Annotated in this window: 45 protein-coding genes, 1 tRNA gene and 1 pseudogene (2 of these 47 only partly in view); 11 read left to right on the forward strand and 36 right to left on the reverse strand. The window is 61.3% G+C overall.

Annotated elements, in window-relative coordinates; genetic code table 11:
- From glgB to ACSV9I_RS11125, 7 genes are all read right to left on the reverse strand, one after another.
- On the reverse strand, positions 1-1,664 hold the 5' portion of the coding sequence (gene glgB, locus ACSV9I_RS11095; RefSeq protein ID WP_438328927.1) for a 1,4-alpha-glucan branching protein GlgB. It extends 553 nt beyond the left edge of the window; 1,664 of the gene's 2,217 nt are visible here — the first part of the coding sequence; it begins with the start codon at positions 1,662-1,664; its stop codon lies beyond the left edge, outside the window.
- On the reverse strand, positions 1,664-4,126 hold the full coding sequence (locus ACSV9I_RS11100) for a glycogen/starch/alpha-glucan phosphorylase (protein ID WP_438328928.1): 2,463 nt from the start codon (positions 4,124-4,126) through the stop codon (positions 1,664-1,666). Before ACSV9I_RS11100 ends, glgB begins: the two co-directional genes overlap by 1 nt.
- A 249-nt stretch (positions 4,127-4,375) precedes the next feature.
- Positions 4,376-5,644, reverse strand: coding sequence for a vWA domain-containing protein (locus ACSV9I_RS11105; protein WP_438328929.1), 1,269 nt, complete (start codon positions 5,642-5,644; stop codon positions 4,376-4,378).
- A 136-nt stretch (positions 5,645-5,780) separates the two neighbouring features.
- The gene (locus tag ACSV9I_RS11110; RefSeq protein WP_054157099.1) at positions 5,781-6,662 is read right to left on the reverse strand and encodes a transglutaminase family protein; all 882 of its coding nucleotides are present in this window, start codon (positions 6,660-6,662) and stop codon (positions 5,781-5,783) included.
- 4 nt (positions 6,663-6,666) lie between these two features.
- Positions 6,667-9,057 (reverse strand): circularly permuted type 2 ATP-grasp protein, encoded by a 2,391-nt coding sequence (locus ACSV9I_RS11115; RefSeq protein WP_438329137.1) that lies wholly within the window; start codon positions 9,055-9,057, stop codon positions 6,667-6,669.
- A gap of 28 nt (positions 9,058-9,085) precedes the next feature.
- The gene (locus tag ACSV9I_RS11120; protein ID WP_438328930.1) at positions 9,086-12,430 is read right to left on the reverse strand and encodes a DUF2126 domain-containing protein; all 3,345 of its coding nucleotides are present in this window, start codon (positions 12,428-12,430) and stop codon (positions 9,086-9,088) included.
- Between the two features lie 135 nt (positions 12,431-12,565).
- Positions 12,566-13,993 (reverse strand): mannose-1-phosphate guanylyltransferase/mannose-6-phosphate isomerase, encoded by a 1,428-nt coding sequence (locus tag ACSV9I_RS11125; RefSeq protein ID WP_438328931.1) that lies wholly within the window; start codon positions 13,991-13,993, stop codon positions 12,566-12,568.
- A 317-nt stretch (positions 13,994-14,310) separates the two neighbouring features.
- Between ACSV9I_RS11125 and ACSV9I_RS11130 the strand changes: the two genes are divergently transcribed.
- Together ACSV9I_RS11130 and ACSV9I_RS11135 are read left to right on the forward strand one after the other, a co-directional pair.
- Positions 14,311-15,012, forward strand: a complete 702-nt coding sequence (locus ACSV9I_RS11130; RefSeq protein ID WP_438328932.1) for a fumarylacetoacetate hydrolase family protein — start codon at positions 14,311-14,313, stop codon at positions 15,010-15,012.
- Positions 15,013-15,016: 4 nt separating this feature from the next.
- Positions 15,017-15,436, forward strand: coding sequence for a hypothetical protein (locus tag ACSV9I_RS11135; protein WP_438328933.1), 420 nt, complete (start codon positions 15,017-15,019; stop codon positions 15,434-15,436).
- A gap of 217 nt (positions 15,437-15,653) precedes the next feature.
- On the opposite strand, the gene ACSV9I_RS11140 is transcribed toward ACSV9I_RS11135, so the two are convergent.
- Positions 15,654-15,728: transfer RNA gene (locus ACSV9I_RS11140), tRNA-Val, on the reverse strand.
- Between the two features lie 95 nt (positions 15,729-15,823).
- Positions 15,824-16,186, reverse strand: coding sequence for a response regulator CpdR1 (gene cpdR1 / locus ACSV9I_RS11145; protein ID WP_054157104.1), 363 nt, complete (start codon positions 16,184-16,186; stop codon positions 15,824-15,826).
- Positions 16,187-16,380: 194 nt separating this feature from the next.
- On the opposite strand from cpdR1, the gene ACSV9I_RS11150 reads away from it, so the two are divergent.
- Positions 16,381-17,256 carry an N-formylglutamate amidohydrolase gene (locus tag ACSV9I_RS11150; protein ID WP_438329138.1) on the forward strand — a complete coding sequence of 292 codons (876 nt, stop codon included), beginning with the start codon at positions 16,381-16,383 and terminating at the stop codon, positions 17,254-17,256.
- Positions 17,257-17,601: 345 nt separating this feature from the next.
- Entirely contained in the window at positions 17,602-18,378 is a 777-nt protein-coding gene (gene hisN, locus ACSV9I_RS11155) for a histidinol-phosphatase (RefSeq protein WP_438328934.1), read from the forward strand.
- Positions 18,379-18,383: 5 nt separating this feature from the next.
- Here hisN and ACSV9I_RS11160 read toward each other — a convergent pair whose 3' ends face one another.
- Complete coding sequence (locus tag ACSV9I_RS11160) at positions 18,384-19,388, reverse strand: lysophospholipase (RefSeq protein WP_438328935.1); 1,005 nt, start codon at positions 19,386-19,388, stop codon at positions 18,384-18,386.
- A gap of 395 nt (positions 19,389-19,783) precedes the next feature.
- Between ACSV9I_RS11160 and ACSV9I_RS11165 the strand changes: the two genes are divergently transcribed.
- A complete protein-coding gene (locus tag ACSV9I_RS11165) occupies positions 19,784-20,254 on the forward strand; it encodes an Hsp20 family protein (RefSeq protein ID WP_438328936.1) in 471 nt (156 codons plus the stop codon).
- A gap of 28 nt (positions 20,255-20,282) precedes the next feature.
- On the opposite strand, the gene ACSV9I_RS11170 is transcribed toward ACSV9I_RS11165, so the two are convergent.
- The 5 genes from ACSV9I_RS11170 to ACSV9I_RS11190 all read right to left on the reverse strand — a co-directional run bounded on the left by ACSV9I_RS11170 (position 20,283) and on the right by ACSV9I_RS11190 (position 24,173).
- On the reverse strand, positions 20,283-20,840 hold the full coding sequence (locus ACSV9I_RS11170) for a DoxX family protein (protein WP_438329139.1): 558 nt from the start codon (positions 20,838-20,840) through the stop codon (positions 20,283-20,285).
- Positions 20,841-20,887: 47 nt separating this feature from the next.
- Positions 20,888-21,667 carry an HvfC/BufC N-terminal domain-containing protein gene (locus tag ACSV9I_RS11175; protein ID WP_438328937.1) on the reverse strand — a complete coding sequence of 260 codons (780 nt, stop codon included), beginning with the start codon at positions 21,665-21,667 and terminating at the stop codon, positions 20,888-20,890.
- Positions 21,657-22,559 (reverse strand): MNIO family bufferin maturase, encoded by a 903-nt coding sequence (bufB, locus tag ACSV9I_RS11180; RefSeq protein ID WP_438329140.1) that lies wholly within the window; start codon positions 22,557-22,559, stop codon positions 21,657-21,659. Before bufB ends, ACSV9I_RS11175 begins: the two co-directional genes overlap by 11 nt.
- Before the next feature lie 120 nt (positions 22,560-22,679).
- Positions 22,680-22,982, reverse strand: coding sequence for a BufA1 family periplasmic bufferin-type metallophore (locus ACSV9I_RS11185; RefSeq protein ID WP_054157110.1), 303 nt, complete (start codon positions 22,980-22,982; stop codon positions 22,680-22,682).
- Between the two features lie 144 nt (positions 22,983-23,126).
- Positions 23,127-24,173, reverse strand: a complete 1,047-nt coding sequence (locus tag ACSV9I_RS11190) for a threonine aldolase family protein (protein WP_438328938.1) — start codon at positions 24,171-24,173, stop codon at positions 23,127-23,129.
- Between the two features lie 414 nt (positions 24,174-24,587).
- On the opposite strand from ACSV9I_RS11190, the gene gltB reads away from it, so the two are divergent.
- Together gltB and ACSV9I_RS11200 are read left to right on the forward strand one after the other, a co-directional pair.
- Positions 24,588-29,306 (forward strand): glutamate synthase large subunit, encoded by a 4,719-nt coding sequence (gene gltB, locus ACSV9I_RS11195; RefSeq protein WP_438328939.1) that lies wholly within the window; start codon positions 24,588-24,590, stop codon positions 29,304-29,306.
- A gap of 87 nt (positions 29,307-29,393) precedes the next feature.
- Positions 29,394-30,848, forward strand: coding sequence for a glutamate synthase subunit beta (locus ACSV9I_RS11200; protein ID WP_438328940.1), 1,455 nt, complete (start codon positions 29,394-29,396; stop codon positions 30,846-30,848).
- A gap of 88 nt (positions 30,849-30,936) precedes the next feature.
- Here ACSV9I_RS11200 and ACSV9I_RS11205 read toward each other — a convergent pair whose 3' ends face one another.
- Entirely contained in the window at positions 30,937-32,160 is a 1,224-nt protein-coding gene (locus tag ACSV9I_RS11205; protein WP_438328941.1) for an SGNH/GDSL hydrolase family protein, read from the reverse strand.
- A 159-nt stretch (positions 32,161-32,319) separates the two neighbouring features.
- A complete protein-coding gene (locus ACSV9I_RS11210) occupies positions 32,320-33,531 on the reverse strand; it encodes a lytic murein transglycosylase (RefSeq protein WP_054157113.1) in 1,212 nt (403 codons plus the stop codon).
- Between the two features lie 192 nt (positions 33,532-33,723).
- Between ACSV9I_RS11210 and galU the strand changes: the two genes are divergently transcribed.
- Positions 33,724-34,611 carry a UTP--glucose-1-phosphate uridylyltransferase GalU gene (gene galU, locus ACSV9I_RS11215; RefSeq protein ID WP_054157114.1) on the forward strand — a complete coding sequence of 296 codons (888 nt, stop codon included), beginning with the start codon at positions 33,724-33,726 and terminating at the stop codon, positions 34,609-34,611.
- A 22-nt stretch (positions 34,612-34,633) separates the two neighbouring features.
- Here galU and ACSV9I_RS11220 read toward each other — a convergent pair whose 3' ends face one another.
- On the reverse strand, positions 34,634-36,211 hold the full coding sequence (locus ACSV9I_RS11220) for an outer membrane beta-barrel protein (RefSeq protein WP_438328942.1): 1,578 nt from the start codon (positions 36,209-36,211) through the stop codon (positions 34,634-34,636).
- Between the two features lie 150 nt (positions 36,212-36,361).
- Here ACSV9I_RS11220 and ACSV9I_RS11225 point away from each other — a divergent pair, with 150 nt between their 5' ends.
- Positions 36,362-37,357: a KpsF/GutQ family sugar-phosphate isomerase gene (locus tag ACSV9I_RS11225; RefSeq protein ID WP_438328943.1), complete on the forward strand. Its 996-nt coding sequence runs from the start codon at positions 36,362-36,364 to the stop codon at positions 37,355-37,357.
- Positions 37,358-37,367: 10 nt separating this feature from the next.
- Here the strand turns inward: ACSV9I_RS11225 and ACSV9I_RS11230 are convergent, their stop codons facing one another.
- The 15 genes and pseudogenes from ACSV9I_RS11230 to ACSV9I_RS11300 all read right to left on the reverse strand — a co-directional run bounded on the left by ACSV9I_RS11230 (position 37,368) and on the right by ACSV9I_RS11300 (position 52,942).
- Positions 37,368-37,826: an NfeD family protein gene (locus ACSV9I_RS11230; protein WP_438328944.1), complete on the reverse strand. Its 459-nt coding sequence runs from the start codon at positions 37,824-37,826 to the stop codon at positions 37,368-37,370.
- Between the two features lie 5 nt (positions 37,827-37,831).
- The gene (locus tag ACSV9I_RS11235) at positions 37,832-38,842 is read right to left on the reverse strand and encodes an SPFH domain-containing protein (protein WP_438328945.1); all 1,011 of its coding nucleotides are present in this window, start codon (positions 38,840-38,842) and stop codon (positions 37,832-37,834) included.
- Positions 38,843-39,008: 166 nt separating this feature from the next.
- The gene (locus ACSV9I_RS11240; RefSeq protein ID WP_438328946.1) at positions 39,009-40,952 is read right to left on the reverse strand and encodes a methyl-accepting chemotaxis protein; all 1,944 of its coding nucleotides are present in this window, start codon (positions 40,950-40,952) and stop codon (positions 39,009-39,011) included.
- A gap of 81 nt (positions 40,953-41,033) precedes the next feature.
- Positions 41,034-41,642, reverse strand: coding sequence for a hypothetical protein (locus ACSV9I_RS11245; RefSeq protein WP_438328947.1), 609 nt, complete (start codon positions 41,640-41,642; stop codon positions 41,034-41,036).
- A 398-nt stretch (positions 41,643-42,040) separates the two neighbouring features.
- Complete coding sequence (gene hemH / locus ACSV9I_RS11250) at positions 42,041-43,075, reverse strand: ferrochelatase (protein ID WP_438328948.1); 1,035 nt, start codon at positions 43,073-43,075, stop codon at positions 42,041-42,043.
- Between the two features lie 122 nt (positions 43,076-43,197).
- A complete protein-coding gene (locus tag ACSV9I_RS11255; RefSeq protein ID WP_438328949.1) occupies positions 43,198-45,102 on the reverse strand; it encodes a 5'-nucleotidase C-terminal domain-containing protein in 1,905 nt (634 codons plus the stop codon).
- Between the two features lie 209 nt (positions 45,103-45,311).
- Positions 45,312-45,677 carry an outer membrane lipoprotein Omp10 gene (omp10, locus tag ACSV9I_RS11260; protein WP_054157123.1) on the reverse strand — a complete coding sequence of 122 codons (366 nt, stop codon included), beginning with the start codon at positions 45,675-45,677 and terminating at the stop codon, positions 45,312-45,314.
- A gap of 197 nt (positions 45,678-45,874) precedes the next feature.
- Positions 45,875-47,317, reverse strand: coding sequence for a homospermidine synthase (locus tag ACSV9I_RS11265; RefSeq protein WP_054157124.1), 1,443 nt, complete (start codon positions 47,315-47,317; stop codon positions 45,875-45,877).
- A 141-nt stretch (positions 47,318-47,458) separates the two neighbouring features.
- On the reverse strand, positions 47,459-48,355 hold the full coding sequence (locus tag ACSV9I_RS11270) for a heme-dependent oxidative N-demethylase family protein (protein WP_438328950.1): 897 nt from the start codon (positions 48,353-48,355) through the stop codon (positions 47,459-47,461).
- A complete protein-coding gene (locus ACSV9I_RS11275; RefSeq protein WP_438328952.1) occupies positions 48,352-48,750 on the reverse strand; it encodes a type II toxin-antitoxin system HicB family antitoxin in 399 nt (132 codons plus the stop codon). The genes ACSV9I_RS11270 and ACSV9I_RS11275 overlap by 4 nt, the downstream gene beginning before the upstream one ends.
- A gap of 15 nt (positions 48,751-48,765) precedes the next feature.
- Positions 48,766-48,955: pseudogene (locus ACSV9I_RS11280) on the reverse strand (type II toxin-antitoxin system HicA family toxin).
- 68 nt (positions 48,956-49,023) lie between these two features.
- On the reverse strand, positions 49,024-49,308 hold the full coding sequence (locus ACSV9I_RS11285) for a YciI family protein (protein WP_438328953.1): 285 nt from the start codon (positions 49,306-49,308) through the stop codon (positions 49,024-49,026).
- A gap of 9 nt (positions 49,309-49,317) precedes the next feature.
- Complete coding sequence (locus ACSV9I_RS11290) at positions 49,318-49,938, reverse strand: aminotransferase class IV family protein (protein WP_438328954.1); 621 nt, start codon at positions 49,936-49,938, stop codon at positions 49,318-49,320.
- Positions 49,923-51,083, reverse strand: coding sequence for an aminodeoxychorismate synthase component I (locus ACSV9I_RS11295; protein WP_438328955.1), 1,161 nt, complete (start codon positions 51,081-51,083; stop codon positions 49,923-49,925). Before ACSV9I_RS11295 ends, ACSV9I_RS11290 begins: the two co-directional genes overlap by 16 nt.
- A 20-nt stretch (positions 51,084-51,103) precedes the next feature.
- On the reverse strand, positions 51,104-52,942 hold the full coding sequence (locus ACSV9I_RS11300; protein ID WP_438328956.1) for a M3 family oligoendopeptidase: 1,839 nt from the start codon (positions 52,940-52,942) through the stop codon (positions 51,104-51,106).
- A 259-nt stretch (positions 52,943-53,201) separates the two neighbouring features.
- On the opposite strand from ACSV9I_RS11300, the gene ACSV9I_RS11305 reads away from it, so the two are divergent.
- Positions 53,202-54,743, forward strand: a complete 1,542-nt coding sequence (locus ACSV9I_RS11305) for a sigma-54-dependent transcriptional regulator (protein WP_054157130.1) — start codon at positions 53,202-53,204, stop codon at positions 54,741-54,743.
- A 316-nt stretch (positions 54,744-55,059) separates the two neighbouring features.
- The gene (locus tag ACSV9I_RS11310) at positions 55,060-56,757 is read left to right on the forward strand and encodes a DUF882 domain-containing protein (protein ID WP_438328957.1); all 1,698 of its coding nucleotides are present in this window, start codon (positions 55,060-55,062) and stop codon (positions 56,755-56,757) included.
- 92 nt (positions 56,758-56,849) lie between these two features.
- Here ACSV9I_RS11310 and ACSV9I_RS11315 read toward each other — a convergent pair whose 3' ends face one another.
- The 3 genes from ACSV9I_RS11315 to ACSV9I_RS11325 form a co-directional block, all read right to left on the reverse strand.
- Positions 56,850-57,116 carry a DUF2312 domain-containing protein gene (locus tag ACSV9I_RS11315; RefSeq protein ID WP_054157131.1) on the reverse strand — a complete coding sequence of 89 codons (267 nt, stop codon included), beginning with the start codon at positions 57,114-57,116 and terminating at the stop codon, positions 56,850-56,852.
- Positions 57,117-57,203: 87 nt separating this feature from the next.
- Positions 57,204-57,509: a DUF1244 domain-containing protein gene (locus ACSV9I_RS11320; protein WP_438328958.1), complete on the reverse strand. Its 306-nt coding sequence runs from the start codon at positions 57,507-57,509 to the stop codon at positions 57,204-57,206.
- Positions 57,510-57,520: 11 nt separating this feature from the next.
- Positions 57,521-57,671: the 3' end of an N-formylglutamate amidohydrolase gene (locus tag ACSV9I_RS11325; RefSeq protein ID WP_438328959.1), read on the reverse strand. It continues 659 nt past the right edge of the window; the window shows 151 of its 810 coding nt (coding positions 660-810); its start codon lies beyond the right edge, outside the window; the stop codon is at positions 57,521-57,523.

The following is a 57,671-nucleotide window of genomic DNA, read 5'->3' on the forward strand; positions in this document are numbered from 1 at the left end:
GGCATCTTGGCAATCATCGAACCTTTGCCATGCACGACTTCGTCATGGCTGATCGGCAGCACGAAGTTTTCCGAGAAGGCATAGAGCAGGCCGAAGGTAATTTCGCTGTGATGGTGCTTTCGATAGATAGGGTCACGGGCGAAATAGCTCAGCGTGTCATGCATGAAGCCCATGTTCCACTTGAAGCCGAAGCCGAGGCCGCCTTCATGCACGGGCTGCGAGACCTTGGGCCAGGACGTCGATTCCTCGGCAATCGTCATGATGCCGGGATGGCTGCCGTAAACATGCGCGTTCATCTGTTGCAGGAAGCGGACCGATTCCAGATTCTCGCGCCCGCCATACTCGTTGGGCACCCACTCGCCTTCCTTCCGGGAGTAGTCGAGATAGAGCATGGACGCGACAGCATCGACGCGCAGTCCGTCGAGATGGAACTTCTCGGCCCAGTAGAGCGCGTTGTTTATCAGGTAAGACAAAACCTCGATCCGGCCGAAATTGTAGATGGCCGTATTCCAGTCGGGGTGGAAGCCCTGGCGCGGATCGGCATGTTCGTAAAGTGCCGTACCGTCGAACTGGCGAAGCCCATGGGCATCCGTCGGGAAATGGGCAGGCACCCAGTCGAGAATGACGCTCACGCCCACCTTGTGGCAGCCGTTGACGAAACGGGCGAAGCCTTCAGGCTCGCCGAAGCGCGCAGTCGGGGCGTAGAGCCCTGTCGTCTGGTAGCCCCAGGACGGATCATAGGGGTGCTCGGTCACCGGCATGAATTCGATATGGGTGAACCCCATGTCGACGCAGTAGGGGATCAGCCGCTCGGCCATCTCGTCCCAGGTGAGCATGGAACCGTCGTGGCGTCGCTGCCAGGAGCCGGCATGGACTTCGTAGATCGAGATCGGCTGCCGGCGCTGGTCAATGCTTGACCAGTGCTTGCGGTGATCCTCGTCTTCCCAGACCTGGTGCAGTTCTGCGGTTGTCACCGAAGCGTTTTTCGGCCGCAGCTCGCCACGGCGGGCATAGGGATCAGCCTTCAGCGGCAAGAGCTCGCCATGCGGGCCGATGATCTCGAATTTGTAGCTCGCGCCGGTGCGGACATCAGGTGCGAATATCTCCCAGATGCCGGTGTCGCGGCGCAGGCGCATTACATGGCGACGGCCGTCCCACTCGTTGAAGTCGCCGACGACGGAGACGCGCCGGGCATTGGGGGCCCATACGGCAAAATGGAAGCCATCGACGCCCTGGTGCTTGATCGGATGAGCGCCCATCTTGTCGAAGAGACGCAAATGCGAGCCTTCGCGGATGAAGTAGTCGTCCATCGGACCGAGCACCGGCCAGAAGCTATAGGGGTCGGTGACAGTCCATTCGGCATCGCCGCGGGTCGCGCGGTAGCGCACCGGCAAGATGCCCTCGAGCTTGACGCGGCCGGAAAAGAAGCCGGCATCATGGTGCCGGGTCAGTATGCCGATCTCATCGCCTGCGAGATTGCAGGCCGTGACCGTCTCGGCGCCAGGAATGAAGCAGCGGGCGACATGGCCGCCGCCGGCTGCCTGCTGAACGCCGAGAAAGGCGAAGGGGTCGCCATGCGTTCCATGGATGATGGCCTCGATTTCTGCGGCCGGTGGCGTGTCCGGCATGGCATCGTCACCGATCGTCTTCGGCGATTTTGCCATCAGGCTCTCCAGATTTCGTCGTTGTACTGTCTGATGGTGCGGTCGGACGAGAACCAGCCCATGCGGGCGGTGTTGCGAATGGTCTTCGAATACCAGGCGGGCTCATCGGTCCAGATGTTGTCGACCTGGCGCTGGGCGCGGGCATAGGCGTCGAAATCGGCGGCGACCATGAACCAGTCGTGATGATAAAGTCCGTCCACGAGACCGCTATAGCGCTCGCGGTCGTCTGGCGAAAACACGCCGGAGGCGATGGCCGAAAGGGCCTGCTGCAGTTCGGGTGAGGCTTCGATCACGGCGCGGGGATTATGCCCCTCGGCGCGCGTTCGGCCGACTTCCTCGGCCGTCATTCCAAAAATCACGATGTTATCCTCTCCCACATGGTCGCGCATTTCGACATTGGCGCCATCGAGCGTGCCGATGGTCAATGCGCCGTTTAACGCGAACTTCATGTTGCCGGTTCCAGAGGCTTCCATGCCGGCGGTAGAAATCTGCTCGGAGAGGTCGGCCGCCGGCACCATGACTTCGGCCAGCGAGACATTGTAGTTCGGTACGAAGACGACCTTGAGCAGGCCGCGCACCGAGGGGTCATTATTGATGACGCGGGCGACATCATTGGCCAGTTTGATGATCAGCTTGGCGTTGTGATAGCTCGGTGCTGCCTTGCCCGCAAAAAGCTTGACCCGCGGCACCCAGTCGCGTTCGGGATGCGAGCGGATCTGGTCGAAGAGCGCCACCGTCTCGATGATGTTCAGGAGCTGGCGCTTGTATTCGTGAATGCGCTTGATCTGAATGTCGAACATGGCCGACGGATCAATCTTGATGCCCATACGGCTTGCCACCAGCTGTGCAAGCTGCTGCTTGTTGGCCCGCTTTACGGCCGCGAACTTTTCCTGGAATGCAGCATCGTCGGCAAAGGCGTCGAGCTCGGTGAGCTTGGCGGTATCGTCAAGGAAATCAGGGCCGATGGCTTCGGTCAGGAGGCTCGTCAGATCGGGGTTGCACTGCATCAGCCAGCGCCGCGGCGTGATGCCATTGGTCTTGTTGTTGATGCGGGTCGGGTAAAGCTTGTGCAGGTCGGCGAAGACCGTTTCCTTCATCAGCTCGGTATGAAGCGCAGAAACACCGTTTACCGAGTGGGAGCCGATGAAGGCGAGGTTGCCCATGCGAACCCGGCGCTCTCCGCTCTCGTCGATCAGGGAGATCTGACGGATTTCGTTGTCGTTGAAGCCACGCTTCTTGCGGGCGTCGAGCAGGATCTTGGCATTGATCGCGTAGACCAGCTGCATATGGCGCGGCAGGAGGCGCTCGAAGAGCGGCACGGGCCAGCTTTCCAGTGCTTCGGGCAGCAGCGTATGGTTGGTGTAGGAGAAGGTCTTCGAGGTGATCTCCCAGGCGTCGTCGAAGGTGACGCCGTGCAGGTCGATCAGGATGCGCATGAGTTCGGCGACGGAGACGGCCGGGTGGGTGTCGTTGAGCTGGATCGCCACCTTGTCGGGCATCTGCGCAAGCGTATTGCCTTGCTGGAGATGACGGCGGACGATGTCCTGCAGCGAGGCGGAGCAGAAGAAGAATTCCTGGCGCAGACGCAGTTCCTGACCGGCCGGGGTGGCGTCGGCCGGGTAAAGCACGCGGGTCAGGGTTTCGGCCTTGTTGCTTTCGCGCAGCGCGCCGATGTGGTCACCGGCGTTGAAGGCTGCGAGCAGGATCGGGTCTATCGGCTGGGCGGCCCACAGGCGCAGTGTGTTGACGCGCTCTCCACGCCAGCCCACTGCCGGCGTGTCGTAGGCGGTGGCGATGACGCGTTCGCTCTGTTTCCAGACGTAGCGCGGCTCGCCATCCGGTCCTTCTGCGGTTTCTACCGTGCCGCCGAAGCCGACTTCGTAAGAGCTTTCCCGCCGCTCAAATTCCCAAGGATTGCCGTGGGCCAGCCAGCTTTCCGGCAATTCCACCTGCCAGCCTTCGGCCATCTGCTGACGGAAGAGCCCGTGAATGTAACGAATGCCGTAGCCATAGGCCGGGATGTTGACGGTGGCCATGCTCTCCATGAAACAGGCTGCCAGACGGCCGAGGCCGCCATTGCCCAGAGCAGCATCCGGCTCGAGGGTTGCGATCACGTCGAATTCTACGGAGAGCGATTGCAGCGCCGTCTGGATATCGTCCATGAGGCCGAGATTGGACATTGCGTCACGCAGCAGGCGACCGATGAGGAATTCGAGCGAGAGGTAATAAACCCGCTTGCCGTTGTTGTGGTAGGTCGTGCGGGTTGATTCCATCCACTTGTCGATGACCCGGTCGCGGACAACGAGGATCGTCGCTGTCAGCCAGTCATGCGGCGTCGCGACCTTGGCGTCCTTGCCGATGCTGTAGGTCAGCTTTTCCATGATCTCGGCTGCGAGTGCTGCCGGATCGGAAACCTCGCGCTTCGGGAGGGGTAGGTCGACTTTGTGGGGTGTCTTGATCATGGGGCGCCTGACAGAGGGAGGGATGCAGGTCGCCGCCGACTGGAGCTTCGGCGTCGCCTCGTTCGAAACCGAGTTTACGCATCGAATTGAGTGGCTTGCAACAAGGGAGTTGGATCGGTGTCACCAAACGGCACAGCATTGTCGGGGCGCTCCACTGGCGCCACATGAGATTAGTCGAAAATTCAGGTAACAAAAAAACCGCGCTCCTGAAGCGCGGTTTCAATGTTCGGCCGAATGGCGGGCGGTGGATCAGTTGGTCAGGCGCGTCGTGGCCTTGGCAGCCGCCTTGCCGATTTCCTCGAAGGCCTTGACGAGGCCACTCATGTCGCTCGGTTCGTAGTAGTTGCTGGCGCTTGACGCGCAGGCGCTGAGGAGCTCCTTGCCCTTGGTCGGGGCCATGAAGGCGACGGTGAAGATTTCGATGCCGTCAGCCTTGGCGTTGGCGCAGTGCGTGCGGACCTGGCTGTCGATGTTGGAGTTCCAGTTCGAGCTGTTGCCCGTCATTTCACCGTCTGTCATCAGCACGATGTAGCGGCTGAAGCGTTCATTGCCCTTGGCGGTATGAGCGTTGGTTTCAGTCGTCGCCGTCGACTTCAAGGCATCATAGGCAATCTTCATGCCGCCGGAAGCATCCGTTCCGCCGGTCGGGACGAGCGGCAGGGCCGTGATATAGGCTGACGCACCGGCAACGCCCCAGTTTATGCCGGATGCCGCCTGCGTGGAGTCATTATACGATACCGCCCCCACTCGGACCAAGACGTTCAACGGGTCGGCCGTCGTCAGCTGTGTCAGAAGCATGGCTGCCGCCGTCTTCAAGGCGGCGATCTTCTTCACATAGCAAGGCTTTGTCGGGCTGATATAGTTCTTCTTGCCCTGTGCAACGTCCTTATAGGCCCAGTTGGCGGCCGTATAGTTCACGCAGCTCGACACCGTGGTATCGACGGTGTCGGTGGTAAAGGACATCGAGCCCGACCGGTCCAGGACAAGATACATGGACAGTGCGCTCTTGGTTTCCTTCGAGCTTTCCGCCTTTGCCTCGACCGCGATTTTCACGCTCTTATAACCCAGAAGCTGGGTGAAGGCGTTGGTCGGAACATCGATGCTTCCGTTGATCGTCACGTCATACGTGTTGAGCTTGGTGCCAATGTTCTTGTTGACGGAGGCGATCGCGTTCTGACCGAGGGTCAGGACGAGCTTGTCTTCTTCACCCGGCACGGCGTCCGTGGTGCCTCGGGTGTTTTTGTATTGTGTCGCGTAGAAGGTCTTCGCGAGGGCGATCGCCTGCTCGTCGGTCAAATTCTGGTTCGCCAGAGCTGAGGCCGCCGACAGGGCCGCAGAATCGGCTGCGTCCTGCAGTGCGCTCTTGACCTGAACGAGGTTGTTCATGTCCATCGCAACACCAACGGTTGCGAGCGTCACAGGCAGCAGGATTGCCGTCATCATGGCAAAGTTGCCGCCCCGATCGGTGAGCATCCGGCGAACCGAAAGTCGCTTCTCAGTCTTGGTTCCAGTCATCATGTCCATCCAAAGGCAGGGTTTGGAGGCTTTATGACAGAGACCTGTTTCATCCTGTTTAAGACAATCCGTATAATTCGATGCAATCCCGGCATAAGGCCCGGTTTTCGGCGGATTTTCCGATTTTTCCCGTTATTTTTTAGGGTTTGATCGGGATCACATCTACGGCCTGCTCGGTCTTGTGCGAGCCGTAGCTCTTCAATACGCCGATTACAGGAGCCACATCCGCATAGTCGCGACCGTAGCCGACAACGATATGATCGGTGCCGGCAGGCACGTCATTGGTCGGGTCGAATTCGAGCCAGCCGGTCAGCTTGCCGCACCAGACGCGTACCCAAGCATGCATGGCATCGGCGCCTTCCAGCCTCTCCTTACCCGGTGGCGGAATGGTGCGCAGGAAGCCGCTGACATAGCCCGCCGGTATGCCGAGGCTCCGGAGGGCCACGATCATCACATGGGAAAAGTCCTGGCAGACACCGCGCTTCAGCGCAAAGGCCTCTGTCGGCGTGGTGTCCACCGTGGTCGCCGCGGCGTCGTATTTGAAATCCTTGTGAATGCGGGCGCAAAGCTGCTCGGCAATCTGGCGCACAGTCATGCTGGGCTTCAGCTGCTCGCGGGCATAGGCCGCAATCTGCTTGTCGCGCGGCAGGCGCGGGCTCGTGCCGATGAAATGATGCGGCGATTCCGGTTCCAGTGACCAGGTTTCGGCAATCTCGGGCGGCAAGCGGTCGAGGATCGGCGAAAAGTCGGCGGAGAGCGGCTGTGCCTGCAGCATCACACGGGCCTGCATGCGGATATCGAGCTTTTCGTGCGGCGACCGCAGAATGGCGTGGCTTGTCGCGTGGCGGAAGAAGTCCGTGAAGGTAGAGATCTCGTCCGGTGCTGGCGTGACGGTTACGGCGCCGGCGACCAGGCGTTGACGGTCCGGCAGCGAAAGCGGCAGCAGCCGCAACATGTGATGGGCGCCGGTGGCCGGGACTTCGTAGGAATAGCCGATATGCAGCGTGATGTCGTAGAGCATCGGGTCAGCTCAGATAGGAGCGGGCGAGGATATCGGAGAGTTTCTCCAGTTCCCGTTCCAGATTGACATAGGTGTCCGCCGTCATGGTTTCGGGCGTCAGCACGGCAAGGCCGGAATGCAGGCGCATGGCTTCGCGGAAGAGGTTGGACATCTGGCCATTGACCATGGCGTTGGGCAGTTGCTCGACCTCGATGCGGATCTCGTTCAGCTGGAAGAGGATCGAGCGCGGGTTGAGCGGATCGAGCGCCAGAAGGTCGGTAACGGTGAGACGTGCCGTCGAGACATTGTAGCGACGGCGATGGGTCATCACGTTGTCGCCGATCTCCAGCAGCATGTCGAGCGCGCCATCGGGTGCATCCGGGCCGGTCATGTGGCCAAGCAGGCGGGTCATGTGCAGCCCGCGTTCAATCAGGCGTCCAAGCGTCAGGAACCGCCATCCAGTGAAGCGATACATGTTTTCATGCACGAGACCGGCAAAGCCCGCGAGCTTGCGCAGGAGGATAGTCATTGCATGGGCCGCGTCGTCGCCGGGCTTCACATGTTCATGGAAGCGCTTCGCGGTTTTCGACAGGTCGTTGAGCGCCAGCCAGCCATCGGGCGAAAAACGGTCGCGAATGTTGCTGGCTGAGTAGACGGCGCTGTCGATGTTGCGCAGCAGGCTGTCGGGTGCACCCTTGCCGGGGTCGACATCGATGGCGGCGAGATAGTCGCTGACGAAGGCCAAGAGCGGCTGGCTCGGATCGGCGCTCTCGGCGTAGCGGGAATGCCAGGCGCGCAGGATACGCAGCACGCCTTCTGCCCGCTCGATGTAGCGGCCAAGCCAGAACAGGTTGTCGGCGGCGCGGCTCGGCAGGCTGCCGGGCATGTTGCGGGTGAAGGTTTCCTCGGCGGGAAGAAGCGAGGTGCGCTCCACCGGTTTGTCGGAGACGATCCAGACGTCGGCTGCACTGCCGCCGGACTGCATGGCGATCGCGGAGGCATCACTGCCGCTGCCGATACGGGCGAAACCGCCGGGCATGATCTGCCAACCGTCATTGGTGCGGGCGGCAAAGACGCGCAGGCTCATCGGCCGCGGCGTCAGGCGACCGTCGACCATGGCCGGCGTCGTTGACAGCGTGACCACTTCCTGGCCGACGAGATTTCCGGTTTCGGCTTCCAGCCATTCGGAAATGCTGCGGCTTTGTGGATCCTTGTAACGCGAACCGAGCACCGAGCGGCCGTTGTCATCGAAGAAGGGCAGGCGGGAGAAGGCGGAACCCACCACCATGCGGTCGAGATTGCGGGCGACATGCTCGCGCTCTGCCTTCTGGCCGCACCACCAGGTGGCGATCGATGGCAGTTTCAGTTCTTCGCCCAGCAGATGCCGCGAGAGCGTCGGCATGAAAGCGAGGAGGGCGCGGGTTTCCAGAATGCCGGAACCGAGCGCGTTGACGAAGGTGACCGCGCCATTGCGCAGCGCCTCGACCATGCCGGGCGTGCCGATATAGGAATTCTGGTCGAGTTCGAGTGGATCGGCAAAGGCCGCATCCAGACGCCGCCACAGCACACTGACGGGCTTCAGGCCTGCGACCGTGCGCACCATGACCTTGCCGTCGACGACGGTCAGGTCTTCGCCCTCAAGCAGCATGATCCCGAGGTAACGGGCGATATAGGCGTGTTCGAAATAGGTTTCGTTGGCGGGGCCCGGCGAAAGGACTGCAATGCGTTCGTCGCTGCTGCGCGCCTTGCTCTGCAAAGCCTTGCGGAAGGCACCGAAGAAGGAGGCGAGGCGGTGGACATGGGTTTCGGCATAGAGGTCGGAAAAGGCGCGGGCCGTCGCCACGCGGTTTTCCAGCGCAAAGCCCGCGCCGGAAGGCGCTTGCGTCCGGTCGGCCAGAACCCACCAGTTGCCGTCAGGCCCGCGGCCGATTTCGAACGAACAGAAATGCAGGTAGTGGCCGCCGACGGGCTTGATGCCGACAAGTGGGCGCAGAAATTCGGGATTGGAAGCGATCAGCTGCGGCGGCAGAAAGCCTTCCTGGACCAGCTTGTTGTCGGAATAGATGTCGGCGACCACCGCTTCCAGCAGATTGGCGCGCTGCACCAGCCCTTCGGCCAGCACTTGCCATTCGGTTTCCGAAATCAGGACCGGGACATGGGAAAACGGCCAGGCCCGCTCACTCGAACCACCGGCGCCATACGCCCGGTAGAACACGCCGGCATCGCGCAAATAGCGGTCGGCGCGGGAAAAGCGCTCATGCAGTTCCTCGTCCGACATGGTCTCGATGGCTGAAAGCAGAGGACGCCAGACCGGGCGCACATTGCCCTGGGTGTCGAGCATTTCGTCGGCAACGCCCGGCAGCACCCGATAGCCGGCCGAGCGGGCCTCGCTGTCGGGATCGTCTGGCGGTGACATCTCCGCTGCCGTTTTTGGTGCCATCTGGTCAGATACCCTGCGGTCGCCTCAGGTCCAATGTATGCGGAAATTCCGGCGACACGGTCTCGGGCCAAAGTGTGTAGGAGCCGGCTGTATGGCCCCAAGGCTCGAAACGTGCAAGCCGACGGGCTTCCGCTTCATTCCCATTCACAGGGAAAGTGTCATAAGTCCGGCCACCGGGATGGGCGACGTGATAGACGCATCCGCCAATCGAGCGACCAGACCATCCATCATATATGTCGAATATTAGCGGTGTGTTTACAGGCAGGTTCGGATGCAAGCCAGATGCCGGTTGCCAGGCCTTGTAGCGGACACCCGCCACTGCAACGCCGTTGACGTCGGTTTTGCGCAGCGGCACCTGCCGACCGTTGCAGGCAACGGAATAGCGCTCGGGGTTGGCGGTCTCGAGTTTGACCTGCAGGCGCTCGACAGAGGAGTCCACATATCGGACTGTCCCGCCAACCGCACCTTCCTCACCCATGACATGCCAGGGCTCCAGTGCCTGGCGCAGCTCCAGCTTGGAATTCTCGTAGGTCACTTCGCCGACAAAGGGGAAGCGGAACTCGAGCTGGGCGGCAAACCATTCCGGTTTGAAGTCGAAGCCGTTTTCGCGAAGGTCGGCCAGAACTTCGAGGAAATCCAGCCAGAGATAATGCGGCAGCATGAACCGGTCATGCAGGGAGGTTCCCCAGCGCACGAACCGACCGCCGATCGGATTTTTCCAGAACCGTGCAATGAGTGCCCGGATCAGCAATTGCTGGGCGAGCGACATGCGGGCATTCGGTGGCATTTCGAAGCCGCGGAATTCGACGAGGCCGAGGCGGCCGGTCGGGCCATCGGGCGAAAAGAGCTTGTCGATGCAGATTTCCGAACGGTGGGTATTGCCGGTAACATCGGTCAACAGATTGCGGAACAGGCGGTCGACCAGCCACGGCAGGGGGGCAGCCGCACCTGAGGCGGGCAACGGCACCTGGGCCATCGCGATTTCCAGCTCATAGAGGCTGTCATGGCGGGCCTCATCGAAGCGCGGCGCCTGGCTGGTCGGGCCGATGAACATGCCGGAGAACATATAGGACAAAGCCGGATGGCGCTGCCAGTGCAGGACGAGGCTCTTCAGCAGATCGGGCCGGCGCAGGAAGGGGCTGTCGGCGGGATTGGCGCCGCCGACCACGACATGGTTGCCACCACCGGTGCCGGTATGGCGGCCGTCGATCATGAACTTGTCGGCGCCAAGCCTCGTCTGGCGTGCTTCCTCATAGACAGCGTTGGTGGTGGCGACGCAGTCCTGCCAGCTTGCAGCCGGATGGATGTTGACTTCGATGACACCCGGATCGGGCGCAACGCGGATGACATTGATCCGCTCATCCTGCGGTGGGGCATAGCCTTCGATATGGACGGGAAGACCGAGATCTCGGGCGGCGGTCTCGGCCGCTGCCACCAGTTCCAGATAGTCTTCAATGGCCTCGACCGGCGGCATGAAGACGCAAAGACGACCGTCGCGCGGCTCGACGCTCATCGCGGTGCGCACCGCGCCTCTGATGTCGCCGGCCGATCCGGTGATGTTCTGTTCGTTGCGGTCCTGCTGGGTCTCGCCGCTCTTGCGCGAGGCTTCGGGCATGGCCCGGCCTTCCCTGACCTCAGGGCCATAGTCGGGAAGCGGTGCGCGCGGAATGGAGGGATCGACCGGGTGGATGTACGGGTACTGCGACGGCGGCACGTAGGGCAGCGTGCCAAGCGGCATGCGAAAGCCGATCGGGCTGTCGCCGGGAATGAGGAAGATCTTGCCGCGACGCGTGCGCCACTTTTCGCTGACCCATCGCCGGCCACCCGCTTTGGCGTTCCAGGCCTGGACCGGCAGGATGAAGCCTGTCGGCGTCGTCAGGCCGCGCTCGAAGACCTTGGCGATGCGGGCGCGCTCTTCCGGGCTTTCCAGCTTGGAATTCGACGGATCGACATTTTCCGGCAGGCTGCCTTCCTTGATGATCCATTCGGCCGGATCCTCATAGGCCGGGATGATCATCTCCTCCTCGATCTCCAGTTCCTTCGCGATGCCAGCCATCAGGGCGTGCGCCTGTTCAGCCGAGACGCCTGTGTCCTGGTTTTCGGCGGCAATCAGGCTCGGCTCATGCCAGATCGGCTTGCCGTCACGTCGCCAGTAGAGGGAGAAGGTCCAGCGCGGCAGGCTTTCGCCCGGATACCACTTGCCCTGGCCATAATGCAGGAAGCCACCGGGCGCGAAGCGCTCGCGCAGGCGGCGGATGAGCTGGTCGGCCAGCGCCCGCTTGGTCGGGCCGACGGCATCGGTGTTCCATTCGGCCGACTGGAAATCGTCGATCGACACGAAGGTTGGCTCGCCGCCCATGGTCAGGCGCACGTCATGGGCCTTGAGGTCGCTGTCGACCTTCAGGCCCAGCTTGTTCAGCGCCTCCCAGCTGTCGTCGGAGAAGGGTTTGGTGATGCGCGGGTGCTCGGCAACACGGCTGACCTGCATGTCGAAGGCGAATTCTGTGTTTGCCTGACCCGTATAGCCGCCGGAGATCGGGGCCGCGTTGCGGTAATGCGGTGTGGCTGCGAGCGGGATATGGCTTTCGCCGGTGAGCAGGCCCGAAGTCGGGTCAAGCCCGATCCAGCCTGCGCCTGGAATATAGACCTCCGCCCAGGCATGCAGGTCGGTGAAGTCAACTTCCGTGCCGGAGGGCCCGTCGAGGGCTTTCAGATCCGGTGCGAGCTGGATGAGGTAGCCGGAGACGAAACGGGCTGCAAGGCCGAGACGGCGCAGGACCTGGACGAGAAGCCAGCTTGTGTCGCGGCAGGAGCCGCGGGCCGAGGTCAGCGTCTGCTCCGGCGTCTGGACGCCGGGCTCCATGCGGATGACGTAGCCGATGTCGTGCTGAAGTCGGGCATTGAGGCCGACAACCATGTCGACGGTGCCCTGACCGGGCGTCTTGTCGACCGTGTCCATGAAGGCTTCAAAGGCGGGCGAGGATGGCTCTGGTGTCCGGTAGATCGCAAGGTCTTCGCGGATGTCTTCCGGATATTCGAAGGGCCATTTCGCGGCCACTTCCTCGGTGAAGAAGTCGAAGGGATTGTAGACCGTCATGTCGGCGACGAGATCGACCTCGATCTTGAGCTCCGTCACCGGTTCCGGAAAAACGAAGCGGGCCAGGTAGTTGCCGTAGGGATCCTGCTGCAGGTTGACGAAGTGTTTCTCGGGCGTGACCTTCAGCGTGTGGCTCAAGACCTTGGTGCGGGAATGGGCGGCGGGTTTCAGCCGGATGATCTGCGGCCCGAGCTGGACCGGATTGTCATACTTGTAGTGGGTGAGGTGGTAGATGCTTGCCTTGATCGACATTCGCTTCCGCTTCGCTGTTCGCCACTGCCGATTTTTTCGGCTTGTCGCGATCTTGTGCAATGCAGCGGCATAAAGCAAGCAGGCCCGGCCATCTTCACGATCGCCAGGCCTGACTTATCAATTGTCAAAAATGGATCAGCTGCGGCCGAACTCGTCGACCAGGCGGATAATGTCATCTTCGCCGAGATAGGAGCCGGTCTGCACCTCGATGACCTCCAGGCGGATCTTGCCGGGATTGGCGAGGCGGTGGACAGAGCCCTGCGGAATGTAGATCGACTGGTTCTCGTGCAGGATCGTCACCTTGTCGTCGATGGTCACTTCGGCGATGCCGCGCACGCAGACCCAGTGTTCCGCACGGTGATGGTGCTTTTGCAACGACAGCTTCTTCTCAGGATGGACGAAGAGGCGCTTTACCTGGAAGCGGTCGCCATTGAGGATCGAGGTGTAGCCGCCCCAGGGGCGCAGGGCCGTCGGGTGGTTTTCGGTCAGGTGCGTGGTCTTTGGATCAGCGGCGAGCATCTTCACCAGATTGCCGACATCCTGGCTGCGATCGAGGCGGCCGACATAGACGGCATCTTCCGATGCAATCACGGCCACACCTTCCATGCCCTGTACGGCAAGATGGGCGTCGCGCGACATGATCAGCGAATTCTTCGTATCGCTGACGGTGACATTGCCGCTCACGACATTGCCATCTTCATCGCCACCGGCAAGCTTCCAGATCGCGTCCCAGCTGCCAAGATCCGACCAGCTGATTGCGGCAGGAACCACGGCTGCGTTCGGCGTCTTTTCCATGACGGCATAGTCGATCGAGATGCTCGGGGCTGTGGCGAAGCTTTCTGTGTCCAGACGGGTAAAATCGAGATCGCCCTTGGCCTTGTCGATCGCCTTTTCGACGGATGCCAGAACCTCGGGCGCCAGCGCCTCCAACTCGGCGATCATCTGACCGGCCGAGAACACGAACATGCCCGAGTTCCAGGCATATTTGCCGCTGTCGAGCATTTCCTGCGCGACGTCCGCATTCGGCTTTTCGACGAAACGGGAAACGGTATGGACGCCGTCACCGAGATCCATGCCGATCTCGATATAGCCGTAACCGGTGGCAGGTTCGGTTGGGGTGATGCCGAAGGTGACGATCTTGCCGGCGCTTGCAGCCTTGGCTGCCCGGGCGACGCAATCGCGGTAGATGGCGTCGACGGTGATCTCATGGTCCGAGGGGAGTATCTGAATCAGAGCGTCGCTGCCATGGCGGGCGCGGACGATCAGGGCGGCGGCGGCCACGGCGGCAGCCGTGTTGCGGGCAATGGGCTCGAGGATGATGGCATCCAGCTTGACATCCATTTCGCGGGCCTGCTCGGCCACCAGGAAGCGGAAGTCCTCGTTGGTCACGACGATCGGGGCATCATAGAGGGCGTCGTCCGATACGCGGGCCAGGGTCTTTTGCAGAAGCGTCTCGTCGCCGAGGAAGCGGATGAACTGCTTGGCCGCGGCTGCTCTCGACAATGGCCACAGTCTGGTGCCCTTGCCTCCGGCCATGATGACTGGCACGATCTTGACGCTCATACGCTTCTTGCCTCTCTTGTCTTCTGGCTCCGTCGCAGTCCTATGCGACGAACGGTTTCATTGTGGTCTGGCCATTTCCGGTATGCGCCCGGAAGGCTCTTTCTGCGCTCGAGACTTAACGCAAAGATGTGAAAATTGTTACATCTTTCTACAAGTTGCGGCCTTCGGGGCTGCGCGTTTCTCGACCATTAGGCATTTCCTGCGGTTGCGGGGCCTGTCGTCCTGTGCTCCATTCGCGCTCCGGCATGACGTCCGCCGCCGCCTGTCCCTGTTGCGTGTCTATCGCATTCTTGCATCCCGAAAAGGTATTGTCGCCCGTGTCTTCGCTCTCTCCGCTCTTTCCCGTTCCATCCTCTCCGCTCATTCCCGTTGCCGGTGTCTCGGAAGGTTTTCCCGTCCATCGCATCTTCTGCGTCGGGCGCAACTACGCCGCTCATGCGGCAGAGATGGGCAATACGATCGATCGCGCGGCGCCCTTCTACTTCACCAAGCCGCCAACAGGCCTCGTTTTGTCAGGCGAGGCGATTGCCTATCCGCCGGGGACCGAGGATTACCATCATGAAATCGAGCTGGTGGTGGCCATCGGCCAGCCGGTGTTCAAGGTCCCGGTCGAGCAGGCCATGGCCGCCGTCTACGGCTATGCGGTTGGTCTCGACATGACCCGGCGCGACCTACAACAGGTGGCCAAGGACAAGCAGCGCCCCTGGGATATTGCCAAAGCCTTTGAGCAATCGGCGGTGATTGGCGAGATTACTGCGGCCGACGCATTCACCCCTGGCAATCAGCGGATTTCGCTTGCCGTTAACGGTGCGCTGCGCCAGGAGGGCCGTCTTGACGAGATGGTCTGGTCGGTTGCGGAACTGGTCAGCCATTTGTCGCACTACTACCATCTGACGCCTGGCGACCTGATCTACACGGGCACGCCGTCCGGCGTCGGTGCCGTCGTTTCGGGCGACGTCTTGACCGGCGAGGTCGAAGGCTTGTCACCGATCTCGACGCCGATCGGGCCCAAGGCCTGAGGCGTTGACCGATCTGGGGCAGGGGTCGGCACTCGTTGCAGACCGTGAGTGCGGGGAGTGCGCGCTGTGCTGCATCCTGCCCGACATCGACGTACTCGACAAACCGGCCAATATCCGCTGCGGCCACTGTCTTCCCGGCGGCGGCTGCGACGCCTATGTCACGCGGCCTCAGACCTGTCGCGATTTCTTCTGTCTCTGGCGCACGGATGCCGGCCTTGGGCCCGAATGGGATCCGTCACGCGCCCATATGATGCTCTATGAACAAGGCCCGCAGCTGACCGTGCTGGTCGATCCTGCCTATCCCGACATATGGCGGTCGTCACCCTATGCCGAGGCGCTTCAGGCGCGGGCCGCGGCGCTCAAGGCGCGCGGCGGCTATGTGGTGGTGTTTGTCGGTGATGCGGTGACGGTGGTTGCCGGCTAGGTCCAGAGGCCGGCCGCCTTGTTCAGGATATCGTCTGGGTGAAAATCACTCGCCCGTCAGCGCCTGCACGATCTGCTTCCAGCCAAAATGCAGCTGTCGGTCACCGGCAGAGGCGACGCCTTGCAGTGATTCGCGTGGTGAATAGGCTGTTGGCGGTTTCAACGCCGGAAATTCAAAAGGGCTCGCCGTTTCCGGCAAGCCCTTGAAAGAATTCGAATGGTGGGCGTGACAGGGATTGAACCTGTGACCCCTACGATGTCAACGTAGTGCTCTCCCGCTGAGCTACACGCCCATCCGATGAGCGGCTTAAGACCACAAAACCTGTTCGCCCGTCAATAGGCATTTTGCAGTTTTGTGAAGAGATTTTTTCAATCCCCAGCGAAGGCCTTATGCAGCAAGGAGTTTGTTCACTTCATCAACGAGATCGCGAAGGTGGAAAGGCTTGGACAAGACCTTGGCATCCTTCGGCGCCTGCGAATCGGCGTTGAGGGCGACGGCGGCAAAGCCGGTGATGAACATCACCTTGAGGTCCGGATCGAGTTCGGTGGCGCGGCGCGCCAGTTCGATTCCGTCCATCTCGGGCATGACGATGTCGGTCAAAAGCAGCGAGAAGGGCTCTTCGCGCAGACGATCATAGGCGCTGGCGCCGTTGTCGAAGGAGGAGACCTTGTAGCCCGCCTTTTCGAGCGCCTTCACGAGGAAGCGGCGCATATCGTTGTCGTCTTCGGCGAGGAGAATTTTTTGAGTCATTGAGGAACCGCTGTTCATATATTGCATGGGAAACTGGCAGCCGCTCACATTAGGGCTGCCTCAGTAAAGAACCGGTGAACAAGCACACTGCACCTATTTACCCGTTTTCCTCAGTATGGACTTCGGATCGGGCAACTGGCAACATGACGAAGCGACAAGATTGTGACTTGGTAAAGAAGAACCATGGGGTGCTGATGACCATCGATACCGAACTGTTCGAGGTTCGTGAGCCGACAGTTCAGTCGATCCCCTTCGTTTACAATTCGCCGCATAGCGGCCGTCGCTATCCCGTGTCCTTCCTCGATCAGTCGCGTCTCGATGGCCTGTCCATCCGCCGGTCAGAAGATCACTATGTCGACGAACTCTTTTCTGCAGCGCCAGCGCTGGGTGCGCCGCTGTTGATGGCGCATTTCCCGCGGGCCTATGTCGACGTCAATCGCGAGCCTTATGAGCTTGATCCGCGGATGTTTTCCGATCCGCTGCCGCCTTACGCCAATTCCAACTCGGCGCGTGTCGCTGGTGGTCTGGGCACCATACCGCGCATCGTTGCGGAGAATATGGAAATCTATCAGGGGCGGTTGCCGTTGGCTGTCGCTATGGCGCGCATCGATGGTTGCTACAAGCCGTACCATGCCTGCCTGCGCCGGCTGATTGCGCGCACCCATACCCGTTTCGGTTTCGGCGTGCTGATCGATTGCCATTCGATGCCGGGCAATATCCGCGTGGCGGGGAGTGGCGTGAAGCCGGATTTCATCGTCGGCGACCGCTACGGCACCAGTGCGTCTGCCGAACTGTCTCAGGCGGCCTTGCAGTTTCTGGAAGAGCTCGGCTTCACCGCCGTGCGCAACAAGCCTTATGCCGGTGGCTTCATCACCGAGCATTACGGCCGGCCCGCACGCGGCCTGCATGCCTTGCAGATCGAGATCAACCGATCGCTCTACATTGACGAGGCGACCTTGCAGAAGCGCCCGGACTTCGACCGCCTTGCAGGTTCGCTTGGCGTGTTCATGCAGCAGATGGCCGATTTCGTTGAGGATTATGCCGGCGAGCGGCCGCTCGCGGCCGAGTAGTCCGGCCTGCCTTTCTCCCCACATTGCCGATTGCCGGGTGCGCCTGCTCTGCGCGTGGCCTTGCCGTGGGCAAAAAAAACCGCGCCTGAGGCGCGGCTAAGTCTAGGGAGGAAACACCCAAGGAGGGTATTTACAGTCAAAGACTGTATCTAGAACGTACATGCTGCAGTGCGTCATTGTCAATGCGCTTCTGATTTAATTTTGAGCATGCCGAAAAAATGCGCAAACGTACGGTCGGGGTTTGGTGCGGCAGCGTTTAAATGCAGGGTGCAGAATGGCGAGGGCGGTTTTCTTTCGTCTCTGGTGCCGCTAAGACTGGCGCGCCCTTTCATGACGGATCGACACATGCGCCCAGATCGTGATTTCTTCTTCCGCCTCGCCGATGCCGCCAAGGCAGAGACCCTGCCACGCTTCCGCTCAGGGCTTTCCGTCGTCAATAAGGAGGCGGGCGGCTTCGATCCAGTGACCGAGGGCGATCAGGCGGCGGAGGCTGCCATTCGCCGGCTGATCGAGGCGCAGTTCCCCGAGCATGGCATTCTCGGCGAAGAGCATGAGAATATCCGCATGGACAGCGACCAGCTTTGGGTGATCGATCCGATCGACGGCACGCGCGCCTTCATTTCGGGTGTTCCTGTCTGGGGAACGCTGATCGGGTTTCAGGAGCATGGCCGCTCGGTCATGGGCTTGATGGAACAGCCGTTTACCGGCGAGCGCTATTTTGCCGATGGTGAGCGGTCCTGGTATTCCGGCCCTGACGGCGAGCGGCAGAACCATGTGCGCGATTGCGGTGGCCTTGCGAATGCAACCCTGTTCACCACGTCACCGCATCTGTTCCAGGGCTGGGAAGTCGAGCGCTTCCAAGCGGTCCAGGATCGGGTGAAGCTCTTCCGTTATGGCGTTGACTGCTATGCCTATTGCCTGCTTGCAGCCGGCCATGTCGATCTGGTCATCGAAACGGTTTTGAAGCCCTATGACGTGGGCGCGCTGATCCCGATCATCGAACAGGCGGGCGGCGTGATCACCACCTGGGACGGCGGGCGTCCGGAAGCCGGCGGTTCGATTATCGCGGCAGGGTCGAAGGCCTTGCATGCCGAGGCAATGGAAATGCTCCGCCGCCGCTGATATCCTCAGGCCTCAAGCGTTGCGTCGTCCTGGTTGGTCTGGTCTTCCGGATCGCCGCCGGGAATGAAGGCGTGAAAGGCTGCCATGGCCTGGTTTCGGTAGCGATCCTGCTCCTGGAGGATCTCGTGGCGGGCACCGGGAACGGGCACGAGCTGGGCGGCGCGGAAATATTGCGCTAGCGATTCCTGGAAGAGATAAGGCACGATCGGGTCATTGCCCGATGCAACGATGACGGTCGGCACCGTGATCGAGGCCAGATGGCGCGGGTCGCGGATTTCATCGATCGTCTTCAAGGCCTCGTGCAGCCAGCGCGCCGTTGGCGGACCGAGGGTCAGTTCCGGATGCGTTGCCATCAGGCGCTGGTTTCTGGCGTAACGCTCGGGATCGGATGTCAGCGCATTGCCCTCGAAGGGCTTCAGCGGCTCATCCTTGTTGACGGAGCGCGTGCCGAAACCTGTGATGCTGAACAGGGCAGACAGTCGCTTGATGTTGTCGATCGACATCTTCTGCTTGCCGAGCCCGACAAAGGGGGCGGTCAGCACCATGCGCTCGATCCGGTTGGCCAGCCGTGGGGCGGCCTTCAGCGCGATCAGACCGCCGGTTGAATGGGCCAGCATGTAGAATGGCAGGCGGGTGTCGGGCAGGACCACGTCTTCGAGGAAAATCTCGAGGTCGCGGACATAGTGATCGAACCGGCCGACATGGCCTTTCCGTGCATCCTTCAGCAGACGCTCCGAGCCGCCCTGGCCCCGAAAATCATAGGTTGCGACCCAGAAGCCGCTGGCCGTGAGGTCGCGGATCGTCTCGAAATACTTCTCGATGGTCTCGTTGCGGCCGTGTAGCAGGACGACGGTGCCCTTGGAGTTTTGCGTGTCGGCGCGGAAGACCGCATAACGCAGCTTCACCCCGCGATGGCCGGTGAAGTAGCCAGTGCGCGGCGTGCCCGGAATGGGATTGCCGGGGGTCGCGTGAAGTATGGCGTCTGTCGTGTCGTCTGCCATGCCTGTCATGCCTGGTTGCCTGCCGTAAGGTGCCCTGTGAGAGGATTGGGATAGGGCGAGGCGGTGAAAAGGTCAAAGGAAAAGAGCCGGAACCATCGATGAGGGGGCGGACGGCTCCGGCTGAAGTGCGGCCGGCGCGGAAGAGCGAAAAGCGCCGGTCATCGGGTTTGATTTCACCGATGCCCCTGTCTAGTCCGGACCGGTTGAATGCTGCTTGAACCCAGCGTTCACAGGGAGTTCATCAGCTATGCAGTGCTGGTCAAAAACCGATCTTGAATTCGCCGATCCGATTTCCCACATCGTTGTCACGGATGCCGGAAGGGTCCGTCAGAGCCGCTCGCACATCGCCCCAAGGGATGTGCCGGCGGACTGTCACGCCAACGTCGCTTCTCAGGAGGACACATATGCGTCACGTCGACTTTTCTCCCCTCTACCGCTCCACGGTCGGCTTCGATCGTCTGTTCACCATGCTGGACAGTCTCGGCCAACCGGAAGCCGCCCAGAGCTACCCACCTTATAATATCGAGCGGACGGGCGAGAACCTGTACCGCATCACCATGGCCGTTGCCGGTTTTGACGAAAGCGAACTTTCGATCGAGGCACATGCCCATGTTCTCACCGTCAAAGGTGAGAAGGCCGAGGATGACAAGGCCGAGCAGACCGAATTCCTCTATCGCGGCATCGCCAAGCGCGCCTTTGAGCGCCGCTTCCAGCTGGCCGATCATGTGGAGGTGACGGCCGCATCGCTGAAGAACGGCCTTCTGCACATCGATCTCCTGCGCAATATTCCCGAGGCCATGAAGCCGCGTCGCATCTCGATTGCTGCGGAGCCTGTCGGGACCGCGCCGAAGGCGATCGAGGCGCATGTGAACTGATCAAAGCTCAGGAACCTTGATCCTGACATCAGGCGGCGGGCGAAAGCCTGCCGCCTTTTTCGTGCGTAGCGGTTCGATTTCCGGAGCGTGTCCAAAGCGTGCAAAGGATCTTATCGAGGGAGATGAAGCCTGCGCCCTTCACGGTGAGATAGAAGAGTGGGAAGACCCAGAGCAGGCGCTGATCGAGGATGACGCTGTCGGGGAAGCGGTCGAAAAGTTCGCCGATGGTCGCGGCATCCACCTGGTGGACGAGAATGTCGGTCAGGGTCTGGACGGCAATAAAGGCGACCATTCCAAGGGCGGCGATGCGGGTGAAGAGGCCGGCGACGACGAGCAGCGGCAGGATGAACTCACCGTAGGAACCGAAAATTACCATCGCACTCCAGGGGAAAAAGGAGACCGCCGAGACATCGCCACCCGCTGCATCCACGGCCGGCAGTGCGATCTGGTAGTAGGCGCCATCGGCAATGGAGAAGGGGCCGTCGAACTTGGTCAGTGCCGAATTCAGGTAGTAGGGCACAAGGACGGCGAGAAAGACGAAGCGCGCGGCAAGACCGAGGAACCAGCCGTCGAGGGCCGCCTCCATGGCCCTGGCGGAGCGGTGATAGAGATCGATTGGAGCGATGGCGAAGGTCACAGTGCTGTCCTTTCGGCGGGAACTTGGAGGGCGGTGAATGCACCGGTCGCTAGGGCTATCTGCAGGAGGGCTGCGATGTCGCCACTGGCTTCCTCTGCGGCCTGGCATGCCGTGCCGAGCGGGCTTCCCTTGCTCAGTGCGGAGAAAAAGCCATAGCCGCCTGGCGGCAGGATGTGGACGCCGACATCAAAATGCGGTCGGGCCACGAGCACGTCTTCCGTCCGGTCTGGAGCAAGGCCTTCCAGCGAAATGCCGTGCCGGTCGCGTGCGACAATTGTCCCGGCGGCGTAGCGGGTTTGAATGAGCCTGGTTGCCGGATGCGCCATGAAGGCGGTCGTCGCGAGGCTCTCAGGGGGGATGGATGCGAGTGCTGCTGGATCGAGCGGACTTGCGTCGGCTGCGTGGAAGGCGTCGAGCCACAGGCGTTCGATGCGGGCGACGTCGGCCAAGAAGGGGAGGTCAGCGGCAGGCGGAAATGTTGCGAGGAAAGCCGCAAAACTCTCTCCATATTGAAAGAGCAGGGGTGATGTTGGCGGACTGGACGTCCCATAGGCGCGTGCCATGGCGCGGAAAAAGTCTTCGCCGACGAGGTTCTGCACCGTCGGGAAGATCGAGGCCAGGGCATTGACAAGGGATATGCTGACATTGTTGCGATAGACGGCAAAGCGCTTCTGCGGCGGTGTGCCTGCTTTCATGCGCAGGCCATCCGGTAGCGGTTGGTCGGGGGCGAGAAGGGCCGTTGCAAAGGCACCGCTGGAGACGGGGTCAGCGTGCATGGCGACGCTCGCGTGCGGTTATGGTGTGGTTTTCGGCATGGCGCTCGAGGCGGGCATCGGCGCGCAGGGCTTCGCGCTTGAGGATTGGCCAGTCCGGAACGTCATTGTCCCATTCGATCAGCGTCGGCAGCGGCCCGGTTCTGGCCAGCACGAGATCGTAGAGCTTCCACACCTTGTCATCGACGGGCCGGTCGTGGCTGTCGATCAGCAGCGGTAGCCCTTCATCGTCCAGGTCTTCGGCATGGCCGGCAAGGTGGATTTCCTCGACCCGGTCGAGCGGGAAATCCGAGAGATATTCAATGGCGCCGTAGCCGTGATTGGTGGCGGAGACGTGGACATTATTGATGTCCAGCAGCAGGCCGCAGCCGGTGCGCTCGGCAATCTGACGAATAAAATCGGTCTCGCGCATGGTTGTTGCTTCGAAGGCAACATAAGTGGAGGGGTTTTCGAGAAGAATGCGCCGACCCAACCTCTCCTGAACCTGATGGACGTGCTCGCAGACCCGGGAAAGTGTCGCCTCGTCATAAGGGACCGGAAGAAGGTCGTTGAAGAAATGGCTGTCATGGGTCGACCAGGCGAGATGTTCGGAAACCATGGCCGGCTGGTAGCGGTCGACGACCGCTTTGAGGCGTTCGAGATGGGCCCTATCGAGCCCGGTCGGGCTGCCGATCGACATGCCGACGCCGTGGATCGACAGGGGAAAGTCTTCGCGCATCCGGGTGAGGATGCGGTGCGGGTGTCCCCCGGCCCCCATGTAGTTTTCCGCATGGACTTCGAGAAAGCCGATGCGGAAGCTGTCCGCCAGGATTTCGTCTGCATGCTGGGGTTTGAAGCCAGCGCCGGCGCGGGCCGGGAGGCTTGAGCGGCTGGTATGGCCCGGATTGCCGGACATGGCACGATGTATCGAGGCGGGGGCGGACATGGCTAGGCTCCTGACTATCCCAAGGGCAGGTGAAGGCGGCATCCGCGGGGCGTGCCCGCAGATGCCGATTTCGGCTCTGGACCTTTCGGATCAGGCCTTGGGGAGGTCGCGGTCGAGGGCTTCAAGCGAGCCCATGCGGCTGTCGGGAAGGGCCATGGTCATGCAGGTGCCCTTGGCGACGTATTTCCAGGCATTGCCCTGGTAGTCGACCTTGGACGTGCCGGCGCATGTCGTGCCCGGGCCGGCGGCGCAGTCGTTCTTGCCGGCGAGCGAGATGCCGAAGCAGCGTTCCTTTTCCTGGGCGACGGCTGGTGCGGACATGAGCGCTGCGCTGCCGATCGCCATGGTAACGGCGGCGGCAAGGGCTGCAGTGTTGAGCGTGGATTTGGTCATGGTCTTCTCCTCGGAGGTTCAATCGGTTGTTCCCGCCAGCCCTAATTGGGGCTGGCAGAAACACCATGATCGGAAGAAGAGCCTTTGAAAACTCAATGTTTTTTGTAGTTTAGTGAGGAGTTCCGAGTGTAAGAAACGATCTTCTCAAACGACTTCCATGAATTGATCGACCTCGTCTGCCGTGGTGGCAAAGCTTGTGACCAGACGGATCAGTGTCTCGTTTTCGTTGAGCAAATGCGGCATTTCGCGGGGCGGCAGCCAATCGTAAAACGTGGCCCCATTTTCCCGCGCACGGGCTGCTGCCTGCCGGTCGATCACAGCGAAGACCTCATTGGCCTGGGTGTCCCAGGCGAGTCGCGCCGAGTTCTTGGCGGTCAGGCCCTGACGCAGCCTATCGGCCATGGCGTTGGAATGGCGCGCCAGTTCGAGCCAGAGATCGCCCTCGAGATAGGCTTCAAGCTGGGCGGAGATGAAGCGGGTCTTGGAAAAGAGCTGGGCGGAGCGCTTGCGGATATAGGGCATTTCCTCTGCCATTTCCGGCTTGAAGAAGATGATCGCCTCGGCGCACCAGCAGCCGTTCTTCGTGCCGCCGAAGGAGAGGATGTCGACGCCGCGTTTCCAGGTCATTTCTGCGGGGGAGGCGTTGAGGCCAACAAGTGCATTGGCAAAACGGGCGCCGTCCATATGCAGCGGCAGCTTCTTTTCGCGGGCAATCGCGGCAATCGCGTCCAGTTCGTCGAGCGTATAGACGGTGCCGGCTTCAGTGGCCTGGGTCACGGTGATTGCCATGGGGCGGCCGTGATGCACGGAGGGCACGTCGAAGCGCGAAACAGCGATGTCGAGGGCTTGCGGATCGATCTTGCCATTGTCGCCTTCGACCGGGAACAGGCGCGTGGAGCCGGTGAGGAATTCCGGTGCGCCGCCTTCGTCAGCGTTCACATGCGCGTCGGAGTGACAGAAGGTGACGCCGCCAGCCTTGGCGACGCTGGCCAGCGCCAGCGAGTTGGCCGCCGTGCCGGTCGCGACGAAGAACACCGCCACGTCGCGTTCGAACATGTCGTTGAACTTCGCTTCGATGAGCTTGTCGTGGTCGCTGGTGCCGTATGCAGAGGCGAAGCCGGAGGCAAAGCGGGTGAGGCTTTCAGCGATCCTGGGATGGGCGCCGGACCAGTTGTCGGAAGCGAAGAACATGGCATCATTCCTGAAGATGGGGGGGAGGATGCTCGAAGCTTAGGCATTTCTCCAATGGGAGCAATGCGGTCTGCGGCGGAACATGCCGGAAATGATCAGTCCGCAAGAAGTTGTTGATGCGGTCTTTGCCGAAGAAAGGAAATTGCGCCAAGCCCTGTCTGCTGGCAACTTAACGTCGCGGTCCCCGTTAATTTTCCATGCACACCCTTGCATGGACCTCTTGTTTCTGGCATAGGATCACCAGGAATTAGGTCAGAATGACTGACGTAATTTGAAGATCCGGGGCGAAAGTTTTCGGGCGTCAAGCGATGGTCACAGGGTCCTGTCAGGATCTCGGCAGCATCGCTGGCGCCCATCTGCGCCGGGTTCTCGGCAAACAAGCCGGCTAGACCGGCATTAACGGAGGAAAAGGCAATGACGAAGGTCACGTCATCCGAAGAGATCATGCGATCCACCGCTGTGGATACGGCCGCCGCCGGCCCGGTCGTGCGCGCGGGCCTGCCTCCGAAGCAGGGCCTCTACGATCCGAAGAACGAGCACGATGCCTGCGGTGTCGGCTTCATCGCCCATATGAAGGGCGTGAAGTCCCACCAGATCGTCAGGGACGGCCTGTTCATTCTGGAAAACCTCACCCATCGCGGTGCCGTCGGCGCCGATCCGTTGATGGGCGATGGTGCCGGTATTCTGGTGCAGATCCCGGATCGCTTCTTCCGCGAGGAAATGGCAGCCCAGGGCATTACCCTGCCGAAGGCCGGTGAATATGCCGTCGGTCACTTCTTCTTCCCACAGGATGAGGAGCAGATCGCGCATTTCAAGAAGGTCATTGCCGAAGTCTGTCTTGACGAAGGCCAGCACCTGATCGGTTATCGCGATGTGCCGGTCGACAATTCCTCGCTGTCCAAGGCGCCCGAGATTGCCGCGACCGAGCCGCGCCAGATCCAGGTCTTTATCGGTGCCGGCCGTGACGCCGCGACCCAGGAACAGTTCGAACGTCGCCTGTTCCTGCTGCGCAAGGTCATCTCCAACCGCATCTACGACCAGTATGGCGGCCAGGAAACCGGCTTCTATCCGGTCTCGCTGTCGTCCTCGACGATCGTCTACAAAGGCATGTTCCTCGCCTATCAGGTCGGCGCCTATTACAAGGACCTTAGCGATCCGCGTTTTGAGTCGGCGGTTGCCCTCGTGCACCAGCGCTTCTCGACCAATACCTTCCCGTCGTGGAAGCTCGCGCATCCTTACCGCATGGTTGCCCATAACGGCGAAATCAACACGCTGCGCGGCAACGTCAACTGGATGGCGGCGCGTCAGGCGTCCGTCTCCTCGCCACTCTTCGGCGACGACATTTCCAAGCTCTGGCCGATCTCTTATGAAGGCCAGTCGGATACGGCCTGCTTTGATAATGCGCTCGAATTCCTGCAGCGTGGCGGTTACTCGCTGGCGCATGCCGTGATGATGCTAATCCCAGAAGCGTGGTCGGGCAACCAGTCGATGTCGAAGGAGCGCAAGGCGTTCTACGAATATCACGCAGCCCTGATGGAGCCGTGGGATGGTCCTGCCGCCGTCTGCTTCACCGATGGCCGCCAAATCGGTGCGACCCTCGACCGCAACGGTCTGCGTCCGGCTCGCTATCTGGTGACGGACGACGACCGCGTCATTCTCGCATCCGAAGCCGGTACGCTGCCGGTGCCGGAAGAGCGGATCGTCAAGAAGTGGCGCCTGCAGCCGGGCAAGATGCTGCTCATCGACATGGCAGAAGGTCGCATCATTTCCGACGAGGAAGTGAAGTCGTCTCTTGCTGGCAGCCATCCCTACCGCGAATGGCTCGATCGCACCCAGCTCATCCTCGAAGACCTGAAGCCGGTGGAACCCCGCGCGCTGCGTCGTGACGTATCGCTGCTCGATCGCCAGCAGGCTTTCGGCTACACGACCGAGGACACCAAGCTCCTGATGTCGCCAATGGCGACCACGGGCCAGGAAGCGATTGGCTCGATGGGCACCGACACGCCGATTTCGGCCATGTCGTCGAAGTCGAAGCTGCTCTACACCTATTTCAAGCAGAACTTCGCGCAGGTGACGAACCCGCCGATCGATCCGATTCGCGAAGAGCTCGTCATGAGCCTCGTCTCGTTCATCGGGCCGCGTCCGAACATTCTCGATCACGAGGGTGCCGCGAACGCCAAGCGCATGGAAGTGCGCCAGCCGATCCTGACCAATGGCGATCTCGAAAAGATCCGCTCCATCGGTCACATGGAAGACCGTTTCGACACCAAGACGCTCGACTTCACCTATGACGTGGAGCGCGGCGCCGAAGGCATGCCGGAAATGCTCGACCGCCTCTGCGAGCGGGCCGAAGCGGCCGTGCGCGGCGGCTACAACATCATCGTGCTGTCCGACCGTCAGATCGGCCCGGATCGTATCGCGATCCCGGCGCTCTTGGCGACCGCTGCCGTGCATCACCACCTCATCCGCAAGGGGCTTCGCACTTCCGTCGGTCTTGTCGTGGAATCGGGTGAGCCGCGCGAAGTGCATCACTTCTGCTGTCTCGCCGGCTTCGGTGCCGAGGCAATCAACCCCTATCTCGCCTTCGACACGTTGCTCGACATGCACAAGCATGGCGAGTTCCCGCCGGAAGTATCGGATGATGAAGTCGTCTACCGCTACATCAAGGCGGTGGGTAAGGGCATTCTCAAGGTCATGTCCAAGATGGGCATCTCGACCTACCAGTCCTATTGCGGCGCGCAGATCTTCGATGCGATTGGCCTGTCGTCGGAGCTGGTCGACAAGTATTTCTTCGGGACCGCCACCACGATCGAAGGTGTCGGACTTGCGGAAATCGCGGAAGAGACCGTTGCCCGCCATACCTCGGCCTTCGGCAAGGATCCAGTTCTCGCCAACACGCTCGATATCGGCGGCGAATATGCCTACCGCATGCGGGGTGAAAATCACGCCTGGAGCCCGGACTCCATCGCGTCGCTGCAGCATGCCGTTCGTGGCAACAGTCAGGATCGCTACCGCGAGTTCGCCGAAATGGTGAATGACAGCAATCTGCGGATGAACACCATTCGCGGCCTGTTCAAGATCAAGTCGGCGGAAGCGCTCGGTCGCAAGCCTGTGTCCATCGACGATGTCGAGCCCGCGGTTAATATCGTCAAGCGCTTCTCGACCGGCGCCATGTCCTTCGGCTCGATCAGCCGTGAGGCGCATACGACGCTGGCGATTGCGATGAACAAGATCGGCGGCAAGTCGAACACCGGCGAAGGCGGCGAAGAGAGCGATCGTTACCTGCCGCTGGCGGACGGTTCCTCGAACCCCGAGCGTTCGGCGATCAAGCAGATCGCGTCCGGCCGTTTTGGTGTGACCACCGAATACCTTGTGAATGCCGACATGCTGCAGATCAAGGTGGCGCAGGGTGCCAAGCCCGGCGAAGGCGGTCAGTTGCCCGGCCACAAGGTCGATGCGACGGTTGCAAAGACCCGTCACTCGACGCCAGGCGTCGGCCTCATTTCGCCGCCGCCGCATCATGACATCTACTCGATCGAAGATCTGGCACAGCTGATCTACGACCTGAAGAACGTCAACCCGGAAGCCGATGTCTCGGTCAAGCTCGTCTCGGAAGTCGGCGTCGGCACGGTTGCCGCCGGTGTCGCCAAGGCGCGCGCCGACCATATCACCGTCTCGGGCTTCGATGGCGGCACGGGCGCATCCCCGCTCACCTCGCTGAAGCATGCGGGTTCGCCGTGGGAAATCGGTCTTGCCGAGACCCAGCAGACGCTGGTGCTGAACGGTCTGCGTTCGCGCATCGCGCTGCAGGTCGATGGTGGTCTGAAGACCGGTCGCGACGTCATCATCGGTGCACTTCTGGGCGCCGACGAATTCGGCTTTGCGACGGCACCGCTGATCGCGGCCGGCTGCATCATGATGCGCAAGTGCCATCTCAATACCTGCCCGGTTGGCGTCGCCACCCAGGATCCGGTCCTGCGCAAGCGCTTCAAGGGCACGCCCGAGCACGTCATCAACTACTTCTTCTTCGTTGCAGAAGAAGTGCGCGAGATCCTGGCGTCGCTCGGCGTGACAAAGCTCGACGAGATCATCGGTGCTTCCGAACTGCTGGAAAAGGACGAGATGCTCGCCCATTGGAAGGCCAAGGGACTCGATTTCTCGAAGATCTTCCACAAGGTCGACGCGCCGAAGGCCGCCACCTACTGGACCGAGAAGCAGAGCCATCCGATCATCGATATCCTCGACCGCAAGCTGATCGAAAAGGCCATGCCGGCGCTTGAGAGCAAGCAGCCTGTCGTCTTCGACGTCGACATCAAGAACGTCGACCGGTCTGCGGGTGCCATGCTCTCGGGCGAAGTGGCCAAGCGCTACGGCCATAAGGGCCTGAAGGACGACACGATCCATGTGACGCTGACCGGCACGGCCGGCCAGTCCTTCGGGGCCTTCCTGTCGCGCGGCATTACCTTCGACCTCGTGGGCGATGGCAATGACTATGTCGGCAAGGGTCTTTCGGGTGGCCGCATCGTGGTTCGTCCGCCGGAAAACTCGCGGATCGTGGCGGAGAACTCGATCATCGTCGGCAATACCGTGCTTTACGGCGCGATCTCAGGCGAATGCTATTTCCGTGGCGTGGCCGGCGAACGTTTTGCCGTGCGCAACTCGGGTGCGATTGCCGTGGTCGAGGGCGTGGGTGACCATGGCTGTGAATACATGACGGGTGGCGTTGTCGTCGTGCTCGGCGAAACCGGCCGCAACTTCGCAGCCGGCATGTCGGGCGGTGTCGCCTACGTGCTCGATGAGAGCGGCGATTTCGCCAAGCGCTGCAACATGGCCATGGTCGAACTCGAGCCGGTTCCGGAAGAGGACGACATGCTGGAGAAGCTGCACCATCACGGCGGCGATCTCATGCACAAGGGCCTCGTCGACGTGTCGGGCGACATGACCCGCCACGACGAGGAGCGCCTCTACCAGCTGATCTCGAACCATCTGCACTACACGGGTTCCAACCGTGCCAAGCAGATCCTTGACAGCTGGGCCGAGTATCGTCCGAAGTTCCGCAAGGTCATGCCGGTGGAATACCGCCGTGCGCTTGAGGAGATGGAACGCATGCGCATGGGCGTTGCCGCCGAATGATTGCCACCTCGACATCCCGGATGGGCCGGGATGTCGCCGCCCACGGCTCGGCCGTGCAGTTGAAGCTCAGATTAGCAGGACTTTAAAATGGGCAAGGTTACAGGTTTCATGGAAATCGACCGGCAGGTGGCGAAGTATCAGCCGGCCTCCGACCGCATCCGCCATTTCCGCGAATTCACCATCCCGATGTCGGATCCCGAGGTGACCAAGCAGGCGGCGCGCTGCATGGATTGCGGCATTCCCTATTGCCATGGTCCGACCGGCTGTCCGGTCCATAACCAGATCCCTGACTGGAACGACCTCGTCTATAACAACAAGTGGGAGGAGGCGATCCGCAACCTCCATTCCACCAACAACTTCCCGGAATTCACGGGCCGCGTCTGCCCGGCGCCCTGCGAGGAAGCATGCACGCTGAACCTCGAAGATGCGCCGGTCGCGATCAAGACCGTCGAGCAGGCGATTGCCGACAAGGCCTATGAGCTTGGCTTCATCGTGCCGCAGCCGGCGACGATCCATACCGGCAAGAAGGTGGCGATCATCGGCTCCGGCCCGTCGGGTCTCGCCGCTGCCCAGCAGCTTGGTCGTGCTGGCCATGAAGTCCATGTCTATGAGCGCGAAAGCAAGGCCGGTGGCCTGCTGCGTTACGGTATCCCGGACTTCAAGATGGAGAAGAACTTCATTGACCGCCGCGTCGAGCAGATGACGGGCGAAAACGTGACCTTCCATTACGGCGTCAATGTTGGTGTCGACGTGACCGTCGAGCAGCTGCGGACCGACTACGACGCCGTGCTCTATTGCGGTGGGTCGGAAACGCCGCGCGAAGCCGGCATTCCGGGCGTGGAGCTTCAGGGCGTTCATGACGCGATGCCCTATCTGGTCCAGCAGAACCGCCGTGTCGGTCGCGAAAACATCGACAGCGTCGGCTGGCCTGCCGATCCGATCCTGGCCGGTGGCAAGCACATCGTCGTGGTCGGCGGTGGTGACACGGCGTCGGACTGTGTCGGTACCGCTTTCCGTCAGGGCGCCGTGAAGGTTACCCAGCTCGACATCCGTCCGCGCCCGCCCCAGACCGAGGATAAGCTCGCAGTCTGGCCGTTCTGGGCAACGAAGATGCGCACCTCGTCCAGTCAGGCCGAGGGCGCCAACCGCGAATTCCAGGTGGCGACACTCGAATTCGTCGGCGAAGATGGCGTGCTGACGGGCGTGAAGTGCTGCCAGGTGGATGAGAAGCGCAAGCCGATCCCGGGCACGGAATTCATCATCAAGGCCGATCTCGCCTTCATCGCCATCGGCTTCTCCGGTCCTTTCACCGATAGCGTGCTCAAGGAACTGGATGGCAGCCTGACGCTCAATACCGACCGTCGCGGCTCGACCAATGTCGTCGCCAATGACAAGGACTACAAGACATCCGTCGACAAGCTCTGGGCCGCTGGCGACGTGCGCCGTGGTCAGTCGCTGGTGGTCTGGGCCATCCGTGAGGGCCGTCAGGCGGCGCGCGCGATTGACGAGGCGCTGATGGGTGAAAGCATCTTGCCGCGCTAAGCGTGGCGGTGATGGAATGACAAAGGGGTCGCCGGCGGGCGGCCCCTTTTTTTGTCTTGCGGTGCTGGATGTCTGGCCGTGATGCCGGTCAGGGCGTCGCCGTCTGGCCCTGTGGGGTCGACGCAGCCGGCAGGCGGACATAATCAACGCGGCCCGGCGGTGGATCCGGTAGCTTGCCGGTTTCGACCAGTTGCTCGCGTGGGGTCGAAAAAGCAGAACGGACCGGCTTTGTGCTGGCCCCCAGCAGTTCCGTTGCGCCATCGAGTTCCGGGTCGAACAGGTCGATCGGCGGCGTGGTCATCGCCTGGCGCGTCTCGGTTGGGGCAAGCGTTGTGAGGTTCGGCAGGTTGCTGGCGTCAAGGCGGACAAGATCCGGGCTGGTCATGTCACCAAGCAGGCGGCGCAGCGGCTTTTCGGCATAGAAGGCGAGCTTGCGCTTGCCGGAGGCCGTGAAGTTGATGCCGTCGCTGCCGCGCAGACGCACCGGCTGGCCATTGATGTCAGAGCCAGTCACGATGAAGCGACCGTCCTGATCGACGAAGCCATCCCAGACGTCGACGAATTCACCGCCGAGCTTTTCGGCGGTCGTCTGGTAGATCGTGTTGAGCCGCAGCGTGTCTGCCGTCATGCTTGGTGACTGGAAGGCTGTGAGCCCGACCCAGACGAGGGGGATGCGGGCCTGGGTCGCGATCTGACCGAGGGCGGTTGCACGCGCGGCGTAGGCGGCGAACCATTCTTCGGTGCGGAATTCCAGGCGGCCAGTGTCCGTCACCATCTGTTGCCGGTCGTTGGCGCCAATCTGGATGACCACGACGGTCGGTTTGATTTCCTCGATGAGGCGGGGCAGTTCGCCGGCCCAGTCGTGATAATCGGCGCGGACAAGGCCAGAGGAACCGTTGGAGCGGGTCTCGACCACGACGCCCGGCGAATCCTCGAAGGCGATCTTCAGGCCGTCACCGAGCCCGCCCGCGACGAAATCGCCGATGACCAGCACCTTCTTCGCCGTTTCCAGCTTTGCCGGCGGTGGCGGCTTCACCTCGGCCCGTGCAGCCGGCTGGCGGGTCTTGATCGTCGTTACGCTGCGATTTGTTCTTGCACGGGGCTCTGCCTGACGCTGCGAGCGACGGACATCGCGCGGGGGCGGTGCGGGCTGGTACCGGGGTTGGCGATCACCGAAGAAGAGATCCATCAGGGTGCGGCGACGCTCCGGTTGCTGCGCCTCTGCGGCCGGAATAAGCGTGGATAGGGCGATGAGCAGGCCAAGCAGCAGCGCACAGGCGCGGCGCGCCGTTTGCATTGCTTTGCTGTGCATTGGTAAACTCCTCCGCATTGCCCGTCCGGTTGGTTCCGTCCGGTTGGCCTTGGTACAAGCCACTTTAACCCGCGCAGCCGCTGGTCGTCGCGAGTGAAATTCTCTCCCGCGACGACGTATTCGTCAATGCGCGTCCGTCACCGGACGGTTGGCCTGGCATCAGTTCCGCAGCGCGTCAAGCAATTGGCGAGACGGCTGGCCGTCGGCGGACATGCCGAGGCGAGCCTGGATGGCGGAGATGGCAGCACGCGAGCCGGAGCCGAAATTGCCGTCGATCTTGCCGTCATAATAGCCCATGGCCTGCATGCGGGTCTGCAGTTCGAACTTTTCCTTGACGTCGAGCGAGGCATCCGGCCGTGGCCAGCGCTGCTGCATGCCGCTGTAGCCGGCGATCTCGTCGGCCAGCAGGCCCACGCCCAGCGCGTAGCTGTCAGCATTGTTGTAGCGCTTGATGGTGAAGAAGTTTTTCGTCATCAGGAAGCCTGGGCCACCGGCGCCGGCCATCATCTTCAGTTCGGCGCGCTCAGAGCCATCGCGGAAGCCGCGACCGTTCGGACGGGTGAAGCCGAGGGCCGCCCATTGTGCCAGCGTCTTGGTCTGGCCGGCATATTTGGCCGCGCCCCGCGGAACGACGGTCTCATAGCCCCAGGTGCGGCCAGTGGTCCAGCCGTTCTTGGCCAGCAGATTGGCAGCGGTTGCCAGCGCGTCCGGGACCGAGTGCCAGATATCCTTCGTGCCATTGCCATCGGCGTCGATGGCATAAAGCAGGTAGCTCGACGGGATGAACTGGGTGTGACCCATGGCACCGGCCCAGGAGCCCATCAGGTTCTTGTTGGTAACATCACCGTTCTGAAGCATTTTCAGCGCGGCAATCAGCTGCGTGCGGGCGTATTTGGCGCGCTTCTTGTCCGCATAGGCAAGCGTTGCCAGGGAGCCTGGCACATTGTGCAGACGATCCGGACGCTCGAGCGCTGCGCCATAATTGGATTCCATCGACCAGATGGCGAGGATCACATGCTTGTCGACGCCAAAGTGGCGTTCGAGGGCGGTCAGCAAACCGCCATGCTTGGCGAGCATTTCCTGACCCACCTTGACGGTGTAGGGGTTCACGCGGCTGTCGAGATAATCCCAGATCTCGGATTTGAATTCCGGCTGGTAGGCGGCCTTTTCCAAGACAAACCTGTCCGGCTCCGTCACGCCCTTGAAGGCCTGACGATAGGTCTTTTCCGTGATGCCGCTCTTGGCTGCCGTCGGATAGAAGTCGCGGATCCATTTCTGGAAACCGGCATCGGCAGAGGCTTCCAGCGGCATCATGACCGTGGACAGCGCGAGGGCAATGGCGCCGAAGAGGGTGGGACGGTGTCTTGTCATGGGCATCTCCCGGTAGGTTCTACGGTTTGCAGCCGGAACAAAGGCTGTTCACGCCAGGTTAATGCGGGTGCGTCAACAAACTCTTTACCACGCGGCCCAGTCTCGTTTTGCCTTTGCCTTTTTTAAGCAAATGTATGTTACTGGCACATGCGTGGCGATGCGTTAATCGATTAGATCCTCCAGGAGGAATGTGTGGTTCGACCTGAAAAACTTCGTAAAGCCGTGTTTCCCGTTGCCGGTCTCGGTACGCGCTTTTTGCCCGCGACCAAGGCTGTGCCGAAGGAAATGCTCACTGTCGTCGACAAGCCGGTCATTCAATATGTCGTCGACGAGGCGATCGAGGCCGGGATCGAGCACTTCGTTTTCGTCACGGGCCGCGGCAAGGGCGTCATCGAAGACTATTTCGACATCCAGTTCGAACTTGAGCAGACGCTCAAGTCACGCAACAAGAATGCCGAATTGTCTCTGCTTGACTCGCTGCAGCTGACCGCTGGCCAAACCAGCTTCACCCGCCAGCAGGAGCCGCTCGGCCTCGGTCATGCCGTCTGGTGCGCCCGCGATATCGTCGGCACGGAACCGTTCGCGCTTCTCCTGCCTGATATGATCATGCGCTCTGAAAAGGGCTGCCTCAAGGGCATGGTCGAACTTTATGAGAAAACCGGCGGAAATATTGTCGCAGTCGAGGAATGTGCCCCCGACCAGGCGCATAAATACGGCATCGTCGGCGTTGGCGAGACGCTCGAAGGCGGCTTCAAGATCACCGAAATGGTCGAGAAGCCAGCCAAGGGAACTGCCCCTTCCAACTTCTTCATCAACGGCCGCTACATCCTGCAGCCGGAAATCTTCGAGATCCTGGAAACCCAGGAACGCGGTGCCGGCAACGAGATCCAGCTGACCGATGGCATGCTGCGACTTGCCAAGGAGCAGGATTTCGCAGGCTACCACTTCCGGGGCCAGACCTTCGACTGTGGCGCCAAGGACGGGTTTATCCTCGCCAATGTCGCCTTTGCGATCGAACGCGAAGACATCCGCCCTGTCATCGAAGATCAGCTGAAGGCGCTTCTGGCCGCCTTGAAGTAAGCATCTGCGGATCGGCTGACCGTCAGCGTTTGGCGGTCAGGCCGATCAGCGCGGTCAGCGTGTCGCTGTCGGTCCCTGACTGATAGTGGGTCCGCTCGAAATTAAGATCAGCCGTCGCGTCGAGATGGCTATTGACCTTCCAGGTGAGCCCCGCACCGGCGAGATAGGCCGTCGTGTCCGAGGCCGAATTCTCTTCCTCATAGCGCGTCAGCGTGGTGCCGCCTGTCAGGCGGGCCACGAGGTTTGACCTGATGTCGTGGGCGAGGCTTGCCGTCAGGCGGTGGATGACCGAACCATTGACCCCGGCTGTGGTCGAGGGATCGATGCTTGTATCGAGCGCAAGATCGAGGGTCGTGCCTTCGCGTGGCGACCAGGCGAGATTGCCGTCGATGGTCAGCGCCTTGAGATCGGACAGGCGGTTATCGTCAAACCGCTGTTGCTCATGGCCAAGCGCCAGTTCACCGCGCAGCTTTTCTCCGAGATCCAGCATGACGCCGGCCTTTGCGCCGTAGACATCGGCCGAGCGGCGGAAGCCGGCGCTGTCGAGGGTCTCGTCATAATGGATGCGGCCACCAGTCAGTTCAGCGAAGGGCATCAGAGCCGGCGACAGCTCGTAGGTGACGCGTCCGGTTACGGTGGAACGGATGCGATCACGCTCGCTACGCTGGACTGTGGTGCCATCGGAGAGTTCGGCATCGGAATACTGGTAGCGCGTGACATCGCCGGACAGCGAACCGCGGATCAGGCCGAAATCGCGCTCGATCGACAGTCCACCGCCATACTGGTTGACGCCGGACTGGACGGCAGCACCGGCGAGGGCATTTGGATCATCCGTATCTTCGCGACTGAAATTGTAGTTTCCGGTGACCCCGACAATCGTGTCGTCGGAAAGATCGAGCCTGAGGCGCGCATCGAGTGCTGCGCGGGGCTTGTCTGAGCCTTCCCCGTTGAGGGTCTCTTGCCAGGCGCCATCGCCGGTCACGCTCAATTCGTGGCGCGACCAGTCGGACGTCAGCGTGCCCTTGAGGCCGGTTTCGGAAAAGGTGCGGCTTTCGCGGCCACTTGCAGTCTTCTGGCGCTCGTGGCCCAGTTGCTGGCTGAGCGAGGGGCGAAGGATGAAGCTGCCAAGCCGGATGCCGGTTTCATCTTCGTCCGAGCGCAACGGGCCGGCGCCTACGCCATCGACTTTGCCTTCGGGGAGGTTCTGGCGCAGAAGGTCCTCGTCGCGGGCAAGCCCATCGTCAGCGGCGGCCTCTGTCGCCGGAAGGCTGCCGGTGACGGTGGTTGGGTCCGGTGTCGCTCCGTTCGCCGCTGCTTGACCTGAAGCCGTGGTCTCGCCGCTCTCTGTCGCCCCATTCTCGGCGGTTACGCCCTCGGCTTCAAAGCCAGCGACTTCTTCGCTGGCGCGCTGCGGCTGCGACCAGCTGGTCGAAAATAGGCCCGGTGTGGCGGTAGACGTCGCGGCTGTTGGCTGCGACGGGGCCTGCTGGGCGAAGACGGGAAGAGGGGCGGTGTAGACATGGCTGGCCAGCAGCACGGCAAATGCCTTGCTGCCCCTGCGGCGCATGCCGCTTGCCTTTGAAGTCTCCACGCGTTTCATCCTGCTTGTCCGACGGTCTCGAATGCTTACCCAAACGTAAAGCGGGACGGTTAATGTTTGGTTTCGATCACGGGTCTGCATGGCTGATAGATCCTGTGCCCCCACCTTGGTCCGGTGGACAGGCTCTGCCAAACGCAGTATGGGACGGGCATGATCAAGCGCGCCGTCCAACTCGTCGAAGCCAATGCAACAGAGACTGCCCTTCGTGTCGTTTCGACCGAACGGGAGGGCATGAGGATGCTTGAGGAGGCGCTGGCGGGGCCGCTGGCTGAGCCCTTCTGCAATGCTGTGCGCACAATCGGCGAGATCACCGGGCGGGTGATTGTCACGGGGGTCGGCAAGAGCGGCCATATCGGCACGAAGATCGCGGCCACCTTTGCATCGACCGGCACGCCGGCCTTCTTCGTTCATCCTTCTGAGGCCAATCACGGCGATCTTGGCATGATTGCCGAAGACGACGCGATCCTCGCCCTGTCCTGGGGCGGCGAGACGACAGAGCTTCAGGGTATCCTGAGCTTTTCCAGACGTTTTTCCATTCCGCTGATTGCGATCACCGCCGGCGAGACCTCGACGCTCGCGCGCAATGCCGATGTCGTGCTCTTGATGCCCAAGGTGCAGGAAGCCTGCCCGCATGGTCTGGCGCCGACGACCTCCGCCGTGCTGCAGTTGGCCATGGGCGATGCGATCGCGATTGCGCTGCTTGAAGCGCGCGGCTTTGGCCCCGGCGATTTTCGCACCTTCCATCCTGGCGGAAAGCTGGGAGCGGCGCTCACCCATGTCGGTGAGATCATGCATACCGGGGCGCGGGTGCCGCTGGTACCGCTCGGCACATCGATGCCGGACGCGGTCAAGGTTCTCTCGCACAAGCATTTTGGCTGTGTCGGTGTCGTTGATGGCGATGGCAGGCTGTGCGGCATCGTCACCGAAGGTGACATGGCGCGTAACCTTGCGCGCGACCTGTCCGTGCTGACGGTCGATGACGTGATGACCCGCAATCCGAAGGTGATCAAGGGCGATCAACTGGCAACGACGGCCGCTGCCATGATCAACAAACATGGCATCGGCGCGCTGATCGTGGTTGACGAGCATCACTGCCCTATAGGCCTCATCCACTTCCACGACCTGTTGCGCATCGGGGTCGCTTGACGACGTCGGCTTAAGCCTTCTCGACCGTCAGGTCTCCACCCTTGCCAGAAATCACTCGGACGCGCGTGCCTTCGGGCAGATCGGGGCCGGAGACGGACCAGAAGGTGTCGTCGAGGCGGATGCGGCCGCGGCCTTCGCGGATCGGCTCGCCAAGCGTTGCGGTGCGGCCGACAAGGCTTGCGCTGCGCTGGTTGAGCAGTGGCTGGTCGCTGGCCTTGTCACGGCTGGCAAAATAGCGCCGGCCGGTCAGCGTGAAGGTGACGGCGGACAGTGCGAAGACCAGCGCCTGCACATGCCAGGTCCAGAAGCCCATCTCCCAGAAGAGAAGTGAAAGCACGCCCGTCAGCAGGGCGCCGAGGCCGACCCAGACGAGGAAGACGCCGGGCATCGTCAATTCGGCCGCCAGAAGCAGCATGCCGAGCACCCACCAGCTCCAGGGGCCAAGTTCCGTGATGATCCGGCTGATCATGGCGATCACTCGCGGTTCGGATCAAAGGGGTTGACGACCGGCGTCGAGCGCGGAGCGGCGGGCGCACGCGGCGGGGCAGGGGCGCGCTGCGGCTGCTGGTCGCCGAAGACTTCGCGCGCGATTGCGCCGATGCCGCCGAGCGAGCCGATCAGCGAGGAGGCTTCCATCGGCATCAGCACGACCTTGGAATTGGGGGCGGTGCCGATCGAAGCCATGGCTTCGGTGTATTTCTGCGCAACGAAGTAGTTGATCGCGTTGATGTCACCGGCGGCAATCGCCTCCGACACCATGCGGGTGGCCTTGGCTTCGGCTTCAGCCAGACGCTCGCGGGCTTCCGCCTCGCGGTAAGCGGCTTCGCGCTGGCCTTCGGCTTCCAGGATGGCTGACTGCTTGGCGCCTTCGGCTCTGAGGATCTGGGCGTTGCGGAAACCTTCAGCTTCCAGGACCTGGGCGCGCTTCTCGCGCTCGGCCTTCATCTGGCGGCCCATGGCGTCGACCAGATCGACCGGTGGCTGGATGTCCTTGATCTCGACGCGGGTGACCTTGATGCCCCAGGGGCGCACGGCCTCGTCGACCACGCGCAACAGACGGTCGTTGATGACTTCGCGGTTGGAGAGGAGCTCGTCGAGATCCATCGAGCCCATGACCGAGCGGATATTGGTCATGGTCAGGTTGAGAATGGCGTTTTCGAGATTGGCAACCTGGTAGGCTGCTTCGGCGGCGTTCAGCACCTGGTAAAAGGCGACGGCATCTGCGGAGACCGAAGCGTTGTCTTTGGTGATGACTTCCTGGGTCGGAACATCCAGAACCTGTTCCATGACATTCATCTTCGCACCAATCTGCTCGATGAAGGGCATGATGATGTTGAGGCCGGGTTCCAGCGTGCGCGTGTAGCGGCCGAAGCGTTCGATCGTGTAGCGGTAACCCTGCGGCACGGTCTTGATGCCGGCGAAGAGTATGAGGATGACAAGCACGACCAGTGCAATGACGACGATATCCGGACCTGTGAAAGGCATATTCACTCCCCGCCCTAGCTAGGCACAACTTTCAGTTTCTCTTTGTAGATCGGCATATTGCGCGCCAAATGCAAGGGGCGTGTGTCACCGCGGCATGCCCGTGGCCCACAATTGGAAAGGGGCGGAGTTTGCACTCCGCCCCTTTCATTTCAAGCTGTCCTGGCGATCAGAATTCTTCCCAGTTGTCCCTTGAGACCGCTGCATTGCCGTGCGTCATCGGGGCGGCGGCGCGGCGCGGGGCCGGGCGGGTTACCGGTGCCTGGGTCGAGGGGCGCGCCATGGCCTGGGCCGTTTCGCGAAGCGCACCGACCTGTGCTGTCTGTCCGGCATCAATGCTGAACTGCGAGATGAGCTCGCGCAGCTTGGCGGCTTCGGTGGCAAGGGCAGCCGAGGCGGCGTTCGACTCTTCGACCATGGCGGCATTCTGCTGGGTCGTCTGGTCCATGGCGTTGACCGCCTGGTTGACTTCCGACAGGCCGGTCGACTGTTCGCGGGCCGAGATGGCGATGGCATCCATGTGCACGTTCATCTCGGTGATGAAGCCGCCGATGGTCCGAAGCGCCTCTCCGGTCTTGCGTACCAGGTCAACACCACCGGAGACCTCCGCTGAGGAGTTCTGGATCAGTGCCTTGATTTCCTTGGCGGCGTTGGCAGAACGCTGAGCCAGTTCACGCACTTCCTGGGCGACAACGGCGAAGCCCTTGCCGGCTTCACCCGCGCGTGCGGCCTCGACGCCGGCATTCAGTGCAAGAAGATTGGTCTGGAAGGCAATCTCGTCGATCACGCCGATGATGTTGGAGATCTGCTGCGACGAGCCTTCGATCCGGCGCATGGCTTCCTCGGCGCGGGAGACGACCTCCGAGGACTGGGTGGCCGAGGTGTTGGCCTGAGCCGCCACGCCCCGCGCTTCTTCCGTGCGCTTCGTCGAGTTCACCACATTGGCCGTGATCTGTTCGACGGCTGCGGCGGTTTCCTCAAGCGATGCTGCCTGCTGTTCGGTGCGCTTCGACAGATGATCCGAGCCGCTGGCGATTTCACGCGTTCCAAGTTCCATGGCGCTGACACTGCGCGTAATGGCGGAGAGCGTGGTGTTGAGCTGGCGGATCGACGTGTTGAAATCGTGACGCAGGGGTTCGAAGTCTGCAGCGAAGGGTTCGTTGAGCTGGAAGGCGAGATCGCCGGCGGCAAGCCGCTGGAGACCGGCTGCCAGGCCGGAGGTGGCGATCCGCAGGCGCTCGGCTGCATCGGCCTCGGCGCGTTCCTGTGCCGAGATGCGGTCTGCTTCTGCCTGGCGACGATTGGTTTCCGCATCGGCTTGCAGGCGCTTGTTGGCCAGGGCCGCTTCGCGGAAGATCTGCATGGAGGCTGCCATCTGGCCGATTTCGTCCTTGCCGCCAGATTTGATCGCGACGTCGAGATCGCCATGGGCGAGCTTGTTTGTCGCCGTCGCCAAACGGGCAAGCGGGCTAGAAACGAGGCGGTAATTGAGGAAGCCCATCAAGGCCGCAGCGAAGGCGACAGCGAGGGCAGCGCCAAATGCAACTGTTTCGACCATTTTCAGGGCTGCGCCCTGCTGCTGCTCTGCTGCTGCGCTGCGTGCGGTCAGCTGAGTTATTGCAGTCTGCAACTCACCTTGCGCCTTGGCGACAAGGGCTTCGCTTTCACCACCGACTTCGATAGCGCGGGACAGTTCGACGGTTGCTGGGTCCCGCATCAAGTCGATCTGACGCTGGACGAATTTTGTCTGCCATTCGTTGATCGTGGCAAAGGCGGCCTGCAAGGTGGCAAGCTCGGACGGAGCCACCTCGGTGAAGGTTTTTGTCAGGTCAACAACATCCTGCCGCATTTCTTCGAGGCTTGCTGTAGTGGCATCGGAAAACTCCCGGTTGCCAGTCAGCAGGAAACTTTTCAAGCTGAGATCGGAGACATAAATGTCGTTGCTGAACTCTGCTACGTTTTCGGTAAGATGCTGAAGGCGTTGCGCCTCGGCGACAAGTCCATTCGCAATCGTTGCCCTGTTGTAGATGAAGGTGGAGCTGGCGATGGCGATTGCCGCCAGAAGGCTGAAGGCGGCCAGTCCCTTCGTGGTGACGGAAATATTATTCAACATGGCTCTGAATTGCCTCGACGTTCAAGGTGATGCGGCACAGATGGAAAAAGCGATTGCCGTCATGGCACCGCGAATGGTCGATCAGGCGCCGGCCTGCGCGCGACGCTCAAGTTCGGTGAGGTTGAGTTCCACTGTCACGGCACCGATCTTCTTCTTGTCCGTGCCGAGGACCGTGAAGCTCACCTGGCCGCGCCAGATCTTGGCTTCGTCGTCCCATTCAGCCTCGTCGATGAAGAGAGCTTCTTCCGATACGGCGTAGGTGTTCTGGAATTTGCCTTCGTCGCCCTGCCAGAAGTCGCTGGTGACCGAGCTTTGACCGACATTCAGGCCGTTCTTGTCCATTACGAAGATTTCCGCATAGAGGCCGAGCGATTTGCCCTGGAGGCGGGCGAGGTAAACGGAGAGCGGGCTGGACAGGGTTGCCGCGATCAGTGGCTTGTCGGTGGATTCGCGTTCCGCTTTCCACTGGCTGTCGAGCGCATCGATCTTGCTCTGCTCAAGATTCGCCAGCCTCTTGTTCTGGGCCTCGATGGATACCCGGACAATTTCTGCGCCGATGATGTCGCGCATCTCCTGCACGACTTCCGGTGTCACGAGCTTGTTGACATCGGGGGCCGGCGGTTCTGCGAGGGCCTGGGCGGCTGACAGCGCGACGAGGGCTGACGCCAATAGGTTGCGGTTCAATTTCATGGGGGGATCTCCTTCTCTCCCCGTGAAATCTAAGAGTTATTCTTAAAAGGAACGTTAATATAACGATAGACGAAGATAGAACACTCCGAAAATCCAATACTTTAGATCGAAAAGTTGAATAAATTTGTCCGCTCTTTGGCATCGCCTGGTTGCATTGGAGTGCGTCCGCTCCGGGTGCGTGATGATGCTAAGCGACCGAACGGACTGCGAAAAATTTGTGCAGATGATCGTTTTTCTGTCCGCCCTCTCAGTGCCCTCCGGTGGGCGTGCGACCTCTAAGTTGCGCAGTGAAATTAGTTTGTACCTGCCACAATTTACAGGCCCGGTCCCTGGTCTGTCGGACGCCGCCACAAGAAGAAAGGCCGCCCGGAGGCGGCCTTCAATTCAAATCGTTCGTTTCAAACCCAACCTTGAAGTTCACGCCGGACCACGTTCTCGATCACGCGCATGCCGTCTTCACTGTCATTGAGACAGGGGATGTGGGTGAATTTCTCGCCGCCATTGTGGAGGAAGTCTTCGCCCGCTTCACCGGCGATTTCTTCCAGTGTTTCGAGGCAGTCCGATACGAAGCCGGGATTGAGGATGGCGATACGCTTCACGCCTTCCTTGGCCAGCTTTTCGACCGTCTTGTCGGTGTAGGGCTGCAGCCATTCCTCCGGCCCGAAACGGGACTGGAAGGTCACCATCAGCTTGTCCTTCTCCCAGCCGAGATGGTCGCGCAGAAGGCGCGTCGTCTTGTAGCACTGGCAGTGATAGGGATCGCCCTTCATGAAGTAGGACCGGGGGATGCCGTGATAGGACGTGATCACCAGCTCCGGCTCCCAGTCGAGCGTGGCGAGGTGCTTGGTGATCGAATTGGCCAGCGCTTCGATATAGACCGGGTCGTCGGCATATTGCGGCACGGTGCGCAAAGCGGGCTGCCAGCGCATTTTCAGAAGTGCGCGAAAAGCCTCATCATTGACTGTGGCCGTCGTTGCGGCGGCATATTGGGGGTAAAGCGGATAGACGAGGATCTTCTCGCAGCCTGCCTTCTGCATCTCGTTCATCTTGGCCTGGATGGCCGGCTGGCCGTAGCGCATGGCCCAATCGACATGGACGTTTGGCAGGTCCTTCATCGCGACCGCCAGCTTTTCGGCCTGGTTGCGCGTGTAGGTACGCAGATAGCTTTCGTCGAGCTCCTTGTTCCAGATCTCCTCATAGGCCTTGCCGACCTTCTGTGGGCGCTTGTTCAGCACAATCCCGTAGAGGATCGGATACCAGAACCAGCGCGACCACTCGATCACCCGCTTGTCCGTCAGGAATTCCTCGAGATAACGGCGCATCGACTTGTAGTCGGTGCCATCAGGCGTGCCGAGGTTGACGAGCAGCACGCCGACTTTACCGAAGTTCACCGGCGGATGGTCGGAGGGCCAATGGGCGGGAAGAGCATTCATCTTGAATTCCTGGTGATAAGTGTCTCGACCTATACGTCACGAAGGCCTGCTAAGATCATCTGATAAAAGCAAAAGCCGGTCCGGAAAAGTCCGGACCGGCCCTTGTCGTGCGGCAAAGGGTCTTACTTCGCCGGCAATTCCAGTTCGCGACCGACATGGATGCGGTTCGGATTGCGCAGCGCATTGGCCTTGGCAATCTTCTTCCACAGATTGCCGTCGCCATAGGTGGCTTCGGCAATCTTCCACAGGCTGTCGCCAGCGATGACCTTGTAGACAGTGGCCGCAGCCGTGGCAGCGGTCTCGGTTGCGGTTGCAGCCGGTACTGCTGTCGGGGTGGCCGTTTCTGCGGCTGGTGCCGGTTCAGCCGGCTTCGTCGCTGCATCGGTTGTGGCCGGTGCGGCATCAGCGGCCGGGGCTGCGGCTGCAATCACGGTGATGCGGCCATCGGTATAGGGCTTATAGGGGCTGTTCTTGGCGATGAAGTCGGCGACCACCGCTTCAAGGCCAGGGCCGAAGTCGTAGGCGTTCTGACCGCCGGTCGCGAAGACCTTGTATCCGTCGCCACCGGACCGCATGTAGTTGTTGGTCGCGACGCCATAGACCTTGTTCGGGTCGATGGCGACGAAGGCATCGCCTTCCTTGACCTGAACATCGGAGACGCGGCTGCCGGCTGGCTTCGAGGCGTCGAATGTGTATTTCAGGCCGGAGACCTGCGGGAAGCGGCCAGCGGCCTCTTCGATCTGGCTGACCCCGTTTTCAAGCGCTGCCACCACATCCGAGCCCTTGAGCTGGAACGAGGCGAGCGAATTCTGGAACGGCAGAACCGTCAGAACCTCGCCCATGGTCACCGTGCCGGCATCGATCGAGGCGCGCAGGCCCCCGCCATTCTGGATGGCGATGGTAACGCCCTGATCCTTCAGGCGATCGACCATTGCGTCGGCGACGAGGTTGCCCATCGAGCATTCGACTGCGCGGCAGGTCTCGCGGGCGCCGTCGATGGCTTCTGCGGTGGAGCCAATCTCCTTCAGTTTCAGTTCCTCGATCGGGCCGCCCAGTTCTTTTACCTTGGCGACAAAGCCGGCATCGGGCGTGACCGAGGCATCGAGCAGTTTCGGAGCACCGGTGGAGGAGGTGACGACACCGGCGTCATCGAAGACCACAGTCAGATCGCCGAGATATTTGGAATAGGCGTAGGCGGTGACGATCGGTACATCCTTGCCGGCCGGGTTCTTGACCAGGGTCGGATAAGGGCCTTGCGCCTTCTCGTCGGTGCTGGACAGAAGCGTGTGGCTATGGCCACCGACGATGACGTCAATGCCATCAACGGCCTTGGCGATTTCCTGGTCCTTGACGTAACCAACATGCGAGAGCAGCACGATCTTGTTGATCCCCTGGCCCTCGATTTCCTTGACAGCTTCCTTCAGGTAGCCGATCTCGTCGGCGAAGAGCACGCTATCGCCGGGCGACGAGGTCTCGTCGGTGTCGGTCGCCAGTACGGAGACGACCGCAACCTTTTCCGCGCCGAACTCCTTGACGATGTAAGGCTTGAACTTGTTGGCGACCGGCGAATTGAGGCCGGCCAGCGTGTTGCCGGAAATCATCGGGAACTTCAGCGCATCGATGAACTTGGCGAGTTCTTCCGGGCCATCATCGAATTCATGGTTGCCGATGGCCATGGCGTCAAAGCCGATGCCATTCATGAATTCGGCGATCGGCGCGCTTTTGTAGGTGGTGTAGAACAGCGAGCCCTGGAACTGGTCGCCGGCGTCGAGGGTCAGCACATTCTTGCCCTGCAACTCGCCCCGACGGGTGTCGATTGCGGTCTTGACGCGAGCAATGCCACCGAAGCAGGCGCTTTTCGCTTCATCTTCCGCAGAGCAGGTGGAGTCGGACTTGTTGATTGCCTCAATGCGGGAATGCAAGTCGTTGATATGAAGGATGTTAAGCTCGAAATCGGCGAATGCCGTTCCTGCCGTCAGGGCCAGTACGGAGGCGCTCAAGAGGCCAATTCGCAATTGTCTGAACATCGATCTACTCTCCTTTTGCAATATGTCTTCCGCCAGCTTGGCACGTCTTCGTGACAGCCGATCCCGGCCTCGGAAAGCTTGATGTTTTCATCAAGTTCAGGGGAGGGCAAGCGGAAAACGGGCCACTCCAAAATGTTAGTGTCGGTGCAAATGCAAGAAAGCGGCCTTGCGGGCCGCTTTCGAAAAGGCGCTCGTGATGGAGGGCTGTATCAGGCTCGGCGCGCGAGCGAGAACTGTGCGCCGCTATCCGAGGTGCAGTTCAGCTGGCCCGGGGTAACGAGGGCGCAGTTGACCTTCTGGCGGGTGTTGCGCACCAGCGAGGTCATGTTGATCTCGACCAGGCGGTCATTGACCAGCATATAGGAGCCTGAGGCCAGGATCTGGTTCGAGTCTGTCGTGCGGGTCGTGAAAGTGCCGCCCTGGAATGTCGAGACAATACCGTTCGGATCGACCCATGCGCCTTCGACCGATGGTCCCTGCTGAACGCTTGGCAGCTGCCGCTGCGGACCCGAGGAATAGCAGGAGGAAAGGGCGAGGCTGCAGGCTGCGATTGCCGTGATGGATCGGATGTTCATTCAGTGCTCCCACCTGTGCGGCAGCCCGGTCCGGCCGGTTGCCAATATGCGTCGTTTCGAACCATGCCGCGAAGGCTGGACCAAAGCAAGGCATCCCGCCTGGACCGAGGTGCTTATCCCGGTCTTGCTGTGGCCCTTCTGCGACAGGAGGCTGGGACCCGCCAGAAAAGCGGGCCCTGTTTGCGAAAGGAATTGGCTCAGCGAACGAGGATGTTCTTGAACTGCCACGGATCTTTCTCGTCGAGCTCTTCCGGGAAGAGGCCCGGGCGGCCGTCGAGCGGGGTCCAGTCGGTGTAATGGCCTTCGACCGGGCCGAGATAGGGCGACTGCACTTCGAGGCAGCGCTTGTAGTCCATCTCGTCGGCTTCAACGATGCCAGCCTTCGGGTTTTCAAGCGCCCAGACCATGCCGGCGAGCACAGCGGATGTCACCTGCAGGCCGGTTGCGTTCTGGTAAGGGGCGATCTCGCGGGTTTCTTCGAGCGACAGGCGCGAACCGTACCAGTAGGCATTCTTCTCGTGGCCGTAGAGGAGTACGCCGAGTTCGTCGACGCCATCAACCAGTTCGTCTTCGTTGAGGACGTGCAGGACCGGCTGCGGCGTGCCGCCATTGCCGAACATCTCGTGCAGCGAGAGCACGGCGTCATTGGCCGGGTGGTAGGCATAGTGGCAGGTCGGGCGATAGGTGACTTCGCCGTCCTTCTCGACGGTGAAGTAGTCCGCGATCGAGATCGACTCGTTGTGGGTGACCAGGAAGCCATATTGCGGGCCCGGCGTCGGGCACCAGGTGCGCACGCGGGTGTTGGCGCCCGGTTGCTCCAGATAGATCGCGGCCTTGCAGCCCTTCTTGTGCTTCTTGGCGTTCTTCGGCATCCAGTTTTCATGGGTGCCCCAGCCGAGTTCGGCCGGCTGCAGGCCTTCCGAGATGAAGCCTTCGACAGACCAGGTGTTCCAGAACACGTTGAGCGGCTTCGGGTTCTTCGTGCGCTGGGTGTCGCGCTCGGCAATGTGCACGCCCTTGACGCCGACCTTCTTCATCAGCTTGGCCCAGCCTTCGCGGTCGTTCTGGTCCGGTTCCTCGAACTTCAGGCCGATTTCGTGAGCAATGTTGACGAGGCCCTGCTTGACGAACCAGGAGACCATGCCGGGGTTTGCGCCGCAGGTGGAGACGGCCGTGGTGCCGCCCGGGTTCTTGGCCTTTTCCTGGCGCACGGTTTCGCGCAGCGCATAATTGGTGCGCTCGGAGTTCTTCATGTTCTTGTCGAAGTAGAAGCCGAGCCAGGGCTCGACGACGGTGTCGATGTAGAGCACGTCGAGCTTGCGGCAGAACTTCATCAGGTCGAGCGAGCCGGTGTCGACCGAGAGGTTGACGCAGAAGCCCTGGCCTTCCCCTTCCGTGAGGAGCGGCTTCAGCAGCTTCTTGTAGTTGTCCTTGGTGACATGCGCCTGGATGTGCTTGATGCCGTGCTTGGCGAGCAGGTCCGCCTCGTCGTTGCGCGGGTCAATCACGACCATCCGGCTCTTGTCGAATTTGAAGTGGCGTTCGATCAGCGGCAGGGTGCCGCGGCCGATCGAGCCGAAACCGATCATCACGATCGGGCCGGTGATCTCGCCGTATACCGGGTAGGTCTTTTCGCTCATGTCCGTCTCCTTGGAAGCCCGGTTTTTCTCGGGCTGTGTTTCCGGCCTCTTCTTGTCTGGCCGGAGCAATATTGGCGGTTCTAGATCACAAAACTCTGACACAATAAAGGGCGTCACAAGGCGCTCGAATGCCGTCAGCGCCTATTTTTCGTGGGCGGCCATGGCGGACAAGCGCTCGACAAGCCGGCGCCGCTGTCGATCAAGGCCTTTGTAGGCCGATTGCGCCTCCGTCAGCCCCTCCAGCTGACGCGCCAGCTCGGTTGCCAGCCGGGGCCCTTCGGGGTGGCTGGTGAAGAGCCTGACAGGGTCGAGATAGATGCGGATGGTGAAGACGATTGCGCCGGTTTCGGGCAGTTTCGTCAGCGTCTGACGCTCGACGCGGATCACGGCATCATCTGGATCTGCCGTATCGTTGCGGCCGGTTTCGGGATGGAAGAGCTTTTCCTCCCAGTTGATCGACCAGTTGAAACGTTCGGCCGGCTGATCGGGCAGGAGGTTGTCGAAGATGCGGTTGATCATCACGGCATTGCGTGTGCCCGCCTCAAAGCCCGGAACATGCTTGTGGACCTCCTCCATCGGTCGATTGAACTTCTCCGCAAGCAGCCAGGAAGAGGGGAAGGAGAGATGGGCCGCGGCGATATACCAGCCCGCCTCGCGCCTCATCATGATGACGAGGTCGTCCTGAACCAGCATGCCGGCGCGCAGAAGTGGCGGGATCGTCTCGTCGGAGAGATCGACGACATGATCTGCCATTCGGAGATGGTTGTCGGTGCGCTGATAGACCTGCGGGTGATCCTGCGCGAGATGCGCGACCAATGCATTGAGGCATTCGCTCTGGGCAGGCAGGCTATCTTCGGTGGCCCGAAAGACCTCGTCGAGACGGGTTGCTGCGAGGTGGTGTTTTTCGGCGAGATAGTGTGGGAGGTCAGCACCCGGCATGATCCAGCGCTCGGGGGCGAGCGCCGAGAGGCCTATGGTGAAGGGCCGGGTGGCGCTGGCGTATGGGGTGTGGGTGAACTTTTCGGCGTCGGCAGTCACTCCGAGCGCTCGATTGCTTTGCGGGCACAGCTCGCCAGGAACGCGGAGCGCGTTAATCCTCGCTGCTTGGCTGCGATGTCGATCGCCGCAAGCGTGCCTGCCTCCAGTGTAACATTGGCGCGCACCGTTCTCGTGTCGTCCTCGATCAGCGGGACGCGAATGAGGAAAGCGCCGTCACTCAGGTCTTGCCGAATATCGGCGCGCGCTAGGATCTTGGCATAGGGAGAGGGCTCCGGAAGGAGCTCGTCTTTTCCCCATAACCGCAAGGCTTTGATCGCATTTGCCAGCAAATCCTCTTCATCATCCGCTGCCGAAAAGACGGAAGGAAGATCCGGAAAGCTGATGCCGAAAGCACTTTCCGCGTCCTTGTGGCCCAATGCCATATCGTGTCGCATTGCGTTTTGCTCCCCTCAGGATGAAATGCAGCCTGCCTGCTTGGCAATGGCCCGCGCCGTGCCGAGCGGCAGATCCTTCTTCGGATGCGGGACGATAAGCGTTTTATCGCCCTTTCGAAACTTGTGGTGAGACCCGGAAATCGACCCGAGGCTCAAAGCCTTCGTCTCGGAGCCGTGTGATGATCTTGCGGGAGTCCGTCTCCATTCCCAACGTCCTGATGCGTCAATATCTGCGCACGATTGTGAGCAATCAATGGCCTGTCCCGACTGATATCAGTCCTTCAACCCCTCAAGCCCCGCTGCTGTCCGCGTCACCGCAACTTCCGTCACCTCGCAGACAGCCACGCCTTCCATGATGAAGGGATCGGCTGCGACATAAGCCTCGATCTCGCCTCGATCGCCCCGTGCGAGGATCACTCCGCCGGTGCGTGGGTTCTTCCGGCCGGAGGCCAGGAACAGGCCGCTATCATAGCCGGCGTTCACCCAGTCCATATGCGGCTGCATCAGGCGGTCGGCTTCTTCGGCTGGCTTCACATAGGTGAGGGAGAGAATGAACATTCGGCTTGCCTATTCCACCAGTTCGGCGCGGATGAGCCCGCGCAGGGAGTTGCCGACAAAGAGCTTGCGGTGTCGCAGGTCATCGAGTTTCAGGATTTCGCCGCGGGCCTTGCGTTCGCGAATGAGTTCCGCACGCAGCACGCCGGGCAAGAGGCCGCTGGTGAGCGGCGGGGTCAGCAGCATGCCATCCTCCGCCTCGGCGAAGACATTGGTGATCGTGCCTTCGCAGACCTCGTCCCGCTCGTTGAGAAGGATGACTTCGTCAGCCTCCTCTTTGGCATATTCGGCGCGCGCGGCCTCGTAGGGCTCTCGCCGCGAGGTTTTATGGCGGAAAAGGCTGTCTTCGGATTGCAGTCGGGTTTTGGCAATCCGCAAGCGCCAGACGGCTTCTTCCGGCAGCGGATCGAACGGCGTGGCGCTGATTTCCATCTTGCCGCGAAAGGTCATGACGAGCCGGACACGCAGCGGCTGATCTCCGGAAATCTCTTTCTGGAGCCTGCCTTTCGGATCCTGAGGCTGGCGAAAGCCCAATGCATCGGCTGAGCGGGAGAGCCTGCGCATATGCTGATCGAGCCGCAGGAAACCTGCGCCCGGCTGCCACCGCATCGTCTCGATCAGCGAGAAATCCATTGGTCACCCACGGCAAAGCGCGCCTTTAACAGGCATTCCTCGTATTCGGCCTCGGCCTTCGAATCGAAGACGATGCCGCCGCCCACATTGAAGACGGCGCGGCCCTGGTTGAAAAGGGAGATCGTGCGGATTGCAACTGAAAATCGCATGGGACCGTTGGGGTCGCACCAGCCGATCGCACCGCAATAGATATCTCGTGGACCGGCCTCCAACTCATGCAGGATGCGCATCGCCCACATTTTTGGCGCGCCGGTGACCGAGCCGCAGGGGAAGAGGGCGGCCATGATCTCGGGCAGGCCGATATCGGGCGAGAGCCTGGCCCTGACATAGCTCACCATCTGGTGAACGGTCGGATAGGTCTCTATCGCAAACAACTTCGGGACCGAGAGGGTGCCGACCTCCGAGATCACGGAGACATCGTTGCGCAGCAGGTCGACGATCATCCGGTTTTCGGCCTGAGTCTTTTCGTCGGCGAGCATGGCCTCGATGATCGCATCGTCCTCCTCAGCGCTTGCGCCGCGGGGGGCCGTGCCCTTCATCGGCCGGGTTTCGAGCCAGCCGTCAGCATCGACGGAGAAGAACAGTTCCGGCGAGCGCGACAGGATGACCGGGTCACCGAAATCAATCAAGGCGCCGTAATGCACCGGCTGGCGTCCGACCAGCGACCAGAATGCTGCCCTTGGATCACCCTCCCAGCGCGCCTCGATCGGCATGGTGAGATTGGCCTGATAACAATCGCCCCTGCGCAAGTGGTGGTGCAGACGATCGAACCGCTCGCGATAGGCCTCAAAATCCCATCCCGCATGCGGCGCAGACAGAAAAGGCGCGTTGGGAATGTTCGATGGGGCCGCAGCAAGAGGATGACCGTCTGGTGCTGGGGCCTCGAAGATGCCCATGGCGATCAGCGGGGTCTCGCGATTGTCCTCGACCAGACGCGCAAGCTTGTCCTCGAAGACAAAGCCGGCCTCGTAGGAGAGGTAGCCGGCCAGCCATTTACCGGCCTTGCGAGCCGCCTCCAACCGCGCGAGCGCCGGACGCACCTCGTCCGCCGTCCGCGCGAAGACGAGGTCCTGCGGTTCGGCAAAGACGAGGCTCGTTCCGGCGCGATCATCGCGGAAGAGCGCGTAAGGGGCGTGGTCACCCATGGAAAAGCAGCTGCTCCAGTTCAAGCTGCCTTATCTAGCGCTTCCAGCTCGTCGATCAGCCCCTCAATCATCGACAGACCCTTGGCCCAGAACGACGGATCGGTCGCGTCCAGGCCGAAGGGGGCGAGGAGTTCGGAATGGTGCTTCGTGCCGCCTGCCTTCAGGAGCTCGAAGTACTTGTCCTGGAAGCCCTGGTCGGCATTCTGGTAGACCGCATAGAGCGAGTTCACCAGGCAGTCGCCGAAGGCATAGGCATAGACGTAGAAGGGCGAGTGGATGAAGTGGGGGATGTAGGTCCACCAGGTCTCGTAGCCTTCCGAGATTTCGATGGCCGGTCCGAGGCTTTCCTGCTGAACCGAGAGCCACAGTTCGCCGATCTGCTCGGAGGTCAGTTCGCCGTCCTTGCGGGCGGTGTGGAGCTTGCGCTCGAACTGGTAGAAAGCGATCTGGCGCACGACCGTATTGATCATGTCCTCGACCTTCTGGGCCAGCATCGCCTTGCGTTCTTTGCTGTCGGTCGTCTTGTCGAGGAGAGCGCGGAAAGTCAGCATCTCGCCGAAGACAGATGCCGTTTCTGCGAGCGTCAGCGGGGTGTTGCACATCAGTGCGCCCTGGCCGCCCGCCAGCACCTGGTGCACGCCATGGCCGAGTTCGTGCGCAAGCGTCATGACATCGCGCGGCTTGCCGAGATAGTTGACCAAAACATAGGGGTGTGCCGAGGGCACTGTCGGATGAGCAAAGGCGCCCGGGGCCTTGCCCGGACGGGCTGGCGCATCGATCCAGCCGCCGTCAAAGAAGCGTCCGGCAATCTCGGCCATTTCAGGGGCAAAGCCGCCATAGGCGGAGAGCACCATGTCTTTCGCTTCATTCCAGGGGATCAGACGATCCGGGGTTTCGGCAAGCGGCGCATTGCGGTCCCAGAAATTCATCCGGTCCATGCCGAGCCACCTGGCCTTCATCTTGTAATAGCGGTGCGACAGGCGCGGATAGGCTTCACGTACGGCTTCGGCGAGCGCGTCGACGACTTCGCGCTCGACGCGGTTTGCCAGATGGCGACTATCGGCAATGTCTTCGAAGCCGCGCCAGCGATCGGAGATCTCCTTGTCCTTTGCCAGCGTGTTGGTCACCAACGTGAAGATGCGGGCATTGTCCTTGAAGGTCTTTGACAGGGCCATGGCGGCCTGCCGGCGCTTTTCCGGGTCAGCATCCTGCAGCAGCGTCAGCGTCGGCTCGAGCGGCATTTCGTCTTCGCCGATCTTGAAGCGCAGCGAGGCCAGCGTTTCATCGAAGAGACGGTTGAAGGCGGCAGCGCCGGTCTGCGACTTTTCGAGGAAGAGTTGTTCGATCCGATCGTCGAGCTGGAACGGCTTGTCCTTCCTCAAATCAACGATCCAGGGGCGAAAATGGGCAAGGGCTGCGTCACGGTCCATGGCGGCGTCGACTGCGTCATCGGCCAGACGGTTCATCTCCAGCGGGAAGAACAGCAGGCGCGACGACATGTCGGTGAGCTTGGCCTGGATATCGCCGAAGAACTTGCCGTTCGCCGGGTTCGTCATGTCGGAATAATAGGTGAGGCCGGCATAGGAGGCGATGCGGCCGAGCAGATCTTCCAGGGCATCAAGTTCGGTAAGCGCCTCAGCGAGCCCGCCGGCGCCAACAGTTTCCAATGCCTCGGTCAGCTTGCCCTTCCACTTCACTTCAAAGGCCAGCGCGTCTGCGGCTGCCCTGTCGAGTGCTGCGAGGAATTCCGGCGACGTCTGGCCCGGATACAGGTCTTCCAGCCGCCAGACCGGCAGATTGCCAAGCGTCGCATCGTGGTTGGCCCGGGCTTCTGCAGGTGAACTGTGAACGATCGACATGGCGGCTCCTCGTATTTTCAATGTTAGCGCCAGATGTAGTCAGTCATGTGCGCCGCGGCAAGTTCCGGAGATCGTTGCAGGTCTGTGCCACAACGGCGAGTTTTGTCGCGCCTCGCCTGTGGATTGTGCCATAACTGGTTAAGGACCGTTAAAATGCGAGTGTTTCTCCCAAGAACATGTTCAGTCCTTTCTGTCAGTCTCCGAGACCTGCAACCCAGGAGCGCGAAACGCGCCTTATCGTCCATCCGGGGAGACGAAGTTGAACGCACAGGTCCTACTCATCGATGAAGATGTTGCCGAACGCCGCAGCATGAAGTCTGCAATCGAGGCGCACGGTCATGTGGTCCATGTCGCAGATACGGGCCAAGACGGAATCGAGATCTTGATCCGTCATCGCGACAGCATTGGCGTGGTGGTGGTCGATTCGGCGACCGTTGCCGATCTCGCCGACGAGCTCCTGCCGCTCGCGCTCGAAATCAACGCGGCCTTGCCCGTCATCGTCGAGATTTCCGAAGGCGCCGACGAGCTTGCACTCGACGCAGTCAGGGCCGGGGCCTTCGACTTTCTCGTCAAGCCGGTGAGCAGTGACCGATTGGTCGGCGCAATCGAAGCGGCGATGAAGGTGCATCAGAGTGCGCAACAGGGAAAATCGCCGCGACGGATGCGCGGCGGCGCGGTCACCTTTGCCGATATTGTGGCCGTCAGTGCGACCATGTCGCGCGTCGTCGAACTCGGCCGGCGCGCAGCGCAATCGACCATTCCCGTCATGCTTGAGGGGGAAACGGGCGTTGGCAAGGAAACGGTTGCGCGGGCCATTCATTCGGCTAGCGAGCGTTCATCGCGGCCCTTCGTCAGTGTCAATTGCAACGGTATTTCGCCAGCGCAGATGGACGAGGCCCTGTTCGGCAATGATCTTGGCCTGGGCTTGAAGGGCGCCCCTTCGGGTAAGTTTTTCGAGGCGGACGGCGGCACGCTCTATCTCAACGAGGTGGCGGAACTGCCTCTTTCCACGCAGATGCGTCTTCTCGATATTGTCCAGCATGGCGAAATCCGCCGTCCTGGACAGGATCGCGCGTCCAAGGTCAATGTGCGTCTGATCCTGGCGACCAGTCGCGACCTGATAGAAGAGGTGAAGTCCGGACGTTTCCGCGAGGATCTCTATTATCGCCTCAACGTCTTTCCGATCACGATCGCATCGTTGCGCCGGCGCAAGGAGGATATTCCGCATCTCGTGCGCAGTTTCGTCGAGCGGTTTTCGCTGGAGCAGCGGCTCGCCAAGACGCTTCAGCTCGAAGCCTCGGCGATTGCGCTCCTCACGGCATTCGACTGGCCAGGCAATACGCGCCAGCTGGAAAATGCTGTCTTCCGCGCCGTCGTGCTCGCAGAGGGGTCCAGTCTGCGGGAGGCTGATTTCCCGCATATATCGGCACAGGTCGGAGAGCGCCGTCAGATGATGCGCAGCGCCGGTGTCGATGCTGCCCAGGCCGCCGCCGATGCTTCCGCATTTGTCCGGGCTCAGGCTGCATTGTTCGACCGTGTGTCCGTCCCGAGCCAATCCGCAGCCCAGACCCAGGCCTTTGCGGCCGCGTCCATGGCCAACGTCATTGTGAGTACCGACGAGGCCGGAAATGTGCGAAAACTGGCCGAGATCGAAGAGGAATTGATCCGGTTTGCGCTGAAATTCTATCGCGGCCAGATGAGCCAGGTGGCGCGCAAGCTGGGCATCGGCCGCTCGACTCTCTACAGAAAGCTGAAGGACTACGGCATCGACCCCGACAACCCCCAGAAAAGCGCGGCTTGATTTGGCTCAATCCCCTGTTGTTAACTCTCGCGTAAGCTTAATCACCTAATAAGGCTAAATACTTGTTAGGCAAGCGTTCACCATGTATGAAACGCTTGTGCGGCTGTGGCACAATTGCCATGCTATGACCGCATTTAGCGTTCATTTCAGGTGGCGTGGGACCTAGTCTTTGCTTACGGGGATCGAGTTGCAGGCATCGCAAGAAAACAGTGCGCTCCAACAAGCAGATGGGCGCAAAATAAAGATTGCGTGCGCGCACTTTGCGGCGAGGCTGGCATTTTCCGTTTTTGCAGTGTTCTTCCTGTCTCTGGGCTTCATGCTCACGGGAACCGGACAGGCGCGCGCGGAGAGCCGCACCCTCAATATCGAATTCGTCCATACCGGTGAACGCGCCTCGATTACGTTCAAGCGTAATGGTCGCTATGATCCCAAGGGCCTGAAGCAGCTCAACTACATTCTGCGCGACTGGCGCCGCAACGAGCCCACAAAGATGGATCCGCGGCTTTTCGACCTCGTTTGGGAGGTCTATCGCCAGGCCCGCGCCTCGGGCTATATCAAGGTCGTCTCCGCTTATCGTTCGCCGGCCACCAATGCCATGCTGCGTTCGCGCTCCAAGGGTGTCGCGAAGGAAAGCCAGCATATGCAGGGCACGGCGATGGACTTCTACATTCCCGGCGTGCCGCTCAAGCGGCTGCGCGAGCTGGGCGTCAAGATGCAGGCGGGCGGCGTTGGCTATTATCCGACATCCGGTTCGCCCTTCGTCCACATGGACGTGGCGGGTGTGCGTGCCTGGCCACGCATGAACCGTCAGGATCTCGTGCGTCTTTTCCCGGATGGCAAGACCGTTCACATTCCGTCCGATGGCAAGCCGCTGCCGGGTTACCAGCAGGCGCTGGCCGAATACAAGCGCCGTCTGGCCAGTGGCAACACTGTCATGATGGCCGAGGAAAAGGGTTCCAGCCGTCCGCGCAACCTGCTCGCCATGCTCTTTCGTGGCGGCGATGAGGATGAAGCGGAAGACGTGCCGGACGTCCCGCAGCGCCCAGCCGTTGCAAGTCAGCCTGAGCCGGCTGCTCCGCCGCCGCCGGTCGTGACAGCCAGCGAGCCGACAATGGTTGCCAGCGCGCTTCCGGGTGTCGATGCGCCGGTTCCAGTGTCGCGTCCTTCGCTCCGCCAGGCCGATGCAAGCCTTGCCGTTGCCCTTTATCAGCCGCCGCGTAATGCCGCCGGCGAAGCGTTGCAGCAGGTTGCCTCCGCGACGCCGCAACCGGTCGAGCCGCCATCCGACGAATTCCCTGACCTGGCCGAGATGACCATTCCGGTGCCGAGCTTGCTTGGACCGCGGCCGGCGCCGGGTGATGCCTCGACCAATGTCATGACGGCGTCGATCGATCCGAATGCACCGTCGATGATGTCGCCTGATGGCTTGGCCGTGCCTATTCCGGCCAGCCGACCGGCTCTGGCGGAGGCCTTGCTTGCCAAGGCGCAAGCAGACTCCGAGGCAGAGGTCGACGAGGTCGAACAGGCCATTCTGTCGCCGGAAGCTGCCGATGCGCTCGAGGAGAGCAATCGTTCTGCCAGCGATATGCCCGTGGCCGTTCCGCAGATGCGGGCGGAGCCTGAGGCCGTGTCCGCGCCGCAGCCGGCGCAGCGGCCAGTCGAAGTCGCTTCCATTCCGCCGAAGTCTGAGCCTGCCTCTGCAAGCCAGTTCGGTGATGTTTTCGATGAGCCTGCCGCTGGTTCCGCCAAGGTCGATCCGACCGTCCCGGTCAAGGGTGGACGCCCGGGTCAGGAAGAGGCGGAGCGTGCTCACATGGCCATGTATGGTGGCACGTCGCTGACGAAGAACATGCTTGAGCAATGGGCAATGAGCCAGGGTCGTTTTGAGGTCTCCGACAGAAGTGTCAAGGCGCCGCGCGTGGTCTCCCGTGCGCTTGCCGCGCCGACCGTGGTGCCTGATGGTTTCCGTCTCGACGCGACGACGATTGATCCCAGTCGTTTCGGGGCGCCCTGATCCCTCCTGGTTTGCCGATATGAAAAAACCCGCCGTGAGGCGGGTTTTTTGTTGGGGCCTTCAGTCTGAGGTCCCCGCATCATTGGAAGGCCTCAGCCTTCCGGCGGGCTCTCGATCATGCCAAGCGCTGCGAGATAGGTGTCGAGGATCAGATCCTCTTCCATGCGCTCCTGATCGTCCTTCTTGCGCAGTGCGATCACCTTTTTCAGGATCTTGGTGTCGAAGCCCATGGACTTGGCTTCGCCATAGACGTCCTTGATGTCGTCGGCGATCGTCTTCTTTTCTTCCTCGAGGCGCTCGATGCGCTCGACAAAGGCGCGGAGCTGGTCGCGGGCGACGCCGTGGGCGGCATCAGACATGGGCATTCTCCTTGATTTCGGGATGGATTTTCGGTGGCGCTCAGGTGCCGCGATCCGAGCGCGACGTCAAGAGCAAAGCGTTTGGCCTCATTCCTGAGGCCGGTTCTTTTCGAAGGCCTGTTGCTGCGCAGACGTGGCCTCGCGCTGGTTCAGGGCCTTCCATTCGTCATAGGGCATGCCGTAGACGATCTCGCGACTTTCGTCGCGCGTGAGGTTCAGACCCTTTTCCTGGGCCGCATCGAGATACCAGTTGGACAGGCAGTTGCGGCAAAAGCCGGCGAGGTTCATCAGGTCGATGTTCTGGACATCCGCTCGGTTACGCAGGTGCGATACCAGCCGGCGGAAGGCGGCGGCCTCGAGTTCGGTCTGCTCGTCCTTGGTTGGCAGGGTCATGACGATCTCCTTCAGGGCGTGGGCCCAACGGCCGGGTAGGGGCCGGTGCGCGACGCATGGATCCGATATTCATGCAGCTTCGGGTCGGCATTGAGGCGCTCGAAAATGGGCGCCAGCCGGTCGACCCAGGTATCGACGCCATCATCCGTTCCGATCAGATCC

Origin of the sequence: Rhizobium sp. G187 (assembly GCF_051549525.1) — a bacterium.
Taxonomy (GTDB): Bacteria; Pseudomonadota; Alphaproteobacteria; order Rhizobiales; family Rhizobiaceae; genus Allorhizobium.

Bases quoted from the DNA above. Each gene is read 5' to 3' on its own strand.
- bufB (WP_438329140.1), bottom strand. From the start codon at position 22,559: ATGTCCGGCAATCCGGGCCATACCAGCCGCTCAAGCCTCCCGGCCCGC.
- ACSV9I_RS11100 (WP_438328928.1), bottom strand. From the start codon at position 4,126: ATGATCAAGACACCCCACAAAGTCGACCTACCCCTCCCGAAGCGCGAG.
- ACSV9I_RS11160 (WP_438328935.1), bottom strand. From the start codon at position 19,388: ATGACAGGCATGGCAGACGACACGACAGACGCCATACTTCACGCGACC.
- ACSV9I_RS11295 (WP_438328955.1), bottom strand. From the start codon at position 51,083: ATGGGTGACCACGCCCCTTACGCGCTCTTCCGCGATGATCGCGCCGGA.
- omp10 (WP_054157123.1), bottom strand. From the start codon at position 45,677: ATGAACATCCGATCCATCACGGCAATCGCAGCCTGCAGCCTCGCCCTT.
- ACSV9I_RS11105 (WP_438328929.1), bottom strand. From the start codon at position 5,644: ATGATGACTGGAACCAAGACTGAGAAGCGACTTTCGGTTCGCCGGATG.
- ACSV9I_RS11315 (WP_054157131.1), bottom strand. From the start codon at position 57,116: ATGTCTGATGCCGCCCACGGCGTCGCCCGCGACCAGCTCCGCGCCTTT.
- ACSV9I_RS11125 (WP_438328931.1), bottom strand. From the start codon at position 13,993: ATGAGCGTCAAGATCGTGCCAGTCATCATGGCCGGAGGCAAGGGCACC.
- ACSV9I_RS11235 (WP_438328945.1), bottom strand. From the start codon at position 38,842: ATGCCTTTCACAGGTCCGGATATCGTCGTCATTGCACTGGTCGTGCTT.
- ACSV9I_RS11300 (WP_438328956.1), bottom strand. From the start codon at position 52,942: ATGTCGATCGTTCACAGTTCACCTGCAGAAGCCCGGGCCAACCACGAT.
- hemH (WP_438328948.1), bottom strand. From the start codon at position 43,075: ATGAATGCTCTTCCCGCCCATTGGCCCTCCGACCATCCGCCGGTGAAC.
- hisN (WP_438328934.1), top strand. From the start codon at position 17,602: ATGCGCCCAGATCGTGATTTCTTCTTCCGCCTCGCCGATGCCGCCAAG.
- ACSV9I_RS11190 (WP_438328938.1), bottom strand. From the start codon at position 24,173: ATGTTCTTCGCTTCCGACAACTGGTCCGGCGCCCATCCCAGGATCGCT.
- ACSV9I_RS11310 (WP_438328957.1), top strand. From the start codon at position 55,060: ATGCTCACGGGAACCGGACAGGCGCGCGCGGAGAGCCGCACCCTCAAT.
- ACSV9I_RS11285 (WP_438328953.1), bottom strand. From the start codon at position 49,308: ATGTTCATTCTCTCCCTCACCTATGTGAAGCCAGCCGAAGAAGCCGAC.
- ACSV9I_RS11120 (WP_438328930.1), bottom strand. From the start codon at position 12,430: ATGTCGATCAAGGCAAGCATCTACCACCTCACCCACTACAAGTATGAC.
- ACSV9I_RS11210 (WP_054157113.1), bottom strand. From the start codon at position 33,531: ATGACAAGACACCGTCCCACCCTCTTCGGCGCCATTGCCCTCGCGCTG.
- ACSV9I_RS11265 (WP_054157124.1), bottom strand. From the start codon at position 47,317: ATGAGCGAAAAGACCTACCCGGTATACGGCGAGATCACCGGCCCGATC.
- ACSV9I_RS11255 (WP_438328949.1), bottom strand. From the start codon at position 45,102: ATGTTCAGACAATTGCGAATTGGCCTCTTGAGCGCCTCCGTACTGGCC.
- ACSV9I_RS11290 (WP_438328954.1), bottom strand. From the start codon at position 49,938: ATGGATTTCTCGCTGATCGAGACGATGCGGTGGCAGCCGGGCGCAGGT.
- ACSV9I_RS11170 (WP_438329139.1), bottom strand. From the start codon at position 20,840: ATGGAGGCGGCCCTCGACGGCTGGTTCCTCGGTCTTGCCGCGCGCTTC.
- ACSV9I_RS11175 (WP_438328937.1), bottom strand. From the start codon at position 21,667: ATGCACGCTGACCCCGTCTCCAGCGGTGCCTTTGCAACGGCCCTTCTC.
- ACSV9I_RS11110 (WP_054157099.1), bottom strand. From the start codon at position 6,662: ATGCTCTACGACATCACGCTGCATATCGGCTATTCCTACGAAGTCCCG.
- ACSV9I_RS11150 (WP_438329138.1), top strand. From the start codon at position 16,381: ATGACCATCGATACCGAACTGTTCGAGGTTCGTGAGCCGACAGTTCAG.
- gltB (WP_438328939.1), top strand. From the start codon at position 24,588: ATGACGAAGGTCACGTCATCCGAAGAGATCATGCGATCCACCGCTGTG.
- ACSV9I_RS11275 (WP_438328952.1), bottom strand. From the start codon at position 48,750: ATGCGACACGATATGGCATTGGGCCACAAGGACGCGGAAAGTGCTTTC.
- ACSV9I_RS11165 (WP_438328936.1), top strand. From the start codon at position 19,784: ATGCGTCACGTCGACTTTTCTCCCCTCTACCGCTCCACGGTCGGCTTC.
- ACSV9I_RS11320 (WP_438328958.1), bottom strand. From the start codon at position 57,509: ATGACCCTGCCAACCAAGGACGAGCAGACCGAACTCGAGGCCGCCGCC.
- ACSV9I_RS11185 (WP_054157110.1), bottom strand. From the start codon at position 22,982: ATGACCAAATCCACGCTCAACACTGCAGCCCTTGCCGCCGCCGTTACC.
- ACSV9I_RS11200 (WP_438328940.1), top strand. From the start codon at position 29,394: ATGGGCAAGGTTACAGGTTTCATGGAAATCGACCGGCAGGTGGCGAAG.
- ACSV9I_RS11205 (WP_438328941.1), bottom strand. From the start codon at position 32,160: ATGCACAGCAAAGCAATGCAAACGGCGCGCCGCGCCTGTGCGCTGCTG.
- ACSV9I_RS11115 (WP_438329137.1), bottom strand. From the start codon at position 9,057: ATGTCACCGCCAGACGATCCCGACAGCGAGGCCCGCTCGGCCGGCTAT.
- cpdR1 (WP_054157104.1), bottom strand. From the start codon at position 16,186: ATGACTCAAAAAATTCTCCTCGCCGAAGACGACAACGATATGCGCCGC.
- ACSV9I_RS11240 (WP_438328946.1), bottom strand. From the start codon at position 40,952: ATGTTGAATAATATTTCCGTCACCACGAAGGGACTGGCCGCCTTCAGC.
- ACSV9I_RS11230 (WP_438328944.1), bottom strand. From the start codon at position 37,826: ATGATCAGCCGGATCATCACGGAACTTGGCCCCTGGAGCTGGTGGGTG.
- ACSV9I_RS11220 (WP_438328942.1), bottom strand. From the start codon at position 36,211: ATGAAACGCGTGGAGACTTCAAAGGCAAGCGGCATGCGCCGCAGGGGC.
- ACSV9I_RS11225 (WP_438328943.1), top strand. From the start codon at position 36,362: ATGATCAAGCGCGCCGTCCAACTCGTCGAAGCCAATGCAACAGAGACT.
- ACSV9I_RS11245 (WP_438328947.1), bottom strand. From the start codon at position 41,642: ATGAAATTGAACCGCAACCTATTGGCGTCAGCCCTCGTCGCGCTGTCA.